Origin of the sequence: Nonomuraea sp. NPDC005983 (assembly GCF_040614375.1) — a bacterium.
GTDB lineage: Bacteria > Actinomycetota > Actinomycetes > Streptosporangiales > Streptosporangiaceae > Nonomuraea.
Window position 1 is genome coordinate 1 of the sequence record NZ_JBEXUP010000004.1, and the last position, 54,021, is coordinate 54,021.

Genomic DNA, 54,021 nt, shown 5'->3' on the forward strand with positions numbered 1-54,021 from the left:
ACACCGTGCGCAAGCACGTCAAGGTCGAGAACGACCGCTGGTACTACCACGCCGACCGCCTCGGCCTGCTCGTCTGGCAGGACATGCCCGCCGCGGACCCTGCGGGCCAGGTCGGCGTAGCTCACCTCGCCTTCCGCGCCGCGCAACGCGGTCCGCCCAGGACGGTGCAGAGCGTGGTTCAGTACCTGTGCGGCGACCGGCATCGTACGGGTCAGCCCTCCCTGCCGGCCTGGAGCCGTTCGCGGTGTACCACGGGCACCGCGTCGGGATACGCCCGTTGCGTCCCCCTCGCCACCACGGACGCGATCAACGCCTTGGCCACGTCCCCGGGCAGGAAGACGGCGCTCAGCAGGGCGGCCTGGCCGAGCGAGATCCCGGCGATCGCCGCCTGGACGGGGATGCCGAACAGGTAGATCACGCCGACCCCGCCCACCAGGCAGGCGAGCATGAGCCGGCCGAGGCCGGGAGTCCGTCCGGCGCGCTCGACGAGCCAGCCGGTGACGGCCGCGCCGGGCACCCACCCGATCAGGAACCCGGCGGACGGCAACGCGAAGACGGCCAGCCCGCCGCGGCCCCCCGCCAGCAACGGCAGCCCCACGGCGACCAGCACCAGCAGGACGACCACAGCCAGCGCGGCACGCCACGTGCCCAGGATCGCCCCGGCCAGCATCACACCGAGCGTCTGCAGCGTGATCGGCACCGCGTTGCCGAAGACGTTCAACGCGCCCGGCAGGCCGAGCACGGCGATCAGCGCCGCGAAAACGGCGACCCGCGCGAGATCTCCCGTGGGAAACCTCCGGCTGGACTGGGGCATGCCCCCTCCTAGATGTGAGATGTCTACGAACAGGACCGATCCCACACCAGAACATCCCGGTTCGCGCATGGAGGAATCCCACAACATTCTGCGCGAAGCCTGTCGCGTCCTGCGCAGCGCCCCGGCCCCTCAGCGGCGGGCGCGCGGAGGGGAGGTGGCGTGCCAGTCCAACCCTGGGCTCACATGACAGACTGCTCGACATTGGCGCAGACCGTTGTGGAGAGTGACGTGACTGACGTATTCGACGTGATCGTGATCGGCGCCGGTCCGGCCGGTGAGAACGTGGTGCAGCGCGCGGCGCGCGGCGGGCTGAGCGCCGCCATCGTGGAGGATCGGCTCGCCGGCGGCGAGTGCGCCTACTGGGCGTGCGTCCCGAGCAAGGCGTTGCTGCGCCCGGTGGGGCTGGCGGGCGAGGTCCAGCGGGTGCCGGGGCTGTCGCTGGGGCCGATCGAGGTCGACAAGGTGCTGGCCAGGCGCGACGAGGCTGTGTCGCACTACGACGACTCCGGCCAGGTGCGGTGGATCGGGAGCGTGAACGCGACGTTCGTCCGCGGGCGCGGGAGGCTCGACGGCCCCAGGCGGGTTCGGGTGACCGCGGAAGGCGGCGCGGAGCGGGTGCTCACCGCCCGGCACGCCGTGGTGCTGGCGAACGGCAGCGGCGCCGCGATCCCGCCCGTCCCTGGCCTGGCCGAGGCCAAGCCGTGGACGAGCCACGAGGTCACCGCCGTCACCGCGGTGCCCGAGCGACTGGTCGTGATCGGCGGCGGCGTGGTCGCCTGCGAGATGGCCCAGGCCATGCACGGGCTGGGCGCGCGGCAGACCACCGTGCTGGTGCGCGGCGGCACGCTCCTGGGGCGGATGGAGCCGTTCGTGAGCGAGTTGATCGCTGAGTCCTTCGCCGCGTCCGGCATCGACGTCCGCTTCCACACGGACGTGACGGCGGTCGAGCGCCCCGAGCCCGGCGGCAAGGTGACGGTCCGGCTGCCGGACGGCCCGCCGCTCGAGGCCGACGAGGTGCTGGTGGCCACCGGCCGCGACCTCACCGCCCGCGGGCTCGGGCTCGACACCGTGGGCCTGGGCGACGGCCCCGTCGAGGTCGACGACAGCATGCGCGCCACCGGCGTCGCCGACGGCTGGCTGTACGCGGTCGGCGACGTGAACGGCCGCGCGCTGCTCACCCACATGGGCAAGTACCAGGCGCGGATCTGCGGCGACGTGATCGTCGCGCGGGCCAAGGGCGAGCCCGACGACCTGCCCGCGCTCCGCGACATCGCCGACGGGTACGGCGCACCGCAGGTGGTGTTCACCGACCCGCAGGTCGCCACGGTGGGGCTCACCGAGGCCGCCGCCCGCAGGGCGGGCTACCGGGTGCGCGCCGTCGAGTACGACCTGGCCGCCGTCACCGGCGCCTACCTGCTCGGCGACGGCTACCGCGGCCGGGCGAAGGCGGTGGTGGACGAGGATCGGCGGATCCTGCTCGGCGTCACCTTCGTCGGACCCGGCGTGGGCGATCTGCTGCACGCCGCGACGGTCGCGGTGACCGCGGAGGTGCCGCTGGAGCGGCTCTGGCACGCCGTGCCGTCGTTCCCGACCGTCACCGAGGTCTGGCTGCGCCTGCTGGAGACGTACGGGCTTTGAAATGGCAGCACCCTGGCCAGTTGTGGGTTGTGCTTGGCATTCTGGCCAGGGCCTGCTGAGGCAGTACTTTAGCCAGCGCGCACCCACCTGTTCGCGACTTCGCGAATTCTCGCCGCCCAACGCGAAATTAATCCCATACTTCAGCCGATGACTGGGATGAGCTGTATAGACGGGTTCATCAGGGTTTCTACGGCAGCCGCCGCGCCCGTTCATCCGAAGATTTACCGGCTGGATGAAACTTGGCAGGACTTTGGCGATTTATCGGCCAAAGAACGCCAGGACCGCGTTCCAACTGCGATCAAATAATCGGACGGGGTGAAAAGCGGCGAATCACAGGGAGTACGGGTGGCTCATCTACTCGAGCAGGCCGCCGCGGACCGCGCCGGCCCCGGGCTGGCGGTGGCCGAGGACGCCGCGGCGATCGTCCGGGCCGCGCGGGCCATGGCCCAGCGGTTCAGGGGCGGCGCCAGGCTGGTGACGTTCGGCCGCGACGGGGCCGCGGCGGACGCGGCGCACCTGGCGGTGGAGTTCACCCACCCCGTGATCGTGGGCAAGCGGGCGCTCCCGGCGATCTCGCTCGGCGACGCGATCTGGCTGGTGCCCGTCCTGGGACGCCCCCAGGACATCGCGGTCGGCATCGCCCCCGGCGACACGGATCTCACGCTCGCCCGCGAGCTGGGCATGCTGACGATCGCCCTGACGGCCGCCGGCGCCCAGCCGGATGTGGACCACGTCCTGGCCGCGCGCAGTCAGCAGCCGCTGATCGTCAGGGAGGTCCACGTGACGATCTACCACCTGCTCTGGGAGCTGGCGCAGGTGTTCCTGGAGTCGGAGGCCCCTACATGACCACCCGCATGACCAGCTGCTCCGGCGACGCCTGCGTCACCTGCGGGGACGTCGCCGTGCCCGTCCGGATCACCCGCCTGCTGGCGGGCGGGCTCGCGGAGGCCGACACGGGCTCCGGAACCGAGGAGATCAGCGTCGCTCTGGTCGAGGCAGGCGTCGGCGACACCGTCCTGGTGCACGCCAAGGAGGCCATCGCAGTGATCGAGAGGTCAGGTTCGTGACGGAGACGCTCTACCCGTTCCTGCGCCGCGACCCGCTGGACGTCGAGGCGTCCACGGTGGACAAGGCGCGCGAGAGCCTGGCGCTGCGCCAGCGGGTGCTCAACGAGTTCGGCCCGTCGCTGACCGCGTGCGCGGCCGCGATGGACGCCGCCTTCCGCGCCGGCGGCAGGCTGTTCACCTTCGGAAACGGCGGCAGCAGCACCGACGCGCAGTCGGTGGCCGGGCTGTTCACGGCGGGCGGTCTGCCCGCGATCTCGCTGACCTGCGACGCCGCGCTGCTGACCGCGCTGGGCAACGACGTGGGCTTCGACGTGGTCTTCGCCCGTCAGCTCGCCGCCCTCGGCAGCGCCGGCGACGTCGCGATGGCGCTGTCCACCAGCGGCGGGTCGGCCAACGTGCTGCGCGGCCTGGAGGAGGCCCGGCGCCGGGGCATGGTGACGGTCGGGTTCGCCGGATCAGGGGGCGGGCGGATGGCGCAGGAGCACCTGGCCGACCACCTGTTCGTCGTCCCGTCGTCATCGGTGCACCGCATCCAGGAGGCGCAGACGACGCTGTACCACGTGCTGTGGGAGCTGACCTCAGCAGATGCGCGGTAGCGGATCGCCGACGAGGACGTCCACGATCCGGGTGCCGCCGATGGCGGTGCGCAGGAGCACCAGGCCGGGCGGGTCGTCCCTGACCGTGCCGATCACGGTGGCGTCGGCGCCGAGCGGGTGGGCGCGCATCGCCGCCACGGCCCGGTCCGCGCAGGCGCCGTCGACGACGGCGACGAAGCGGCCCTCACAGGCGACGTAGAGCGGGTCGAGGCCGAGCAGCTCGCACACGCCCGTCACCTCGGGACCTACCGGGACGGCGGCCTCCTCGACCACCACGGCCACCTCCGAGGCGACGGCCACCTCGTTGAGTATGGTGGCCACTCCCCCGCGCGTGGCGTCGCGCAACGTCCTGACCTGCTGCGGGGCCGCGTCGAGCAGGGCCGACACGAGGTCGTGCAGCGGGGCTGTGTCGGAGGCGATCGGCGCCTCGATGTCGAAGTCGCCGCGGGCCAGCATGATCGCCGCGCCGTGCTCGCCGATCGGTCCCGACACGATCACCGCGTCGCCGGGCCGCGCGCCGGAGGCCGACAGCGTGACCGGCCGTTCGACGACGCCGACACCGGTCGTGGTGATGTAGCAGCCGTCGGCCTTGCCGCGCTGGACCACCTTGGTGTCACCCGTGACGATCGCCACGCCCGCCGCCATCGCCGCCGCGGCCATCGAGGCGGCGATGCGCCGCAGGTCGGCGACGGGGAAGCCTTCCTCCAGGATGAAGGCGGCCGACAGGTAGCGCGGCCGGGCCCCGCACATCGCCAGGTCGTTGACGGTGCCGTTGACGGCCAGGTCGCCGATGTCGCCGCCGGGGAAGAACAGCGGCGAGACGACGAACGAGTCGGTGGTGAACGCGACCCGCCCACCGCCGTGCGCCGGCTGGCCGAGCCACCGAGCCCCGCCGTCGCCCACCGCGGCCAGCCGATGAGCCTCGCCGTCCTCCCCGGAGACGAGCCGGTGCGCCTCGCCGTCGCCCCTGGAGGCGAGGTGCAGGGTCGCGCCGTCCTCCAGAGGGGCCAGCAGGGGGTTGCGGAACGCTTCCAGGAAGACGGCCTCGATCAGGGTGTGGGTGGCCTTGCCTCCCGCCCCGTGGGCCAGGGTGATCCGCTCCTCCCTGACGACCGGCTTGCGGCGGCGGGCCCGTTCGATGCGGTCGAGGACCTGTTGCTCGCGGTTCATGCCCGGCTCGCCTCCCGCACCCGCTCCCGGCTGAAACGTCCGAAGTTGTAGTACGCGGCGCAGGCGCCCTCGGACGACACCATGCACGTCCCGATGGGTGTCTCCGGGGTGCACGCGGTGCCGAACACCTTGCACTCCCACGGCTTGAGCACGCCTTTCAGCACCTCGCCGCACTGGCACGACTTGGGGTCGGCGACGCGCAGACCGGGCAGGTCGAAGACCCGTTCCGCGTCGAAGGCGGCGTACTCCTCGGCCATGCCGAGCGCGGAGTGCGAGATGAAGCCGAGCCCGCGCCACTCGAAGTGCGGCCGCAGCCGCATCACCTCGCCGATGGCGGCGAGCGCGACCCGGTTGCCGTGCCACGGCACCACCCGGGCGTACTGGTTCTCCACCTCGCTCCGGCCGTCGGCGAGCTGGCCGAGCAGCATGTGGACCGACTGGAGGATGTCCAGGGGCTCGAACCCGGCGACCACCAGCGGCTTGCCGTAGTCGCGGGCGATGAACTCGTACGGCTCGCAGCCGATCACCGCCGAGACGTGCCCAGGGCCGATGAAGCCGTCGAGCCGCAGGTCGGGCGAGTCGAGGATGGCCTTGATGGCCGGAATGATCATGACGTGGTTGCAGAAGACCGAGAAGTTCTCCAGCCCCTCGGCCGCCGCGCGCAGGACGGTCACGGCCGTCGAGGGGGCGGTGGTCTCGAAGCCGATCGCCATGAACACGACCCGGCGGTCCGGGTTGGCTCGGGCGATCTTGAGCGCGTCGAGCGGCGAGTAGACCATCCGGATGTCGGCCCCCGCCGCCTTGGCGTCCAGGAAGGAGCCGGTGCCGCCGGGCACCCGCATCATGTCGCCGAACGACGTCATGATCACGTCCGGCTGCCTGGCGATGTGGATGGCGTCGTCCACCCTGCCCATCGGGATCACGCAGACCGGGCAGCCGGGGCCGTGCACGAGCGTCACGGCCTCCGGCAGGTGGTCTTCCAGGCCGTGCTTGTAGATGGTGTGCGTGTGCCCGCCGCACACCTCCATGAACGTGTACTGGCGTCCCGGCTCGCAGCGGGCGGCGATGTCCGCGGCCAGCGCCTGGGCCCGGCCGGCGTCACGGTACTCATCGACGAACCGCACGGGCCCTCCTCATGTGATGTCCGATTCGCGCAGCGCGTCCAGTTCGTCCGCGTACGGCTGCCCGAGCCCTTCGAGATAGTCCAGGACGGCCTGCGCCTCGGAGTCGGAGATCTTCGACAGCGCGAACCCCACGTGCACCAGCACCCAGTCGCCGACGCTCAGGTCCTCGTCGGCCAGCAGGCCCACGTTGATCCGGCGGCGCACCCCGCTGACGTCCACCATGGCCAGGTCGGGGTGGTCGTCGACGACACCGACCAGCTCACCCGGGATGCCGAGACACATCGCGTCCCTCCTCCGCGAACAGGACGGACTCCAGGACCAGCTCGTCGCCGCCGGTGACGTGCACGTCCGCGCTGTCGCAGTCCGGGCAGGCGGCCAGCACGTCCAGCGACTCCGAGGTGCCGCCGCAGGACCGGCAGTCGACCTGAACCGGCGTGACGACCAGGTCCACCACCGCGTCCTGCGCGGCGGTGCCCTCGGCCGCGAGCGTGAACGCCTGCCCGAAGGCCTCGTCCACCACCGCGTGCCTGGCTCCGACGCGCACCCGCGCGCCCGCGATCCGCCTGCCGCCCGCCTGCTGCTGAATCAGCTCGACGAGCCCCTCGCACATCCCGATCTCGTGCATGCCGCCTACATCCGTTCCATTCGCAGGTACCGGTGAATCTCCGGCCACTGGTGGACCAGAACCGCCACCAGCCCGCAGACCAGGAGCAGCTGCACCATCCGTGACTTCGTCATGCCAGGTCACCTCATTCGTGAGCCAGATCGCGGGAGCCCGGTCCGGCGCTTTCCGCAATCATGTCCATAACCAGGGACTTCACCAGGCTCGTCGCCTGGTCGAGCGCGGCCCGCACGGGCTCGCTCAGCTCGAACAGCGCCTCACCGACCGACGCCGGTTCGCAGCACACCACTCGCACCAGGCCGGGGACCCGCCCCAGCTCCGCCGCCAGGCGCAGCACCCTGACCGGGTCCATGCCGTGCGTCTCCACGGGCGTGACGCCGCTGTCGGGCAGCTCGGGGTCGAGCACGGTGAGCGTGCCGGGAGGCTCGCCGCGCGGGGCGGCGTCCACGAAGACCACCGCGTCGTAGTCGCGTTGCAGCGCGTAGGCCAGGTCCATGCCGCGGATGCCGAAGTCGACGACGTCCACGCCGGGAGCCGTGCCCTGCTCGGCGAGGCGGCGGGCGACCTCGACGCCGAAGCCGTCGTCGCCCAGGAAGATGTTGCCGATCCCGGCGACCAGGACCCGGAAGCGCGGCGCGCGGGCCGCCTGCTCCGCGAGCGGTTCGATCTCCTCGGCCGAGTAGAAGAACCGGTGGCCGGGCAGCCTGGCCTCGCCCAGGTCGCGCCCCGGGTCGTCGTCGAGCGTGACCGCGAAGTGGAAGGCGCCCTCGTCGTCCTGCTCGATCGCCTCGACCACCGCCACCCGGCCGTCGAGGACGAGGTCGAAGATGTCGGCCTGGTTCTTCGGCCGCAGCCGCACCCGGCTCCCCTCACCGATCGGCACTCCGGCCACGACCACCTCGTCAGGGCCGCGCGCGGCCATCCGCGTCCAGAAGTCGCTCATGTCAGCGGCCTGGTCTCGCGCATGACGCCGTGCAGCCGCATGAGCTCCTCCGGGGTGAGCGAGGCGCACCGGTCGAGGATCTCGCACGCCCGCGGGTCGCCGTCGCGGATCTCCTCCCGCTCACGGTCGCTGAGCGCGAGCACGGACAGCGTGAGGAGCTGGTCGATCTCCGTGGCGTCGTACAGGTCGCCGGGGCTCTCGGGGGCGATCCGCGGATGGTCGTAGAGGATGATCGGCGCGGACAGCATCGTGTGCCGCTCGCCCTCCTCGCCGATCAGCACCGGCCAGGTGCCGACGTTGTCGCAGCCCTCCGCGAGCGCCCGCAGCTCCTCCGGCGGGTCCATGAGCGAGACGAACCGGCCGCCCTGGGTGCGCAGCACGCTGTGCGCGGAGCAGAACGTGCGCTTCAGCGCGTCCGCGCGGGAGCCGCCGTACCAGGGCGTCGTGTTGACCAGCTCGACGGTGAGCCGGTAGACGCCCTGCAGCATCCGCTCGGCGCGCACCTCGACGTGGCCGCTCAGCGTCTGCCAGCCGCGGAGCACCGCCCCGGCCTGCCCGTCGGCGCCGGTCAGCCACTCGACTTCCTGCTCCGCCCGGACGTCGATCTCCATCCTGGACGGGCTCTGCATGAGCTCGGCCAGGTCGAGGCCCGACACGGCCACCTCCCGCTCCCTGGCCTCCTCCCTGGGCAGGTAGCGGGTGCCGTCGAGGGTCAGCTCGGGGACGGGCTCCAGCTCGCCGCCGTGCGAGCGGGCCACGTCGCGGGCGACGACGTGCAGGAAGCGCACGTGGACGTCCACGGTGTCGCCCGGCTCCGCCTCGACCAGGCACTGGGTGCGCATCAGCCACGGGTTGCCGCCGTGCGCCCTGCCGTACTCCTCCGGGTGGACGCCGCCGATCGTCCAGCGTTGCTGGTTCTTCAGCGCCGACTGCCGGTAGGGCCACAGCAGGTAGCCCTCGTACAGCACGGCCCGCGCGATCTGCCGGACTTGATCCATTACGCTCGGCCTCCGCCCGTTTCCAGCAGTGACCGCACCACGTCGTCCCAGCCGACGAGGGTGTGGCGCACCTTGTACGCGTACAGCCGGTCGAACGCGTCGCGGCCCAGCCGCACCCAGGCGCTCTCCGGGAAGTAGCGGTCCATCAGGTCCTTCCAGACGCGGACCGGCATGTCGAAGTCCGCCTCGGTGTCCCAGGGGAGGTGGACGGCCTGGAGCCGGCCCTCCTCCAGGTAGAAGGCGGTGCCGGTGAACAGGAACTCCAGCGGGATGTCGCCGTCCTCCAGCACGTGGAAGTACTTGGCGGCGGCCACCTCGAAGTCGTAGGTGCAGGCGACCGCGACGGGCGCGAGCGTGCTCCCGGTGAATCCGGGCACCTGGGTGACGGTCTGCGTCCACAGCAGGCTCGACAGGTTGCGTCCCCAGTCCTCCGGCGGGCCGAACAGTTCGGCGAGCCCCCGCTGGGCGCGCTCGTCGTAGGCGCGGCGTGGGGCCGCGATGCGGAGCTGCGTGTTGAGCGTGAGCGAGCGGACCTCCGGCCCGCCGGTGTTGTCGATCCGCAGCTTGAAGTGCAGGGTCGGCACCGCCGCGGACCCAGCGGGCTCGACGCCCTCGACCGCGATCCGCAGCTGCGGTGATCGGCTGGTTGGCATCGGGGCGCGGCTCAGGCGGGCGAGAGGTTGGGCATGTCGGGGTCGATGGGGTCGTGCGCCTTGGCGTTGATGCCGGTCGAGCGTTTGGCCGTGGACCGGTCGTCGGGCAGGTGGCCGGCCTGCTTTTCGTAGTTGCCGCACGCGTTGCCCTCCGCGACGCCCTTGACGTGGGAGGGGGCGTCGGGTCGCACGTCCGGCCTGCCGGTCCTGATGGTCTTGTCCTTGGTCATGCCGGGTTCCTGTCGTCGGTCGCGGAGACGGTTTTAGACCGTTCGCCGAGATTTGCGAAGAATTGAGTGATCTGTTCGCGGACGTCCGGGCCACCTGTCAGGCCCTTCCAGTGCGTGCGGAGCAGGCCGACCAGCGCGTAGCAGTCGTCCACGGGCACGAGCCACGCGTCACCCCCGCGATCCACCAGCAGGGCTTCGACATCGGACGCCAACCGCCCGAGCACCGGGTTGGCACGTTCCAAGAAGGTCCAGGCGTCCTCATCGCAGGGCGCCGCGACGGCACCCTGCGGACTCGGGTAGAACACCACCGTCCGCTCCGCCCCCGAGTCGCGGACCAGGAACGCCACCTGGACGGGAATGCGCAGCCTCGCCCAGGTCACGTCGTCCAGCGAGAAGTCCCGCAGCCGCAGGCGACGGTCGGGCACCAGGCGGTACTGCGTGCCGCCCGCCGACGCGTGGTCGAACAGCACGCAGCAGGCGCGGCAGGCGCAGCGCAGCTCGCGCAGCGTCAGGTCCAGCAGGTGGCGGTGCGTACCGGGCACGGGTTCACCGCACAGGTCACACCGCTCGGACTCCTGCTCGTCCTCGTGCTCTGCCTCGTGCCGCTGGTCCGGGTGCTGCCGCGCCTCGCGGTTGCGCTCGACGAGCTCGCGCAGGCGGCCGGCGCCGACCACCCCGCTCGGGCCGGTCACGTCCTCCCCACCCTGACGGTCAGGCTCTCCACGGGGATCATCACCGGCGGCGGCCCGGCCTCCTCGAACTCGACGCGCTCGATCTCCGGGGCGGCGTCGCGCACCGCGCTCTCCAGGGCCGCCTGCGCCGCCGCGGCCGAGGAGCGGCAGCCGGACGGCCGCAAGCGCAGCAGCACCAGGCCGTCCTCGACCGTCACCACGTCCGCCTGGCCGGCGGGCACCGCGGCCTCCACCCTGGTCCGGGTGTCGAGCGGGTGCAGGCCGTGCAGCAGCAGCAGGGCGGCGACCAGCTCGTCGCCGGCCAGCTCGACCGCCACCGTGTCGCCGACGGCCGCCACCACCCGCGACAGCCCCTCGCCGTAGAGGTCGAGCAGCGCCCGCGCCAGCTCGACGGCGGCCGGGTCCGCGTCGTCCAGCAGGGTCTCGACCCTGCCGATCAGCTCCTTCATCGCCGGCCCTAGCCCGAGAAGCTCGTGCCGAGCGTCGGCGAGTGCACCTGCTGGAGCACCTTGCCCTCGCCGAGGTACATGTGGACGCCGCACGGCAGGCACGGATCGAAGCTGCGGACCGTCCGCATGATGTCGATCCCCTTGAACGAGTCGGCCCCGTTCTCCTCGAAGATGGGCATGCCCTGGACGGCGTCCTCGTACGGGCCCGGCGTGCCGTACATGTCGCGCGGGCTGGCGTTCCACGGCGTGGGCGGGTACGGGTGGTAGTTGGCGATCTTGCCGTCGCGGATCACCATGTGGTGCGAGAGCACCCCGCGCACCGCCTCGTGGAAGCCGCAGCCGATCGCGTCGTCCGGCACCTCGAAGTCGGTGAACACCTTCGTCCGCCCGGCCCTGACCTCGGCCATCGCCTGGTCCAGGAAGGAGAAGGCCATCGCCGCCGCGTAGGCGACGAAGTAGATGCGGGCGCGGTTGCGCTCGATCGTGTTCGACCAGCGCGGGATCTTCCACTCGAAGCTCATCTCCGGGTACGCCGCGCTCTTCGGCAGGTTGATCTGCACGCCGTTGCCGGTGGCCCGCACCATGCCGGTGTCGACGAGCCCGGCGAGCGCGGTCGCCCAGAGCCTGGCCAGCGGGCCGCCTCCGGTGTCGAGCGCCAGGTGGTCGCCGGTGCGCGCGTCGTGCCAGCGGGGGCTCATGACCCAGCTGTAGTTGCCGCCGTCGAGGTCGCGCTTCTGCGGCTTGGGCAGCGTCGTCTGGTTCCACGGATGCCGCTTGTCGACCGGGTTGCCGAGCGGGTCGTGGGTGACGAACGTCTCTTCGTTCGTCCAGTCGTCGTAGTACGAGCTGCCCAGCATGATCCGGATGCCGAGATTGATGTCGACCAGGTTCGTCGTCACCAGCTCGCCGTCGACGACGACGCCGGGCGTGACGAACATCTGGCGTCCCCACTCGTTCATGTGCCGGTAGTCGTAGTCGACCACGTTCGGGTCCTGGAACGAGCCCCAGCAGCCCAGCATCACCCGCCGGCGGCCGACCTCCTCGTAACCGGGCAGCGCCTCGTAGAAGAAGTCGAAGAGGTCGTCGTTCATCGGGACGGCCTTCTTCACGAAGTCGAGCACCTTCAGCAGCCTGGCCAGGTAGTCGGTGAACACCTGCGGCGTCGCCACCGTGCCCACGCCGCCCGGATAGAGCGTGGACGGGTGCACGTGCCGCCCCTCCATCAGGCAGCACATCTCGCGGGTGATCCGGCTCACCTGGAGCGCCTCGCGGTACATGTCACCCGTGAACGGGTTGAAGGCCCGCATGATGTCGGCGATCGTCCGGTAGCCGTGGATGCGGCCTCTCGGCGCCTCGGCGGTCTCCGCCCGACGCAGCAGCGTCGGGTTGGTCTCCTTGACCATCTGCTCGCAGTAGTCGACGAAGACCAGGTTGTCCTGGAAGAGCGTGTGGTCGAACATGTACTCGGCGGCCTCGCCGAGGTTCACGATCCAGTCGGCCAGCGGCGGCGGTTTGACGCCGTACGCCATGTTCTGCGCGTAGACCGAGCAGGCCGCGTGGTTGTCACCGCAGATGCCGCAGATCCGGCTGGTGATGAAGTGCGCGTCGCGCGGGTCCTTGCCCTTCATGAACACGCTGTAGCCGCGGAACAGCGACGAGGTGCTCTTGCACTCGACGACCTCGCGGTTCTTGAAATCGATCTTCGTGTAGATGCCCAGGTTGCCGATGATCCGGGTGATCGGGTCCCAGGACATCTCGACCAGCGCGCGGGGCTCCCCCACCTGCTGCTCGGCGCCCGCGGTTCGGGTTGTCACCTCGACGTTCCCCCTCTTAGCGATTGCCCCAGCGCGGGTCGTACCCGCTCGTGAGCTTGCGGCGGTTGTGGCGCCACTTCGGCTCCTTGTTCGCCGCGCGGTTGGTGATGGAGCGCAGCCCGCGGATCAGAGTGCCGTAACCGCCGGCGAGCGTGGCCGACAGCGCACTGCCCGGCGGCTGGTCCATGAACGGCATGAACTTGTCCGGGAAGCCGGGCATGGTGCAGCCGATGCAGATGCCGCCCACGTTGGGGCAGCCGCCGACGCCGTCCATCCAGCCGCGCTTGGTGACGTTGCAGTTGACCACGGGGCCCCAGCAGCCGACGCGCACCAGGCACTTGGGGGAGTTGTAGTCCTGGGCGAAGTCGCCCTGCTCGTAGTAGCCGGCCCGGTCGCAGCCCTCGTGCACGGTCTTGCCGAACAACCACGTCGGACGGAACATGTCGTCCAGCGGGATCATCGGCGCCGAGCCGGCCGCCTGGTACAGCAGCCAGGTCAGGGTCTCCATGAAGTTGTCCGGCTGGACGGGACAGCCCGGCACGTTGACGATGGGCATGCCCCCGGCCGAGCGGAAGTCGCGACCGAGGTAGTCGGTGAGCCCCATGCAGCCGGTGGGGTTGCCCGCCATGGCGTGGATACCGCCGTAGGCGGCGCAGGTGCCGATCGCGACGACGGCCCACGCCTTGGGCGCGAGCCGGTCGATCCACTGGTTGACCGTGATGGGCTCGCCGGTCGCCGGGTCGTTGCCCATGGACGTCCAGTAGCCGTCGCCGTTGATCCGCTCGTTCGGGATCGAGCCCTCCACCACGAAGATGAACGGGCCCAACTCGTCTCTGTCGGCCTGGTGGAAGGCCGCCATGAACTCGTCGCCCACCTCCTTGGCCAGCACCTTGTTGTGCAGGTGCACCTTCGGCAGGCCGGGCACGTACCCGAGCAGGACGTCCTCCAGGCTGGGCAGCGTGGCCGCCGTGACCGAGACGGTGTCGCCGTCACAGCTCATACCTTCGGACGTCCACAGGATGTGGACCTCGTCCAGAGCGACTTGTTTACTGGCAGCTTTCATGGCCTAAGCCCCCTTCTTGGCCATTTGCAGAGGTTGAGGCGCTGTCACGCTAGGTATCTGACCATTACCTCTACGTAACTGACATACCGCGTCGAAGAAGGTTGCAAACCATGACACAGACCCTGCCGACCCGCGCCGAACCCACCGCGCCCGTCATGCCCGTCGAGCCCACCGAACGCCGCAGACCACGCAGGTCCATCCGGCGAGCCGCAGCCCGCGGCGCCGTCGGCGCCATGGCCATGTCCGGGCTGCGGCAGTTCACGACCTCGCTGGGAATGGTCGCGAAGGTGCCGCCGGAGGCCGTCCTCGAACGCACCGCGCCTCGCATGCTCCGCCGGCTCCCGGTGACGCGGCGACCGGCCCTGGTCGAGGCGGTGCACTGGAGCTACGGCGCGCTCGGAGGCGCGGTGTTCGGCCTGATGCCCCACGCGGTACGCCGCCACGCCTGGACAGGACCGGCCTACGGCCTGGCGCTCTGGGCCCTCTTCGAAACCTCCATCGCGCCCACGCTCGGCCTGCCCCGCAGAGAGCACACCACGCCGGAACGGCTGGCGCTGCTGGCCGACCACATCCTGTACGGCATGGTGGTCGCCGCCTCACCCCGGCCACACCACGACAAGTGAACCTCGACACCACTACACGACCGACTGATTTGGCCAAAATTTCAGCCGTTATCCAGGCCAACAGAACTAGCATTGGTCCATGGAAACCATTCCGATCAGCGAGGCGAAGGACAGGCTGACCGAGTTGGCCGACAGGGCCGCCCGTGAGCACGATCACTTCACGCTCACTCGCAACGGACGACCGCATGCCGTCATAGTGTCCGTGGCTGAGTGGGAGTCACTGCAGGAGACCCTGGAGATCCTCGCCGATCCGGAGATGCGTTCCGACTTGGTCGAGGCCGCCGCAGCCGAGGCAAGAGGCGATACAACCACCGAGGAGGAGATGGCCGCCACCATGGCCGCCCGTCTCGGCAGGGCCAGCGCGTGAGCGACCGGTACACCGTCCTCCTCGCCCCGCCGGCTCGCCATGCCCTTGCCACAGACCTCCCTGAGAGCGTGGCCGCCGCAGCCTGGGAACTCATCACCGGTGCGATCGCCCGGGAGCCGTGGCGTGTCGGCAAACCACTCCAGGAGCCCTACGAGGAACTACATGTCGCCCGGCGTGGGACATATCGCTTGGTCTATCGCATCGATGAGGACAAGCACACCGTTACGATCCAGACGATCAAACACCGCCGCGACGCCTACCGTCCGTGACGCCCCGCAGAGCATGCCTGCCGTGCGATGAGCACCGTCCAGACGCCGTCCCGTTCTGGCCGCACTTCAGAAAGGCGAAGCCGGCAAGTCAGGCGAAGGCCCCCAGCTGGAGGCTGACCTGCGAACCGACCTCGCGGAATCCGAGTGCTCGGGCGACCCGACGCGACGAATCCGGACGAGCCCGCCACTGAGGCAGCAGCTCGTTCGCCAACGCCTCCGCAACTGCTGCCGAAGCCACCACCCGCGCCAGGCCACGACCGCGATACTCAGGGGCGGTCAGGACGGACAGATGCGCCGCCGTGTCCAACCACGGCCGATATCCAGCAGCGGCGATGACATCCTGATCCTTCCGGATGACGAAGGCCGCCGAGGCGATCTCTTCCAGCCCACTCTCGTCCGCATCCTGGTCTCCCACCGAAGTAACGAGCGCGCACACGTCGGGATGGGCCGCAGGCAGGCTCTCGACCTCGGCGCCCGCATGAGCAGCAGCGAAGTCCTCGGCATCGAGGTATGCCAGTGCCGCCGGGCCCAGGACGTCGAGGACGGGCAGTGTCGTCCGCAGCCGAGCGAGATCGATATCGGATTCCCCGAGGTGTTCGAGCAGCGCAGCCTGCAGGGGCTCAACCAGCTCGGCGCTGGGAACTGTGGCGAGGACGGCCCCGTCCAGCACGACGACGCCTGTCCATTGCGCTGGGCACAGCCACGACTCGGGCGAGGCCACCACCTTCACGCCGCCACGCGAGGGAACCGTGACAGGGACCCGAGCCAAGCTCGCCCACATCTCGCGCGCGCGATCCAAAGAGTTCCGCGACATCCGTCGATGATCTCGGTTCTCGAACCCCGAGGCCAGCCGAGCCATCTCTTGATATCTTCAAGAGTTGAAGCTATAAAGAGATGGTGCATGAAGAGACGTCTGAGGACACGTTCTTCCGTGAGGTCGCAGGCGCCTGCGCCGAGCTGCGGCAGGCGTTCGCCCGGCACGTGGGCATGAGCCCGCACCGCGTGCAGCTGCTCGTCCGGCTGCGGCGTGACGGCGAGACCAGCCACAGCGACCTGCGCCAGACGCTGGGCATCGACGGTGCGAGCGTGACCAGGCTGGTCAAGGAGTTCGAGGCCGAGGGGCTGGCCGGACGCCGCCTCGACCCGGCCGACAACCGTTACACGCTGGCCGCACTGACCTCCGCCGGCGAGCGGGTGGCGGCCGATCTGGAGCGATTGCACCAGGCGTACCAGGAGCGGCTGCTCGACGGCGTCACCGCTCAACAGCAGGAGATCGTGCTGGACGTCCTTCGGCGCGTCCGCGCGAACATGACCGAACAGGAGAGCCGATGACAGACGACGTGCGAGCTGCCGCCCAGCGCATGTACACGGCGTTCAACGCCCACGACCACGCCGCTGCGGCGGAGATCTTCACAGCGGACTTCTACAGCCACCCCCTGGGCACTACCGGGCCGGAGAGCGTCACCCAGTCGTGGCAACGGTTCCACGAGGCGTTCCCTGCTGCCCGGGTCGTCGTCGAGGACATGGTCGTCGAAGGCGACACCGCCGCCGTCCGCACGAGCGTCCACGGCGTTCCCGGCCGGCAGCCACCGACCATGTTGGAGATCTTCCGCGTGCGCGACGGACGCATCGCCGAACTGTGGGGGCTGTCCTCGCTGCGACGCGACTCCGAGGCGGCTGCCGCACAGGCGCACCGGTGACTGGCTGCTCAAGTCGCCGTCTTTGATCGAAACCAGCTCCGACGCCGTCGACGTCATAGTGAAGTGGCGTGGCAAGCGGTACGAGCAGGCGGCGGACGTGTTCCCGCACCCACCGCGCATCGACCTGGACGGGCCACCCCCTCGGGAAGGAGGCCCACCGTGAGATGGGAGCCGTTCGAGCGGCTCGGCGAACGTCTCCGCGTCACCGAGACCAGTTGCTGCGGCGAGTACGAGTGGGTCTGCCAGGGCGGCCAGTATCTCGTCCTCCGCCACGGCGAGCTCGGTTACGAGGAGGCGGGACGCGGCACGTACCGGCAGGCTCGCGACCTCTGGGACGAACTCGTCCACCGCCATGATCACTGCGCGACCACGTCGTGACGCCGTTCGACCAGCCGCTCAGATCCGCCGGTAGCGTCCCCCACCAGCTCGCCGCCGGCTGACCCGTGCCGCTGCCGGCCGTTCCCATCCTCCCCGAGGGCCTGCTCGGGGCCGTGGCCGTCCGTCGAGCAAAATGCAACAGCCCCCGAGCGATAGTCCATGGCGTCTCGACCCGTGGCGCGGGACGGTTGCGGAGCTCTTGGAGGGATGGGAAAGGATGATCGATCATGCGCAAGGCGTCGCTCGCTCTTGGCCTTACCGGGGTGCTCCTGGCCGGGGGGCTGGCCGGCTGCGGTGACGGTGAGAGGCAGGAACCGGCCCAGCAGCCCGCGGCGAAGGGCCCGGTGACCGTCGAGTGGTGGGGGTGGGCACCCGGCTACGACAAGGCCGCGGCGGCCTGGAATGCCGGCCACCCGAACATCCAGGTCAAGTTCACGCAGGTGGAGTCTGGAGGCAAGGGCGGCTACCAGAAGATGCTGAGCGCGGTGAAGGCGGGCAACGCCCCCTGCCTGGCCCAGGTCGGCGTGGAGACGCTCGCCAGCTTCCTGGTCGAGGGCGCGCTCGAGGACATCACTCCGTACGCCAAGGAGTCGGCCGCGAAGTTCCAGCCATGGGCGCTCAACTCCGTGACCTTCGGCGGCCGCCAGGTCGGCGTCCCGGTGGACGCGGGACCGATGGGGCTGATCTACCGCAAGGACGTCTTCGACAAGCACAAGATCGCCGTACCGACCACCTGGGAGGAGTTCGCGGCAGCCGCTCAGAAGCTGCACGAGGCCGACCCGAAGGCCTTCCTCGCCTCCTTCAACCCTGACGACATGTACGGCTTCAGCGGTCTGGCCTGGCAGGCCGGCGCGTCCTGGTTCTCCACCAGTGGCGACTCCTGGAAGGTGTCGATCACCGACGAGGCGACCACCAAGGTGGCGAACTACTGGCAGGGCCTGCTGGACAAGAAGCTGGTCGAGGTGAAGCCGGCCTGGTCCGACGCGTGGTTCAAGGCGTTCAACGACGGCGAGGTCGCCTCCCTGGTCAGCGCGGTCTGGATGACCAAGGTGCTCGAGGAGTCGGTGCCCAAGAGCAAGGGCAAGTGGGCGGTGGCGCCGATGCCTGACTGGGTGGCCGGCCAGACCGTCACCGGCAACGTCGGCGGCTCACCCAACGCGGTGTTGAAGGGCTGCAAGAACCCGAAGGAAGCGGTCGAGTTCGCGACCTGGATGTCGACCGACCGGGGCGCCTTCGACGATCTCGTCGTCAACGGCGGCCTGTTCCCGACGACCACCGACGGCGCCTCGCTGCCGTCGATCGCCAAGGGGCGCCCGTTCTATGGCGACCAGCCGATCTTCCAGGTCTTCGCCAAGGCGGCCACGACTGTCGCTCCGACCTTCGCCTGGGGTCCGACCACCCCTGCGGTCAACGACGCCTTCAACACCGAGGTCGGCAAGGTCGTCACCAAGGGTGGCACCCTGCTGGACGCGTTGAAGGCGGTCCAGGCCAAGGCCGTGACCTCCATCAAGGACAAGGGCCTCAGCGTCACCGAATAGAGGAAGGCAGCCTGATGGCAGTCACCCCCCTTGCCCAGAACGCGCGAACCAGCAGGGCGCGGCCCCGCACCCGGTCCCGATGGAACTCCCCGGGCCGGGCAGCAGCGCCCCTGCTCATCCCGTTCTGTCTGCTCTTTATCGTCTTCTTTCTCGCCCCGGTCGGCTATGCGATCAACGAGAGCCTGCACGCGGTCAAACGGTCCGGGCTCGGGTTCGGCTCACCCGAACGGATCTTCGCCGGCCTCGGCAACTACACCAAGGTCTTCCAGGACGGAACGTTCCTGGCAGGGGTCGGCAGGCTCCTGCTGTTCGGCCTGGTCCAGGTCCCGATCATGCTCGGGCTCGCGCTCGTCCTGGCACTGCTGCTGGATGGGAAGGCCGCCCGGTTCACGCGGTTCTTCCGGGTGGTCTACTTCCTGCCGTACGCGGTGCCCGGCGTGATCGCCGCGATCGTCTGGGCGTTCCTCTACAACCCCGAGGTCCTCGGCGTCGACCTGCTCGGCGACGGAACCGTGCTCTGGTCCATGGGGAACATCGTCACCTGGACGTGGACCGGCTTCAACATGCTCGTCATCTACTCGGCGCTCAAGGCGATCCCGTCGGAACTCTACGAGGCGGCCGCGCTCGACGGCGCGTCCCCTTGGAAGATCGCCTGGTCCATCAAGATCCCGATGGTCCGGCCATCGCTCGTCCTCACCGGCGTGTTCTCGATCATCGGGACGCTTCAGCTGTTCAACGAGCCGATGATCCTCAGCGATGTCACCCCGGCGGTGTCCAAGGACTTCACCCCGCTGATGTGGTCGCTGCAGGTCGCGCTCGATCACAACGACTACGGGCTCGGCTCGGCGATCTCGATCGTCCTCGCGCTGGTCGCCGGCGGCCTGTCCCTGCTGTTCCTACGCCTTTCCGCGTGGCTCACCGCCCGAGGAGCACGCCCGTGACCCGCGCCCGGATTCTTGTCACCTCGTTCCTGTTCGTGGTGGCCGCCTACATGTTGCTGCCGATCTGGTGGCTCGTGGTGTCGGCCAGCAAGTCCAGCGCCGACCTGTTCAGCACCAACCCGCTCTGGTTCAGCGGGCTGAATCTGGGCGACAACCTCAGCCGGGTGATGTCCCAGGACAACGGGCTGTTCCCGCGCTGGATGCTCAACACCCTGCTGTACGCGGGCGGCGGTGCATTCGGGGCGATGCTGCTGGCCGCCATGGCCGGGTACGCACTGGCCAAGTTCCCGTTCCGGGGCCGGAATGTGCTGTTCGGGGTGATCATGGCTGCGGTGCTGCTGCCGCTCCCGCTGCTGACGATCCCGATCTACCTGCTGGAGAGCAAGATCGGCCTGATCAACACGGCCTGGGGAATGCTGCTGCCGAGCATGGTCAGCCCGTTCGGTGTGTACCTGGCGCGCGCGTTCGCCCAGGTCGCCGTGCCGGACGAGTTGCTGGACGCCGGCCGGGTGGACGGGGCGGGCGAGATCCGGCTGTTCTTCACCGTCGGGCTGCGACTGATGGCGCCCGCGATGGTCACCCTGTTCCTGTTCCAGTTCGTCGCGATCTGGAACAACTTCTTCCTGCCGATGATGCTGCTGAACGACCAGGAGCTGTGGCCCATCACGCTGGGACTGGTGAGGTGGCACGGCATCAGGACCGGGTTCCTGCGCGACGCGGTCGTCACCGGAGCGTTGTTGTCCCTCATCCCGGTCGTCCTGGCGTTCCTGTCGTTGCAGCGGTTCTGGAAGGCCGACCTGGCGGCCGGCAGCATCAAGTAACCGTCAGGGAGTCCGTGACTGATGCTCCCGGAACGTGCTCGGCGAGGCGCCGACCCGGCGGGTGAACAGCCGGGTGAAGTAGGCCGGATCGTCGTAGCCGACGCGCCGGGCCACCGCGGCCACCGGCAGGTCGGTCGTTGCCAGCAGTTCCTTGGCGAGGTTCAGCCGGATCGTCAGCAGGTAATCCTTGGGGCTGCAACCCGCCCTGCGCCTGACCGACTCGCGCAGCTCGGTAAGGCTCATCCCAAGCCGCTTCGCGTGCTCGAGCACGGTCCACGGCTCGCACGCGTCGCGGGACAGCGCCTCCAGGACCGAGCCGCTGTCCCGGCTCGCTACTTGGCTGCGCTGCAGCACGACCAGCAGTTCGTGCACGCCGGCCGCGGCCGCCACCTCCGGGTGCGGCCCCGGCTGGCTGAGCGCCGCGGTCATCTTGCGGATGACCACCCGGGCCGGTTCGGCCGAGGTGAGCGGCACAACCGGCTCGTCCGGGTTGAGGAAGCCCATCTCGACATAGGCGGCCACAGAGGGGCCGGTGAAGTCGGCGAAGCACTCCGACCAGCCCGGCTCGTAGGGGCCGTAATGGTGTTCCACGCCGGGCGACAGCCAGAGCAGGCACGGGGCGACGACGTCCACCGGGGGCCGTCCCCCGGAGGAGAACCAGCCCGCACCGGACAGCACGATCACTGCGACATAGTGGTTGAGCGTGCGGGGGCCGACGGTGGGCAGCCGCCCGTTCTGCATCCCCACCGCCAGGCAGGCGAGGCCGAGCCGGCGGTGGATGGGGGCGGGGGTGAGGTAGCGCCACCAGTGGTCCCAGTGCTCCTGACCCTGCACCCAGTCGATAGGTCCAACCGGATGCCGTGAAGAGTCCATGGCTCCCCTTCCGTAAATAGCAGCAGGCTAGCCGTACGTCATTTGGGAGGAAAAACCACCAATGAAGAACCTTTCGCTCGATGAGAGCGGATTCCGCCTCGGCGGCGCCCCCTTCCGCCTACTGTCCGGGGCGATGCACTACTTCCGGGTGCATCCCGCGCAGTGGTCGCAGCGGCTGGCGATGATCCGGGCGATGGGCTTGAACACGGTGGAAACCTATGTGCCGTGGAATCTGCACGAGCCGAGCCCGGGCCGGTACGAACGGCTCGACGAGCTCACCGCGTTCCTCGAAGAGGCGGCCCGGCAGGACCTGTATGCGATCGTCCGGCCAGGCCCGTACATCTGCGCGGAATGGGACAACGGCGGGCTGCCGTGGTGGCTGACCGGTCGGCTACGCACCAGCGACCCGGAGTTCCTGGAGCACGTCGACAGCTGGTTCGAGGTGCTGATTCCCCGCATCGCCGAGCAGCAGACCACTCAGGGCGGCAATGTGCTGATGGTCCAGGTGGAGAACGAGTACGGATCGTACGGGACTGACCAGGCCTACCTCGTGCATCTGACCGATCTGCTGCACGAATCGGGCATCGACGTGCCACTGTTCACCGCCGACGGGCCCGAGGACCACATGCTGACCGGTGGCACGCTGCCCGAGCTGCTGGCCACCGGCACGTTCGGCAGCGATCCGGAGACCGCCCTGGCGACACTGCGCAAGCACCGCCCGACCGGCCCGCAGGCCTGCATGGAGCTGTGGATCGGCTGGTTCGACCACTGGGGTGGGCCGCACAGCCCCCGGGACCCCGCCGACGCCGCCGACACGCTGGAGCGGTTGCTCGAAGCGGACGCGTCGGTCAACCTCTACATGGCACACGGCGGCACCAGCTTCGGCCTGTGGGCGGGCGCCAACCGCGACCCTGAGACCGGCCGCTACCAGCCGACCGTCACCTCCTACGACTACGACGCGCCGATCAGCGAGGACGGCCGGGCCACAGAGAAGTACTGGCGGTTCAGGGAAGTGCTCACCCGCTACCAGGACGCACCGGAGCCGCCATCCCCGCCGACCTTCCTCGCACCCGCCATCATCCCGGTATCCGGCAGCGTCTCACTTCGCGACGCGATCGATGTGCTGGCCGGGCCTGAGGTGACCGCCCCGATGCCGCCGACGTTCGAGCAGCTGGGGATCGGCCAGGGGCTGGCGCACTACCGGGTCGAGGTCCCGGGCCCGCGCGGCCCCTACCCGCTGGTCGTGGCGGGGCTACGGGACCGGGCACTGCTGTATGTGGACGGCACGCCGGCGGGCACGTTGGAGGACGGGCACGACCCGATCCAGGTGGCCGGGCCGGCCACGGTCGAGCTGGTCGTCTCCTCGCTGGGACGGGTCAACTACGGGCCGGCGTTGGGGGAGAGCAAGGGCATACTCGACGGGATCCGACACGAGCGGCAGTACCTGCACCAGGTGACCGCCCGGCCGGTGCCGCTGGATGACCTGGGTGCTCTGAAGTTCGGCCCGGCGGAAGCCGAGGGGCCGGGGTTCCACCGGGCCGTGCTGACCGTGGCCGAGCCCGCCGAGGCGTTCCTGGCCCTACCAGGCTGGGGCCACGGGATCGTCTGGGTGAACGGGTTCTGCCTCGGCCGCTACTGGTCCATCGGGCCTCAGCGCACGCTCTACCTACCCGGCCCGGTCCTCAGAACCGGCGACAACGAAGTCATCGTGCTGGAGCTGGAGTCGCCAGGCACCACTCTTGAACTACGCGACACGCCTGACCTCGGCTAGTCCAACAGCCCGAGCCCCGTTCCCGGCGGCGAGCCGTACGTGCTGCGCTTCCGCAGCGCCTCGGCCCGCATCGACGGAACCGTCACCCTGAGCCTGTGATGGTGCCGGACCCCACGCTCTCCAACCGCTCGTCGGCGCCGCCCGCGACGGCGGGACGGTTCAGGGCGGCCGCCAGCGCCACGGTGCCGAGCGCGACCACGCCGAGCCCCGCACCGATCCACGCCACGGACGGATAGCCGAAGCCCGCCCCGATCGCCAGCCCGCCGAGCCACGGGGCCACCGTGATGCCGACGTTGAAGGCCGACACGTTGGTCCCGGCGGCGAGCGTGGGCGCGGCGCCGGCGAGGGCGAACACGCGGGTGTTCAGCGCGGGGTTGACGGCGAAGCCGAACAGGCCCATCAGGAACACCAGCGGGAGGGCCAGCACGGGGACGCCCGCCAGCAGGGCCAGCGCGACCGAGACGAGCACGACACCCGCGACGCCGGCGTAGAGGGTGCCGAACGGGCGGGCGTCGGCGGTGCGCCCGCCGATGGTGATGCCGATGAGCGAGCCCACGCCGTACAGGGCCAGCACCGCGGGCACCCAGCCGGCCGCGAGGCCGGTGACGTCGGTGAGCAGCGGGGTGAGGTAGCTGAACGTGACCAGCACCGCCCCGATGGACGCCGCGGTCGTGCCGTACGCGAGCCAGAGCCGGGGGTTGGCCATGGCGCGCAGCTCGTCGCGCAGACGGGGGGCTTCCCCGGTGTCCGCCTGCCGACCGGGGATGGTCGCGAACACGCCCGCCATCGCGAGCGCCGACATCCCCGCCACCACCCAGAAGGCCGCCCGCCAGCCGAGGTGCTGCCCGATGAGCGTGCCCGCGGGGAGGCCGATGATGGTGGCCACGGTGAGCCCGCCGGCGACGACGCTCATCGCCCTGCCCCGCGCGTCAGGGCGGGCCAGGCCGAGCGCGGTGACCGTGGCGACCGCCCAGAATCCGGCGTACACGAACGCGCCGACGACCCTGGTGGCGAACAGCAGGCCGTAGCCGGGCGTGAGCGCCGCGGCCACGTGTGACAGGACGAAGATGGCGAGGAACACCAGCAACGTCGTCCGCCGTGGCCAGCGGGACGTGACGACGGCGAGCACGGGGGCGCCCACCAGCATGCCGATCGCGAACGCGGAGATCAACAGGCCCGCGTCGGGGATGGAGACGTCCAGGTCGGCGGCCAGTTCGGGGAGCAGCCCCGCCAGCATCAGTTCGGAGGTCCCCTGGGCGAAGATCGCCAGCCCCAGGATGTAGACGGCCAACGGCATCGACAGGTCTCCTCAGTTTTAGATCGATCAGTACAAAATTTGGGCGACGAAAGCGGGGACATGCGGGCGAGGAAGCGAGCCTAGAGAGCGGCGAGGGCGGTGGTGGCGATCTGTTCGAGGGTGGCAGGGGTGGCGCCGCCGCGCGCCGCCACCTGCATGCCGCCGATGACGGCGATGACGAACTCCGCCAGGGCCTCGGGGTCGCGGTCCGCGCCGATCTCACCGTCGCGCCTGGCCGACGTCAGGGCCGCGATGAGCGCGTCCTTGCGCTGGCCTAGGTTGCGGGCGAGCTGGTCGGCGATCTCAGGGTCGCGGGGGCCGAGCTCGACGGTCGCGTTGACCACCAGACAGCCGATCGGGTCTCCGGCCTCGGTGTCGATGACCCGCCACAGCAGGGCCCGGATCTTCTCCCGCACCGGAAGGGGGCCCTCCAGCAGGGCGATGATGGGCGCGGTGCGGTCGGACATGTAGCGGCGCAGCGCCTTCTCGAACAGGTCGTGCTTGCTCTTGAAGGTGTTGTAGATGCTGCTCCGGCCCAGGCCGGTCGCCTCGCACAGGTCCTGGGTCGAGGTGGCCTCGTAGCCCGCGTCCCAGAACGCGCGCATGGCCGCCTCGACCGCTCGGTCCTCGTCGAACATCCTCGGTCGTGCCACGCCAGACACCGTAACACGTTTTGGACTGATCGATGCAATACGGCTCGCCCCACCCGGCGGGCGGGGCGAGCCGGAGAGCTACGGCGCCCGATGAGCAGGCTGAGGCGTACGGGAAAGGTACGCCGGTCAGCCGGTGCGGCGGGAGCGGGCCAGAGCCAGCCCGCCGAGGACCATCGCGATCAGCCCCACCACCAGGGCCACATAGCCCCCGACTATTCCGTAGCCGGTGCCGGGACCACCCTCGGCGGCGGCCACAACCAGCCCGCCGATGACCGCGCCGGCCAACCCCGCGCCCAGGGCCACGACGGCCCCGTTTCTCCCGTTGCCGGTGCCGATACGACCGGCGGAGCGGGCCAGAGCCAGCCCGCCGATGACCACGCCGACCAGCCCCAGCAGCGCGGCCACCAAGGACCAGAGACGCCCGGCGGTCAAGGTGTAGGCACTGACGCCGGCCGACTGGACCAGGACGTCCGCGGCCGCCGGGGTGGCAAGCCCGAAACCTCCGAGCAGGGCGGCCGCGACGGCGGCAGGCAGGTGACGGACGGACATGAGGTGCTCCTTCTCGGCCAACGACTGGACGTCGCCTGATCATGTCCGCTGGACCCACCGCCGGTCGTCGTGCCGACGTGGGCAATTCGCGCTGCCGCCGATGGTGCACCCGGTTGCTGCGGATGCCGCAGAAGCCGTGAAAAGTACTGCGTCTGCGGTAGGCGGCCGATCATCCGGGCGCAGGAGTTGCCCGCGCGAACATCCCGCTAGGGTGCGCGCATGAGCACAGGACGGTTCGGTGTCCGGGCAGGTGTCAGAGACTGGGCGATCGCCGTCGGCGTGGCGGCGGCGCTGCTGGTCACCGGGCTGTCCGGGCAGCACTCCGACACCTACCTCGACCTGCTCGGCTATGCGCTGCTGGCGGCCGGCGGCCTGGGGCTGGCCGCGCGCCGCCGGGCTCCGGTTCCCGTCCTGGCCGTCACCGGGCTGTGCGCGGTGGGATACCAGGCGGCCGGTTTCGACGTGCCTGCCGTCGCGTACCTGTTCGCGGTGTACGCGGCCGTGCGGGCGGGGCACCGCACCATCACGGTGGCAGCGAGCGTGACCATGCTCGCCCTTCTCCCTCTCGCGGCCCTGGCCTCCGGCCTGCATGACACGGGCGAGGCGTTCGCGCAGGCCCGAGGCGCCCTCGAGCTGGCCTGGCTGATCGCGGCCGGCGCCGCGGGTGAAGCGCTGCGGCAGGCAGAGCGGCGGGCCGACGAAGCCGAGCGCACCCGGGAGGAGACCGCGCTGCGCCGCGCCGACGAGGAGCGGCTGCGCATCGCACGGGAGCTGCATGATTCGCTCACCCACCAGATCTCGATCATCAAGGTGCAGGCAGAGGTCGCCGTCCACGTGGCCCGCAAGCGGGGTGAACAGGTGCCGGAGGCCCTGCTGGCGATCCAGGAGGCCGGACGTGAGGCGACCAGGGAGCTGCGCGCGACCCTGGAGGCGCTGCGCGACGACGACACGACCCCGCCGCGTGGGCTCGACCACGTTGCGGAACTGGTGGAGCGGGCTCGGACGACCGGCCTGGACGCGACGCTGACGATCGAGGGACAACGACCTGACGTGCCGGCCGCGGTGGATCGGACCGTCTACCGGATCGTTCAGGAGTCCCTCACCAACATCGCTCGGCACGCCGCCGCCGCGACGGCGTCGGTCCGGATCGACTACCGTCCCGACGCCCTCGCGATACGCATCGATGACGACGGCGAGGCCACACCGGACACCGCCCCGGTGCCCGGCGTCGGGCTGCTCGGGATGCGCGAACGAGTCACCGCCCTCGGCGGTCACCTGCGGGCGGCGCCGCGCGGCGAGGGCGGCTTCAGCGTCCAGGCTGAACTTCCCGTGGACCGAACGTCATGATCCGTGTCCTGCTGGTCGACGACCAGCCGCTCATCCGCAGCGGATTCCGCGCACTCCTCGACCTCGAAGACGACATCGAGGTGGTGGCCGAGGCCGCCGACGGGGAGGAGGGCCTGGCTCTGGTCAGGGAGCACCTGCCCGACGTTGCGCTCATCGACATCCAGATGCCGGTCGTCGACGGCATCGAGGCGACTCGGCGCATCGCCGCGGACCCGGCCCTGGCCGGGGTGCACGTCGTCATCCTGACCAACTACGGCATGGACGAGTACGTCCTCAACGCGCTGCGCGCCGGCGCAGCCGGATTCCTCGTCAAGGACATCGTGCCGGAAGACTTCCTCCACGCCGTCCGCGTGGCCGCGCGCGGTGACGCCCTGCTCGCACCGTCGATCACCCGCAAGCTGATCAACCGGTACGTCGCCCAGCCGCTCCACACCGGCGTCGGCGCGGGGCTGAAAGAGCTGACCAACCGCGAACGTGAGGCCGTCGCCCTGGTCGCGCAGGGCCTGTCCAACGACCAGATCGCCGACCGCATGGCGATCAGCTCACTGACCGCAAAAACCCATATCAACCGGGCCATGACCAAGCTCCGGGCCCGTGACCGTGCCCAACTCGTGGTCCTCGCCTACGAATCCGGCCTGGTGGCCACACGCAAAGTCGTGTTCGACGACGACAACGGTGTTGCCCTCCCGCGACGATCGGCGCGGCATCTGGCGACCTGACGAGCCTGGTCAGGGCCGCGCCGTCCGGCCTGGACACGGCCGGAGCCATCACACGCCCGTGCGGCGAGTGCTCCGGTTCCCCCTCGTGGGGGAGGCGCTGCCCGTCGGCTGGCTGGAAGCCTGGGAGCATGCGCGCTGGAACCCGCACGGGATACGCGACCTGGGCCTGGGTCCTCTTTTTCATCGCCTTTCACGTCTACTGGTACCTGGGCGGACGCTTCGGCCATCCCAGCCCGCTGCCCGAGGTCTCCTTCGACGTCTTCGGGGTGGTGGTCACCGCGATGTTCGTCGTCGGCGCGGTGATCCCGCTGGCCGCCGTGCAGTCGTGGGGCCGCGTGATCCCCCACTGGCTGCTGGTCGCGGCCCTGTGGACGGGCTGCGCCGTCCTCACCCTGCGCGGCCTGGCAGGCATCCTGGACGACGTCCTCCGAACCACCGGCCTGGGGCCGGGCGGCCTCACCGGCCTGACCATCGAGCAGGTCACCGGCACGGCCCATCCCGGGCCCGACATCATCTGGTCCGGACGGGCCACCGACGCCTGTTTCACCCTCGGCGGCCTCCTCTTCGGCCTCACCGCCCGAGCCACCAGAGCCCCTGAGCCGCCCGAGGCACAAGAACGCCGGGCCTCCGGCAGGGCGGCGCACACCCGGCGCTAGCGGGCGTGCCGCTGTCTCCAGTCGGACACGATCTGCTCCACGTCATAGGGCATCAGGTTGAGCGGCGGCCCCTGCAGGCCCGTCCTGATCGCCTTGCGGATCCGCTCGTTGATCTCCGACACGATCTCCCGGGCCTCCGCCTCCGTCCGGGCGCCCAGGGCGGCGGCCAGCGCCTCCTCGGCGTCCTTGCGCAGCGCGAGCGTCGGCGGCAGCGGGAACGACAGGCCCTCCTCACGGAGCTTCTGCTTCACCCACCACATGTCGTCGTGCGGCTTGTCCAGGCCGGGGATCGGCTTGCCGGCGCCCGGCAGGTCGTCGAACTCGCCACGCTCCTCGGCTTCGCGGATCTGCCTGTCGATCCACGACTCGAAGTTCACACCAGGCGGCTTATGCTCCGTCATGGTGCTCCTCTCAAACCAGGTTGTGCTTTGGTGCGATGGGGTCGCGCCAGCCCAGCAGGGCTTCGGTCATGCGGACGGCCGCCACCGTGCTCGGCACGTCGTGCACCCGCAGGATCCGGGCGCCGAGCAGGATCGCCATCACGTTCGCCGCGATCGTGCCCTCGGTCCGCTCGCCCTGCGGACGGTCGAGGGTCTCGCCGATGAAGTCCTTGTTGGACAGGGCGACCAGGGTCGGGTAGCCGAGCGAGGTGATCTCGTCGAGCCGCCTGGTGAGCTCCAGCGAGTGGAAGGTGTTCTTGTTCAGGTCGTGGCCGGGGTCGATGATGATCCGGTCGGCCGCGATGCCGGACTTGAGCGCGAAGTCCACCCGTTCCCGCAGGAAGGCGGCGACCTCCGACACGACGTCCTGGTAGCACGGACGGAAGACGCGCCTTCCCGGCCCGCCGAGGCTGTGCGTGACCACCACGCCGACACCGGTCTCGGCCGCGACCTCAGCGAGGCCCGGCTCGCGCAGGCCGTTCGTGTCGTTGATCACGTCCGCGCCCGCCTCGATCGCCGCTCTCGCCACGTCCGGACGGTGTGTGTCGACGGAGATCACGGCGTCGGTGACGGCTCTGACCTCGGCGATCACCGGCGCCACCCGGTCGATCTCCTCGCCGACGCTGATACCGCTCTGTGCCGCGCTGAAGGCGAACCCGCCGATGTCCACCCAGTCGGCGCCGTCGGCCACGGCCCTGCGCGCCGCTTCCACGGCGCTGGCGAGCTGAAAGGTCCGCCCCTGGTCGTGGAAGGAGTTGGGAGTTCTGTTGACGATCGCCATGATCGCCACCTGGCGCTGGAAGTCGAATTCGCGCTGCCCGATGCGCCGAGTGGGCGACGCGAACTCGGGGAAGAAGATCGTGTTCGTGCCGTCGCTCACGGGCCCCGGTTCCTCTCGCTGAGAACGCCTGCCACGTTCGAGATTACAAGCACGTCAGAGTGCCCTCAGGACCGCCACCCACCGCTCGACGGACCCCATGATCACCGGCAGGACGCGCGCCGCCTCGGCGACCTGCCGCAGCGCCTCACCACGCCGCGCCGCCGGGGCGTCGCCGGCGAGGACCATGAGGTTGGCGGCGGGCCACTCCAGCATCCCGCGCAGCAACCCGGCGAACGCCGATAAGTCCAGCTCCCCCACGTTCCCGCCCCGCTCCGCGAACGCGCTCACCGCCGCGCCGAGCAGGACGGGATCGGGCTCGTCGTCCCCGAGGCTGGCGCACGCGAGCAGGAACGCGAAGTGCACCAGCTCCCACCACGGCACCTCAGGCCCGGCCTGGTCGAAGTCGATCAGCGTGGGTCCGTGGGGGGTGAGCAGGATGTTGCGGTGGTTGAGGTCGCGGTGGGAGAGCACGAAGGGAGAGCGCGACGCGGCGAGGGCTTCCTGGACGAGGGGCGTGCCGTCGGCGGCGGCCGACAGCAGCCGCGCCTTCTCCCGCCTCCCGACGCTCTCCGTCGACAGCCACTCCTCCCACTGCGCCAGCGGGTGAAGCGGATACCCGCGGCCCTGCCGGACGTCCACGGGAGGGGCCACGGCGGCCAGCGCGGCGACGGTCCCGCCGAGCCAGGCGGCCAGTTCCCGCCCAGCGGGCAGCTCCGCTCGTGGGCCGTCCGCCCACGCGCTCACCCGCAGGTACTCGGTCCCGCCGGGGGCGGGCGCCCAGAACCCCGCCGCCCCCTCACCCCCCTCGACAGGACGCGGCACGGCGATCCCCGCGGCGAGCGCGGCCCTCTCCAGGTCACCGGAGTGCCGCATCGCCTCCACTTCCCAGCGCTTGATCGCGTACTGCGCCTTGACCACCCACAACCCGGCCTCGGTACGTAACTTCCACGCGGAGGCCGAGCTGTAGCCGGAAAGTGGCACGGGTGCCGAACGAACCTCACCGAGGTCGAACATCTTCGCCACTAGTTCCGCATTTAACGCCACGCCCCAGTATCGGCCCCTCCCCGACGGCGCCTGCGGTGGGGCGGGTGAAGATGATCCCCAGGAGGCCGCTATCGCCCGGCTGCGAGGCGGTCCTGTGCGGCGGCGATCGCCGCCTGGCCGAGGCTGACGCCTCCGTCGTTGGGCGGGACCCGGACGTGGGTGAGGACGCGGAACCCGGCGACGGTCAGCCGTTCCACGGTCCGCTCCAGCAGCAGCAGGTTCTGGAAGACGCCCCCGGACAGCGCGGCCGTCGAGACGCCGGTGCTGTCGCGGAGCGCCTGGCAACAGCGCACGATGACGTCGGTCACGCCGTTGTGGAACCTGGCGGAGATCACGGACGGGTCGGTGCCCGCCCTCAGATCCTCCGCCGCCGCCCGCACCAGGTCGGACCCGGCGATCAGCATCGGGGATCCGGTCGAGATCGCGGCCGGGTAGCGGCCCGTTTCCGCGCGGTCGGCGAGCTGCTCCAGCTCGATCGCCGCCTGCCCCTCGTACGTGATCACGTCGCGGACGCCGATCAGCGCCGAGACGGCGTCGAACAGACGGCCCGCGCTGGACGTCAGCGGCGCGCCGAACCCGCTCCCGGCCAGCGTCACCACGTCGTGCCAGCGCCCCTCGTTGCGGTGAACCACGTCCAGACCGCCGTCGAACCCGGCGGACAGGCCGTCGGGACGGGCCGGGTCGGAGCAGGCGGACAGGTAGGCGGCGGCCATTCGCCACGGTTGCCTGATCGCGGTGGCGCCGCCCGGCATCGGGACCGGCGCGAGGTGGGCGACCCGCTCGAAGCCCGCCAGGTCCGCCAGGAGGAACTCGCCGCCCCAGAGGGTGCCGTCGGTGCCGTAGCCGAGGCCGTCGAAGGCCACTCCGATCACCGGGCCGGCCTCGCCGTTGTCGGCCAGGCAGGACGCGATGTGGGCGTGGTGGTGCTGGACGCCGACCAGTTCGACGTCCGGCAGGGTCAGGGCGTGCTTGGTGGAGAGGTACTCGGGGTGCAGGTCGTGGGCGACGATCTCGGGGCGCACGTCGAACAGCGCCGCGAAGTGGGCGACGCCCTCGGTGAAGGACCGCAGGGTCTCGTAGTTCTCCAGGTCCCCGATGTGGTGGGACAGGAACGCGTGGCGCGCCTTGGCCAGGCAGAACGTGTTCTTCAACTCGGCGCCGCAGGCGAGGATCTGCCGGGGCGCGTCCCAGGGCAGGACGATCGGGTCCGGTACGTATCCGCGTGAACGGCGCAACACCATCCCCTTGCCGCGGAAGGGGCGCACGACGGAGTCGTCCACGCGCGTGTGTATCGGGCGGTCGTGGGTGAGGAAGGCGTCGGCGATCCCGCCGAGCCGGTCGAAGGCGTCGGAGTCCGCGTACGCGATCGGCTCGTCGGAGACGTTGCCACTGGTCAGCACGATCGGCTCGGACGTCTCCGCGAGCAGCAGGTGGTGCAGCGGCGTGTACGGCAGCATCAGCCCGAGTTCGCGGGTGCCGGGCGCGACGGCCTGCGCCATGGCGGCCCCGGGGGCGCGTGGGAGCAGCACGATGGGCCGGGCCCGGTCCGTCAGCAGGGCGGCGGCGGTGGCGTCCACCTCGCAGAGCGCGCGGGCCTGGTCGAGGTCGGCCACCATGACGGCGAAGGGCTTGTCCTCGCGGTGCTTGCGCTCGCGCAGCGCCGCGGCGGCGCTGCGGTGCCCGGCCAGCACCGCCAGGTGGTACCCGCCGAGCCCCTTGACCGCCAGCACCCCACCCGCCCGCAACACCTCGACCGCGCCGCGAAGAGGGTCGTCTGCCGGCACAGGCGGCGAGGCCGGAACGGACGAGGGGGCCGGGGCGGCGGCGAGGCGGAGGTGGGGGCCGCAGGCCGGGCAGCACACCGGCTGGGCGTGGAAGCGGCGGTCGGCCGGGTCGTGGTACTCGGCCGCGCAGGCCGGGCACATCGCGAACCCCGCCATCGTCGTCAGCCGCCGGTCGTACGGGACCCCCCGGACGATCGTCAGTCTCGGGCCGCAGTTGACGCAGTTGACGAACGGGTAGCGGTAGCGCCGGTCGGCCGGGTCGGCGAGTTCCGCCAGGCAGTCGGCGCAGGTCGGGCTGTCGGGCGAGATCAGGGTGCGCCGCGGGCCGGTGGCGTCGCTGGGAGCGATCTGGAAGCCGTCGCCGCCGTCGGGCCTGGTCCGGGTGACGGTGATCCGGTCGATGGCGGCCAGCGGGGGCGCGTCGCGCTCCAGGGCCTGGAGGAACGCGCCGATCGCCCGCCGGCCACCTTCCAGCTCGACGAACACGCCGTTGAGGTCGTTGCCGACCCGTCCCGCGAGGCCCAGCCGAGTCGCCAGGCCGTACACGAAGGGCCGGAAACCGACGCCCTGCACGACGCCCTCGACCCGCACTTCCACCCGTACACGCCCCGTCATCTGCACAGTCTGCAACGGGCGGCCCTCGTGGTGAACCACCGCCGGTGTGTGGCGCGTACCTCTGCCCGAGTGCATGCCTGAGGTCCCGCAGCTGACCCCCGAACCCGACCGCCCGATCGCGCGTATCTCCCGTTACCGGTAGGCGACGAGGAGGCGGTCATGCCATCAACTGGACGCCGGACCTGGCTCTATGCGGGGTTCGTGTTCGCGGTGGGTGTCCTGGTGCTGGTGGCCGTGCTGCGGTTCGGGGGCGGCGGCCCCCGGCCGCAGCTCTCCGGCCTGCCCGACGCGGGACTCGTCACGGGCTGGGGGCTGCCGCTGGCGCGGTTCGCCTACGACGTGTGCGCGGTGGCCACGGTGGGGACGCTGCTGGCCGCCGTCGTCCTGTCACCGAGGGGGACGCCGGAGGCCGCGGCCTGCGTCAGGGCGGCGGGCAGGTGGGCGCTGGGCTGGGCCGCGGCCGCGGTCCTCACCTACCTGTTCACCCTGTCGGACGTCATCGGCGCTCCCCTCTCGGTGCTGTTCGAAGACCCGGTCGTCCTCGGCTTCGGCACCTCCCTCCCCCAGACCCAGGCCATGCTGGTGGTGCTGGCAGGTGCCGTCGTCGTGGCGCTCGGCACCCGCCTGCGGCTGAACGCCACGGGCAACGCGGCCCTGCTGGGCCTCGCCGCGTTCGGGACGCTCCCGCCCGCCTACGTCGGGCACGCCTCCTCGGCCGCCGACCACGACATCGCCGTGTCGGCCTTGCTGACGCACCTGCTGGCGGCCTCCGTGTGGGTCGGCGGGCTGGCGGCGGTGCTCGTCCACTTCCGCCGCTCGGACCGGCTGCCACTGGTGCTGCGGCGCTTCAGCACGGTCGCGCTGTGCTGCTTCGCGGCGGTCGCGGTCTCCGGCGTCGCCGGCGGCTGGGTGCGGCTGAGCGCCCTGCCGGAGCTGTGGGAGACCCGGTACGGGCTGCTGCTGCTCGCCAAGACGGTGGCGCTCGTCGCCCTGGGCGTGTTCGGCTGGCGGCATCGCCTCCGCACCGTCGCGGACGCCGCCGTGCGGCCGGTGCGGCGCACGTTCACGCTGCTCGCGGCGGGCGAGGCGGCCGTGATGGTGGCGGCCGTGGCGCTGGCGGTGGGGCTGTCGCGTACGCCGCCTCCACCGGGCAGCGGCGGCAGCCACAACCTGCTGGCGCTGGAGTACGACCTGGAACCGTTCTCCGCGAGCCGGCTGATCACCGAGTTCCGGCCGGACCCGCTGATCCTGCTGCTGCTCGCCCTCCCGGCCGTCGGCTACCTGGTGGGGCTGCGCCGGCTGGCCCGCGACCGGCTGCCGTGGCCGGCGGGACGCACGTTCTCCTGGTACGCGGGGCTGGCGGTGCTCGCGGTGGTCCTGGTCGGCGGCGTGGGCGGCTACGCGCGGGCCATGCTGTCGGTGCACGCGCTGCAGTACGCGGCTCTCACCGTGGTCGCGCCGCTGCTGCTGGCGTACGGGGCGCCGTTGACGCTCGCGGCGCGGACGACGTCCGCGAGGTCGCAGTACGGCCAGATCACCCTGCTGGGCAGCGCTCTGGCCCGCCGCCTCACCAGCCCGGCCGTCGCGCTGGCCGCGTACGCGCTGCCGCTCGTCCTCCTGTACGGGTCCGGCTGGCTGGAGCTGTCGGCGTCCAGCTACGCGGTGGACCGGCTCACCCAGGCGTTCTTCCTGGCCACCGGGCTGCTGTACTTCTGGGTGCTGGCCGGGGCCGACGCGCTGCCGAAGCCGATCTCCTGGACCGCCCGCGCCTGGCTGCTCGCCGCCGTGGCCGCGATCCAGCTCGGGCTCGGCGTGCTCATGGCGGTCGGCCCGGCGCTCGCGCACAGCTGGTTCTCGCTCGTCGCCCCGCCCGGAGTGGGGGACGTGCTGGCCGACCAGCGGCTGGCGGGCGCCGTGCACATGATCGTCTCCGCGACCGCTCTCGCCGCGCTCGCCGTCCGGCTGACCTGGTGGAAGCAGGCCGCACAGCAGCGCGTGGCGAGAGCGTGACGCGGGGCCACTACTCCTCTTCGGTACGGCTCCCGCGCCTGCCGAGCAGCCAGACGGCCACCGCGACCACCACGAGCGCCGCCCCGGCGGCCCACAGCCAGCCGGGAACCCCGTCGGCCCCCTCCTGCTGCTGCTGCTGCGCCGTCGGCGCCGCGGACGCGGGAGAGGCGGCGGAGCCACCCGTGACGGTGAAGGGAATCTCGCCCTCGATCGGGTGCCCGTCGGAGGACACCACCCGCCAGGCGATCACGTAGCCGCCCGGCGCGAGGGGCGAGGGCACCTCGGCCGTCACCTTGGGGCCCGTCGCCTGCGGCGGACCGATGCTGACGGGCTTGCCGGCCGCGTCGTGCAGGACGACCGCGGGGAAGCGGACCCTGGCGCTGTACTCCAGCTCGATCCTGTCGACGCGGGCGACTCGCGCGTCCTTGGCGGGGGAACTGCTCTTGAGACTGTCGTGGGCGAGCGCGGCGGGCGCGCTCAGCGAGAGGAACAGGCCGCAGCCGAGTGCCGCGACCAGGCTCCTGCGGATGAATGCCATGGCGAATACTCCAGACGAAGGGACAGGGCGACGCGCTGGGCGTCGTGACGCACACCCCGCCCCGCGGGCGGCCCGCGTCTGGGCATCGACTCGTCGAGCTCCGTGGTGGCCCGCGGCTCCGGCTCGTACGCGACGGGCGGCTGCCGCACCAGGACGGGCGGCGCCGCCGGAGCGGCGAGCAGCAGCCGGGGCGCGCCCCACAGCCGCAGCATGAGCCACGCGGCGCGCTCACCCCGGTGCAGCCACCACCCGCTCAGCCCCGCCAGCATCAGGTGGACCAGCGGCATCCCGAGCCCGGCGTGCGCGTGCGGAATCTCGGGAGGGGGCGCGGCCACGGCGAACGCCTGGTGCAGCACAGCCTGCGCGCAGACGGTCGCGCCCAGGACGACGCGGGCGCCGCGCTCGCGCCCGTTGAGCGCGTAGGCGAGCGCCGCCGCGCCCGCGGCGGAGGCCGCCATCAGGCCGAGGCCGACCGGCCCTCCCCCGGCGAAGGCATGGCCGGCCGCCGTGACCACGACGCACACCGTCGCGAAGACGATGGCTCGGGCCAGACGCGGCACCGGCTCCTCCAGGGACACAATCGCCATCTTTTCAGCTACGTCTTTCGGTGCTGTACGGGTTGTCCATCCCCTGCGTACGTTCAGGCTATGTGCGACCTGAACGCCGAAGAGACGCGTACCGTCGTCCAGTCCCTCAGCGAGCTCGACACGCTGACCGATGAGGTGCGAAAGCACTCGGCCGCCATCGAGAGCACGGCCTTCATGGACCATGAGGCCCTCGCCACCACCCTGGCGGAGCTGCGCGACCGCGCCGAGAGCGTCCGCGCCTGGGTCGCCGCCAAGCCGCAGCAGCACGCCGGGCACGGAGGGGAGCACTGACCTCCCGCGCTACAGCAGCCGGCGCGGGCGCCCGCGGGGCGGCTCGTCGGCGGCCTCGGGCTCGCCGTCCTCCCTGAGCGGGCTGGGCGGAGGCGGGCCGAGATCGCGACGCCAGGTCTCGAAGCCCGCGGTCGTGGCCGCGATCACCAGGACACCGAGCAGCACCCCGCCGACGACGTCGCTGACCCAGTGCACGCCGAGCGCGATGCGCGTGTACGCCACCGACAGCACGAGGAACCCGGCCACGCACCAGGCCAGCGCCCTGAGCCGGGGCCGTCCGCGCAGCACGGGCAGGATCAGCAGGACGAGCACGCCCGCGCCGAGCGTCGCGTTGAGCGCGTGGCCCGACGGGAACGCCTGGTCCGGCGCCACGGCGACGGGATCGGTGAAGTGGGGTCGCTCCCGCCCGACGAAGACCTTCAGCCAGGTCCCCAGGAAGCCGCCGACGATGATCGTGATGACCGCCCAGACGGCCGGCCGGGGCGCGCCCCGGTACACCAGCCAGGCCGCGCACAGCAGCACTGCCGCCCGCCACGACCACGGCCCGAGCACGTCGGTCCAGACCGCGAGCACCCCGGTCAGGCCCGGCTCGCGCCGGGCGTAGGCGTGCAACCCCGACGCCACGCCCTGGTCCAGCAGACGTAGCGGCTCGAACGCGGTCTCCACCAGCACGACGAGGACCGCGAACGCGACCAGGGACGCGACGGTGAGCCGCAGGCTGCCGCGCGTGGGCTTTCTCACGGTCATGGCGACCGCCTCGACCGGCGTGGGCGTCGCTCCGTCGTGGAGCGCAACCAGTCCACGATCATCGCTCCTCGCTACCCGGCGTACGGGTGATCACACGCTGACTGGGCGTTTTACGTAACCTTGGGTAGGGTTGGTGAAATTGCGGGACTCTCGTTGGGTGGGATAGCACGGTGGACGTCGAACAGACGGCACTGCCAGGAATCGGTCTGCGTCACGAGTTCACCACACGATCCGGTATGCGGGTCGGCGTCGTGTCGCATCGCACTGGCCGCCGAGATCTGGTGATCTACGACAGGAACGACCCCGATCGCGCCTGCGAGACCGTCAAGCTCAACGACGAAGAGGCCGACGCGCTGGCGGAGCTGCTCGGCGCTCCTCGCATCGTGCAGCGGCTCAACCAGCTGCACCAGCAGGTCGAGGGCCTGGTCAGCATGCAGTACCCGATCCCGCCGGGATCGCCGTTCGCGGGCAGGCCGATGGGCGACGCGCGGGTGCGGACCCGCACCAGCGCCTCCATCGTCGCCGCGGTGCGGTCCGGGCAGGTCTTCGCCAGCCCCGGGCCCGACTTCGTGTTCGCCGCGGGTGACGTCGTCGTAGTGGTCGGCAGCGCCGACAGCACCGCCGAGGTGGCCGACATCCTGGCAAACGGGTAGGGCCGCGGGTGCATCACACCGCAATACTGTTTCTCGAGTTCGGTGCCGTCCTGCTTGGCCTGGGCGTGCTCGGAGCGCTGGCGCTGAAGGTCGGCATCTCCCCCATTCCCCTCTACCTCGTCGCCGGGGTGGCGTTCGGCACCGGCGGCGTGCTCCCGCTGGCCACCAGCGAGGAGTTCATCAGCATCGGCGCGGAGATGGGCGTCGTCCTGCTGCTGCTCACGCTCGGCCTCGAATACAACGCCGACGAGCTGGTCACCAGCCTGAAAAGCAACGCCCGCGCCGGCCTCGTGGACCTGGTGCTCAACGCCGCCCCCGGAGCGATCTGCGCGCTGCTGCTCGGGTGGGGGCCCGTCGCCGCCGTCGCCATGGCGGGCGTCACCTACGCCACCTCGTCGGGCATCACCGCCAAGGTGCTGTCGGACCTGGGCTGGATCGGTAACCGCGAGACCCCGACCGTGCTGTCGCTGCTGGTCTTCGAGGACCTGACGATGGCGATCTACCTGCCGGTGCTGACCGCCATGCTGGCGGGCCTGAGTCTGCTGAGCGGCGCGATGACGGTGGCCATCGCGCTGGCCACCGTGAGCGTCGTGCTGCTCGTGGCCCTGCGTTTCGGACGCTTCATCGAGGCGTTCGTGGCCAGCCCGAACAACGAGGTGCTGCTGCTGAAAGTGGTCGGGCTCGCGCTCCTGGTCGCGGGGCTGGCGCAGCAGCTCCAGGTGTCGGCGGCGGTGGGCGCGTTCCTCGTCGGCATCGCGCTGTCGGGTCAGCTGGCGCACGACGCCCAGGCCCTGCTGGCGCCGCTGCGCGACCTGTTCGCCGCGGTGTTCTTCGTCTTCTTCGGGTTGCAGACCGATCCGAAGAAGATCCTCCCCGTGGCCGGGCTGGCCGCGCTGCTCGCCCTGGTCAGCATGGTCACCAAGCTGCTGACCGGCGCGTACGCGGCCAGACGCGCCGGCATCGCCAAGGCGGGTCAGGCGCGGGCGGGCATCGCGCTCATCCCGCGCGGTGAGTTCAACATCGTCATCGCCGGGCTGGCGGTCGCGGCGGGCGCCCACCCTGACCTGGGCCCGCTGGCCGCCGCGTACGTGCTCATCCTGGCGGCCTTCGGCCCACTGGCGGCCAAACTCGTACAGCCGCTGATCACAGCCATCGCCAAGAAGGCCTGACCACCTCTGATCACCGCCGAGGCGGCCCGACTGCCGCACGCGCTGGTCACCGGGCTCCCGACCAGTCATCGCGACCGCTAGGGACGGCCGACGACGCCGGTGGCAAGCTCGCGCAGACGGTCGGCGGCGCCGGTCTCCGGAGCGAGCGGCGGGGTGTCCATTCCGGCGCCGTCGTGGACGCCCTCGATCAGCTCCCGCACGGCCTCGCCCGCGCTGTGTCTGGGCGCCCAGCCCAGCACCTCCCTGGCCCGGTCCACCTTCATCAGCGGGATCTGCATGGCCAGCTCCAGCAGCCCAGGCGCGGCAGGCAGGAGCCGCATCCGCCAGCCCGCCGCCATCGCCGTCCTGGCCAGCCAGGACGAGACCGGCAGGGTGCGGACGCCCAGCAGGTCGGCCAGCATGGCCGGATCGAGCACCGGGTCGGCCGCCAGGTTGAAGGCCCCGCTGACAGGCCGGGTGACGGCCAGCCGGTACGCCTCACCGGCGTCGTCGGCGTGCAATGCCTGCAGCCGAAGCCGTGGAATGTCTGGAACGAACGGGATTCTCCCGGCCTTGACCAGCCTGCGTGGCAGGAACGGCCCGGCGAACAGCCGCCGCTGCTCGGTCGCGGCCTCCCGTTTGAAGATGAACGCGGGCCGCATCCGCACCACCCGGATGCCGGGGTGGTCGTGCTCGTACACGTCCAGGACCCGCTCGACGTACGCCTTCTCCCGCCCGTACGCGGCGCCGGGCCAGCCGTGCGTCGGCCACCTCTCGTCCACCGGCTGGTCCTTCGGCCCCGGCGAGTACGCGCCCACGGACGAGGCGTGCACCAGCACCGGCACCCCGCTCTCCGCCACAGCGCGGAACACCCGCATGCTGCCCAGCACGTTCGCCCGCCAGGTGACCCAGGGGTCACGGGTCGGCTGGAACAGCCACGCGAGATGGACGACCGCGTCGGCGCCTTCGAAGATCCGCACCAGGTCGTCGGTGACCACGTCGGCCCTGCGCCACTCGGTGCGGCCCGGATGCCAGCCGGGCAGCCTGCGGGCCACGCCGACGATCGAGGTCACGTTCGCGTCGGCCTCCAGCGCCCGGACCACGCTCGTCCCGACGTTGCCCGTCGCGCCCACCACAACGACTCTCATGGGCCCCCGCTGCCCCCTCGCCTAACCCGCGAAACCCCACATGACCCGCCCTGACCAGCATCTTTGGCTGATCAGAACGGGACGAGCCCGAAGACGGCGACGCCGCCTTCGGGCCATGCGCTCTGCCGGGCGAGCGGCAGCACGCCGGGCAGGTGGGCGAACCGCTCGTCCAGCGGCCGCTCGCCTCGATCGGCCAGCGACCGCGTCCGCGGTCACTGGCCGCCGGCCGCCTGCTTCAGCTTCTCCAGGTGCTTCTCGAGGGTGGGCATCGCCGTCTTGGCCAGTTCCTGCACCGCCGAGGACGCGCCGCCCTGCTGTTCCGTGGTGGTGTCCTTGATGGCCCCCTCGTGGGCCTTGATCATGGCGTCGATCCACGCCTGGTCGAACTTCTTCCCCGACTCCTCCTTCAGCGTCTTGGCCGCCTCCACCTGCACGTCGGTCGGGTCGTTGGGCAGCTGGACGCCCAGCTTCTCGGCGGCCTTCCTGACCGAGGCGTCGAACTTGGTGTGGTCCTTGACCAGCAGCTCGCCGAGCGCCTTGATGTGCTCGGTGGCGCCCTGGTCCTGGGCCAGCTTGCCTGCCGCGATCTCGGCCAGGTTGCCCTGGTGGATGGTCTTCATCCAGGTCTCGTCCTGCTCGGACGGCGCGGTCATGGTCGACTGCCCCTGCGTTTCGGGCGTCAGCCCGAGCGCGTTGGTGCTGGACCCGCCCCCACATCCGGCGACCGTGGAGACGGCCAGCGCGGCCAGGAGCAGAGTCGGGTACGAATAGCGAAGAGACATGAAGATCTCCGATGAGTTTCCGTGTGACAACGGTTAAACACATAGTGATACGAGATGAGCACGGAGAGTAATCTTTCGCCTCCGTCCGCGCGTCGCACCCGGCACGATCTGGCCGGTGACAGGGGGAGATGTTGGGGTTGCGGCCGGCGAGGTTGCCAGGGTCGTAGGCGCGCTTGACCGGCGCCAGTCGTTCGCCCATCGCGACTGGCAGGCGGGGTCGCCCCGACGTTCCGAGTGATCGCGTGTCCTTCCACGATCTCGCCGAGCCGGTCGGTTTACATGGAGAGACCGGAGCGGGGCCGCTTCTCCACATGGGTGGCACGACAGAACTCGCCGGCGACATCACCGTGACAGGGGTCCTTGATGCGATCACTCTTCGCGTTCGGGCTCGTACAGCTTGTACGCGAGGAGAGGCACATGCCCCCCAGGAAGACCGCGACGGCGAGCACCGCGCTGGCCGTCACCCTGCTGGCCACTCCGGCCCTGGCCCCCACCGCGCGAAGCGCGACCGCGCCCGCCGGCAGCCTCTACGCGGCCGCCAGGGAGCGGGCCGCCGCCTCCGCGGACCCGCCCGCCGGCCTCGTCGAAGCACTCAGCCGCGACCTACAGATCTCCGACGACCAGGCGGGCGTCAGGCTGCTCAACGAGACCGCGGCCGCCGACGTCGAGCCGCAGCTCAGGGCCCTGCTCGGCCCCACGTACGGCGGCGCCTGGGTGACGGGCCCGACCTCCACCATGATTGCCGCCACCACCGACAGGAACCAGGTGCCCGCCATCACACGGGCCGGGGTCCAGGCACGCGTGGTCTCCCGCTCGCTCCAGCAGCTCAACCGGGTCAAGGCCGCACTCGACCGGGCCTCGGCCACCGCCCCCAGAACAGCGCCGATCTGGTACGTGGACCTGCCCGGCAACCGCGTGGTCGTGCTGTCGTCGACGCCCACCACGGCCCGCGCGTGGGTGGACGCGGTCGGTGTCAGCACCTCGGCCGTGGAGGTCGTCCGCTCCGACGAGAAGCCCGCCCTCTTCTACGACGTGCGCGGCGGCGACGGCTACTACATCGACTCTCGCGCCCGCTGCTCCATCGGCTTCGCCGTGACCAAAGCCGGTTCGCCGGGCGGCTTCGTCAGCGCCGGGCACTGCGGCTCCGAGGGCGCCACGACCGCGGGCACCGACTGGGTGCCGCAGGGCACCTTCCGCGGCTCCTCCTTCCCCGGCAACGACTACTCGTGGGTCGAGGTCGGCACGAACTGGACCCCGCTCGGCGAGGTGGACGCCTACAGCGCCGGGATGCTCCCCGTACGCGGCTCCACCGCCGCCCTCGTGGGCTCCTCGGTCTGCCGCTCCGGATCGACCACCCATTACCACTGCGGCACGGTGCAGCAGGTCGACACCAGCGTCACCTACTCGCAGGGCACGGTTTACGAGGCCACCAGGACCGACGTCTGCGCCGAGCCCGGCGACTCAGGCGGCTCGTTCATCTCCGGCGACCAGGCCCAGGGAGTCACCTCCGGCGGCGCGGGCAACTGCACCAAGGGCGGCATCACGTACTTCCAGCCGGTCAACGAGATCCTCACCACCTACGGCCTCACCCTGGCCACCGCGCCCGCCCCTCCGGCCAGCAACCTGTGAGCCCGGGGACCACGCCACCACGGCCCGCCCCGGCCGCCAGGGGCGGAAGCGGCGGCGACCCTCCTACGAGCCCGGAGACGGCGGCTCGGCGGCCTCCTCTGCCAGGCGCAGCGCCTCCTCGACCAGGGTCTCCACGATCTGCGACTCGGGGACCGTCCGGATCACCTCGCCCTTGACGAAGATCTGGCCCCTGCCGTTGCCCGAGGCCACCCCCAGGTCGGCCTCGCGCGCCTCGCCCGGGCCGTTGACGACGCAGCCCATCACCGCCACCCGCAGCGGAAGCGGGAACCCGTCGAGCGCGGCGGCCACCCGGTCGGCCAGCGTGTAGACGTCGACCTGAGCCCGCCCGCACGACGGGCAGGAGACGATCTCCAGGCGGCGGGCGCGCAGCCCGAGCGACTCCAGGATGCCGACGCCGACCTTGACCTCCTCTACCGGCGGCGCGGACAGCGACACCCTGATCGTGTCGCCGACGCCCTCGTCGAGCAGCACCCCGAAGGCCACCGCCGACTTGATCGTGCCCTGCATGAGCGGCCCCGCCTCGGTGACGCCGAGGTGCAGCGGGTAGTCGCAGCGCCTGGCCAGCAGCCGGTAGGCGGCGACCATCACCTGCGGGTCGTGGTGCTTGACCGAGATCTTGATGTCGCGGAAGCCGTGCTCCTCGAACAGCGAGCACTCCCACAGCGCCGACTCGACCAGCGCCTCGGGGGTCGCCTTGCCGTGCTTCTGCAGCAGCCGGGGGTCGAGCGAGCCGGCGTTGACGCCGATGCGGATGGGCACCCCGTGGTCGCTCGCAGCCCGAGCGATCTCGCCCACCTTGTCGTCGAATTTCTTGATGTTGCCGGGATTGACGCGCACGGCGGCGCACCCTGCCTCGATCGCCGCGAAGACGTACCGGGGCTGGAAGTGGATGTCGGCGATGACGGGGATCTGCGACTTCCTGGCGATCGCCGGCAGCGCGTCGGCGTCGTCCTGCGACGGCACCGCCACCCGGACGATCTGGCACCCGGCGGCCGTCAGCTCCGCGATCTGCTGGAGCGTGGCGTCGACGTCGGCCGTGACGCTGGTGGTCATCGACTGCACCGAGACCGGCGCGTCGCCGCCGACGGGCACCGAACCCACCATGAGCTGGCGGGACACGCGCCGCCTGCGCGGCAGCGTCGGAGCTGCGAGATCTACCGCGGCCACAGGCGGCCCCCTTCGCACGACCGTTGTGACTCCTGAGTCAAGCGAACACTCCAGAGCCGAAAGACACTTTACACGCTCCGTATTGAATGACTAACTAGGGGTAGCTACCGCCTGACGGAAAGAAACTCGACATGACGACGGGCTACACGCAGACCGCGGTGGGACCCCGCATAGACGACCGGCTCACCGGCTTCCTGGACGACTGGCGATCCCCTGTCGCCGACCCCGACGTGGTCGCGGCCTACCAGTTGCTGACCGACTTCATCCTCAGCGGCGGCAAGCGCGTCCGCCCGCAGCTGTGCTACTGGGGCTGGCGGGGAGCCGGCGGCGATGACTGCGACGAGATCATCAGCGCCGCCGCCGCCCTGGAGCTGTGCCACGCCGGGCTCCTCATCCACGACGACATCATGGACGGCAGCGAGCTGCGCCGCGGCCACTCGACGATCCACCGGAGCCTGGCCGACCTGCACAAGGGCCCGGACTCCGAGGCGTTCGGCCAGTCGGGCGGCATCCTGCTCGGCACGCTCAGCCTGGCCTGGTCCGACACGCTGCTGTCGTCGTGCGGGGTGGAGCCCGGCCGCCTGCGGGCCGCGCACCACCTGTTCGACGCCATGCGCACCGAGGTCATCAGCGGCCAGTACCTGGACATCCTGGCCCAGCTCCGGTCGGGCGCGAGCGTGTCGCAGGCCCTCACGGTGATCCGCTACAAGACCGCCAAGTACACCGTGGAACGCCCGCTGCAGATCGGCGGCGCGCTCGCGGGGGCGTCCGCCGAGCTGCTCGACGCCTACTCGCGGTTCGGGCTGCCGCTCGGCGAGGCCTTCCAGCTCCGCGACGACGTGCTGGGCACGTTCGGCGCGTCCGCCGACACCGGCAAGTCGGCGCTCGACGACCTGCGGGACGGCAAGCACACGGTGCTGATGGCGCACGCCTTACGGCTGGCGTCCCCGGCCCAGCTCGCGCACCTGAAGACCTGGCACGGCAACCCGGAGCTGGACGAGTTCCAGGCCGCCGAGATCCGCCAGATCCTGCTCGACACCGGCGCGCTCGCGGAGGTCGAGGGCATGATCGGCGAACGGTTCCGCGAGGCCGCCCGCGCACTGGAGGGCGCCCCCATCACCGCCGAGGCGCGCGACGCCCTGACCGTGCTCGCCGACCAGCTCGCCCACCGTGACAGGTAGGCCCCCGACAGGTGGGCCCCCGCCCGCACGCCCTCCCCCGCAACCTCCCAGACACGTCCGCCTGCACGCCCTCCCTCGCAACCTCCCAGACATGTCCGCCCGCGACCTCCCCCTCCCGCACGACCTTCTCTCCGCGCAACGTCCCCGGGTTAGTTCTTCTATGGAGATTGGTGGTGTCCCATGACCGAATCGACCTCGTCCCCCCTGGAACAGCAGCAGCAACTCAGCCTCAGCACCGAAGCCGCGCGAACTCTCGCGACGACCACCAAGTCCGTCCCGCAGATGCAGGAGATCTCCTCCCGCTGGCTGCTGAAGCTGTTGCCGTGGGTGCAGACCTCCGGCGGCGTCTTCCGCGTCAACCGCCGCCTCAGCTACACGCTCGGCGACGGCCGGATCACCTTCAGCACGACCGGTGCCGAGGTCCGCGTCATCCCCGCCGAGCTCACCGAGCTGCCGGCGCTGCGCGGCTTCGACGAGATGGCCGCTCTGGAGGCGCTCGCCGACCGGTTCGCCCAGCAGGAGGTATCGGCGGGCCAGGAGATCGTCAGAGAGGGCACGCCGAGAGACCGGCTGATCCTCATCGCGCACGGCAGGGTGAGCAGGACGGCCACAGGCGCGTACGGCGACGAGCAGAACCTCGGCGTGCTGGCCGACGGCGACCACCTGGGCGCGCAGATGCTGACGGACTCCGGCGAGTGGGAGTTCACCGCGCGGGCCGGTACCGCCTGCACGGTGCTCACGCTCTCCAGCCGCGACTTCGAGCAGGTCGCGGAGCAGGCGCCGGAGCTGCGGGAGCACCTGCAGCGCTGGCGTGAGAGCGGCGGACAGGCGCAGAACGACTATGGCGAGGCCGAGATCGCGCTCTCCTCCGGCCACTCGGGCGAGCCCACGCTGCCGGGCACGTTCGTCGACTACGAGGTCAGCCCGCGCGAGTACGAGCTGAGCGTGGCGCAGACCATCCTGCGCGTTCACACCCGGGTCTCCGACCTGTACAACCAGCCGATGAGCCAGCTCGACCAGCAGCTCAGGCTGACCGTCGAGGCGCTGCGGGAGCGGCAGGAGCACGAGCTGATCAACAGTCGCGAGTTCGGCCTGCTGCACAACGCCGACCTCAATCAGCGCATCCGCACCCGCGGCGGCGCGCCGACCCCCGACGACCTGGACGACCTGCTGGCCACGGTGTGGAAGAGTCCGTCGTTCTTCCTGGCTCACCCGAAGGCCATCGCCGCCTTCGGCAGGGAGTGCAGCAGGCGCGGCATCTACCCGCAGGGCAGCGAGGTCAACAGCCACCGGGTGCCCGCCTGGCGCGGCGTCCCGATCTTCCCGTGCAACAAGATCCCGGTCACGAACACCCGCACCAGCTCGATCCTGCTCATGCGCACCGGCCAGGAGAACCAGGGCGTGATCGGGCTGCACCAGACCGGCATCCCCGACGAGTACCAGCCGAGCCTGTCGGTGCGGTTCATGAGCATCAACGAGAAGGCCGTCATCTCCTACCTGGTCAGCGCCTACTACTCGGCGGCGGTGCTCGTCCCCGACGCGCTCGGCGTCCTGGAGGACGTGGAGATCGGACGCGAGGGCTGAGATGGACGCGAACTCCTGAGGCGACCGGGCGCCTCGCGCCCGCCATGGACCGTTCCATGGCCGTATCTGCCGCGTGAACCGCCGCCCCGCCCACCCGGTGGGGCGGCGGGCGCGCTCGACCACGTAGAGATCGGAGCGACGTCTTGACCGCCCAGCCGTTCGAGCTGCCGGACTTCTACATGCCGTATCCCGCACGGCTCAACCCGCACGTCGAGGAGGCCAGGCGGCACTCCGGGCAGTGGGCCCGCGAGATGGGGATGCTGGAGGGTTCGGGCATCTGGGAGCAGCGCGACCTGGACTCCCACGACTACGCGCTGCTGTGCGCGTACACACATCCCGACTGCGACGGCGCGGAGCTGTCGCTGGTCACCGACTGGTACGTCTGGGTGTTCTTCTTCGACGACCACTTCCTGGAGACGTTCAAGCGCAGCGGCGACCGGGAGGGCGGCAGGGCGTACCTGGACCGGCTGCCCGCGTTCATGCCGATGGACCTGGCCGCCGGGGTGCCCGAGCCGGCCAACCCGGTCGAGGCGGGCCTGGCGGACCTGTGGGCCAGGACGGTCCCGGCGCGCTCCGTCCAGTGGCGGGTGCGGTTCGCGGAGAGCACCAGGAACCTGCTGAACGAGTCGCTCTGGGAGCTGTCCAACATCAACGCGAACCGGGTCGCCAACCCGGTGGAGTACATCGAGATGCGGCGCAAGGTCGGCGGCGCGCCGTGGTCGGCGGGGCTCGTCGAGCACGCGGTGGGCGCGGAGGTGCCGGACCGCATCGCCGCCTCGCGGCCGATGCGGGTGCTGCGTGACGCCTTCGCCGACGCGGTCCACCTGCGCAACGACCTGTTCTCCTATCAGCGGGAGGTCTGTGACGAGGGCGAGCTGAGCAACGGCGTCCTGGTCCTGGAGACCTTCTTCGGGTGCAGCACGCAGGAGGCCGCCGACACGATCAACGACGTGCTCACCTCGCGGCTCCAGCAGTTCGAGCACACCGTGTTCACCGAGCTGGGCCCGCTGTTCGTGGAGCACGGGGTGGACCCGCTGTCGGCCGCCGGCGTGCTGGCGTACGTCAAGGGGCTGCAGGACTGGCAGTCGGGCGGCCACGAGTGGCACCTGCGCTCGAGCCGCTACATGAACGAGCGGGCGCGGGCGGGTGACTCCTTCGGCCCGAAGTCGGTCGTCGGGGCGCTCGCCGCGAAGCGGGTCCGCTCATACACGCATGTGCCCCACCCCGTGGGCCCGTCGATCATCCCCGACCTCCGGCTGCCGTACGAGCTCAGGCTCAGCCCCCACCTGGACTCCTCCCGCCGCAGCACGGTCGCGTGGGCGCGCGAGATGGGCATCATCGACCCGGTGCCGGGCCTGCCGGGCCCCGGCGTCTGGGACGAGGCCAAGCTGATCGACTACGACCTGCCGCTGTGCGCGGCGGGGCTGGATCCCGACGCCTCCCCCGACGAGCTCGACCTGAGCTCGTTCTGGCTGGCCTGGGGCACCTACGGCGACGACTACTTCCCCGTCGTCTTCGGCGCGACCCGCAACCTGGTCGGCGCGAAGATCGCGGCCGACCGGTACTCGCTGTTCATGCCGATCGAGGGGCCCGTCACCGCCGTCCCCACCGACCCGCTCGAACGCGGCCTGGCCGACCTGTGGGCGCGTACGGCGGGCCCGTTGAGCCTGTCGGGACGCCGCAGGTTCCGCAAGGCCATCGAGGACATGGTGGCGGGCTGGCTCTGGGAGCTGTCGAACCAGGCGCAGAACCGGGTGCCCGACCCCGTGGACTACATCGAGATGCGGCGGGCGACCTTCGGCTCCGAGCTGACGATGAGCCTGTGCAGGCTGAGCCGTGAGAAGGAGGTGCCGCCGGAGATCTTCCAGAGCGGGCCGATGCGGTCGCTGGAGAACGCCGCCATGGACGCCGCCTGCCTGATCAACGACGTCTTCTCGTACCAGAAGGAGATCGAGTTCGAGGGCGAGGTGCACAACTGCGTGCTGGTCGTGCAGAACTTCTTCGGCTGCGACTACCCGACGGCCCTGAACGTCGTCGCCGACCTGATGGCGTCGCGCGCCCGCGAGTTCGAGCACGTCGCCGCCCACGAGCTGCCGGTGCTGTACGACGACTTCCAGGTGGGCGCCGAGGCCCGCGGGCTGCTCGCGGCCTACGTGGAGGACCTTCGGAACTGGCTCGCCGGGATCCTCAACTGGCACCGGCACTGCCTGCGGTACGACGAGGTCTCGCTGCGCCGGCACCACCGGCCCCCCGAGTGGCGGCTCGGCGGCCCGACGGGATTGGGAACATCCGCCGCCACGCTCCGTTAGAAGAGCTTTCGGTCCGCTGACCTGCCAGGATGATCGCGATTCTGGACGGGGGACGGACCATGAACACACATTTCACTCCTCAGGCGGCGGCGGCCATCGCGACGGTGGCCGCCACCGGGATCGCCGTCGTACTGCCCGCGGTTCCGCTTTCGAAGGCGGTGAAGCACGAGCCGGGCACGGGGGCCCGGCTCGGCGGCAAGGTAGAGGCGGCGTGCGCCAACGACAGCGGCGACGCGAAGACCATTCAGGGGGCGATCGACTCGTCCGGGGAGGGCGACGAGATCGTCTTCAGGGGGCCGTGCCTGATCGACGCGACGATCACGCTGCTCGACCACCGCACCTACCGCGGCGTCTCGAAAGCCGGCGCGGTGATCAAACAGGCCGATGGGGCCAATCTGGCCGCCATGCTGGCTTCGGAGTCGTGGGCCACGAACCGTCCGTACGGCTCCGAGACGGTACGGATCGAGCAGCTGACACTCGACGGCAACCGCGACCACAACACCGGCACCGTGGGCCTGATGCTGCGCTCGTGGAACAGCCGGGTCGAGGACGTCGACATCCTGGGCGCGCCCTCCGACGGCATCCGGGTGAGCAACCCGTCGAAGAACGGCACGCCGCTGAAGAACACGATGGTCAACAGCATCATCAGCGACGTCTACATCGAGGGCTCCGGCGGCGCGGGGGTCAGGGTGCTCGACCCGGGCAACTCGGTCACCGACTGGGTGCTGGAACGTTCCTGGATCGCCGACAGCGGCACGAGCGCGGTCGAGCTCGACAACGCCGCCGGCTGGACCCTCAACGGCCTGCACGTGTACGGGGTGCGAAGGAACGCGATCGACGCGCACCGCTGCTTCGGCACCTCGATCGTGAACAACTACGTCGAGGACTTCGGCGGCGAGGGGGCCGCAGGGCGGACGTACTACGGCATCCGCTGCGACCTGCAGGGCGAGGCCGCGAGCGTGGTGAGCGAAAACAAGATCCACCACTTTCCGCCACTGGGCGCGGCGGCCGAGGCGGAGCAGCCCAAGGCCCTGGAACAGCGCGCCAGGCCGTCGAAGCGGTCCCGCGCCGACTACGTCTACCTCGCCCTGGACCAGGTCAACTACGGTGTCGGGCACGCCGCGGTGACCGGCAACACGATCCTCGGCCACGGCACGGGCCGCGAGACCGGCATCCTGTACGGCAAGGGCCAGGGGCGGGGGATGTCGGTCACCTCCACCGGCAACCTCGTCGACTCGGTCGGCGTCCCGCGCTCCGCCGGGCGTGGCGTGCAGCTGGGCAGGGACTACTGAACACGCAGAGCCGGCCCAGCGGATGCGCTGGGCCGGCCCTCGGCCGCATGACGCGGCGGGCTGTTTCAGCCGTTGTTGTTGTTGAGCGCGCTCAGGTCGGCGTCGAGCAGGTGGCTGATGGTGAGGACGTCCCAGTAGTTGAGCGAACCGTTCAGGACGCTGTTGGCCGCCGTCAGGTTGTCGAGCAGCGACCACTGGCCGAGGACCTGGTTGCCGGTGTTGGCGGAGTTCGGGCCGTCGTCGGCGGAAGCGCTCGTGGCGGAGACACCGAACATGAGGCCGGCGATGGCTGCACCGGCAAGAATGCGCCGCATCATTTCATTCTCCTTCGTTGGAATCGGCGCGGATCGCGCGTCATCGTGAATACTCACTCGGTTGCGAGATGCCGCCATTAACCATGCCTTTCCAGGAGGACACGATCAAGCGACGCCACCTAAACAGAAGTCAAGGAGACTTCTTTATTCTTTGACGTTTAATCCCAGGTCGTCCAGAAATGCCCGACTGATCCTGCTATAAGGCCAGATTTGGGTGGGGCAATTCAGACAGACCATGTTTGGACTTCTCCCCAGGAGGCGAGGAAAGAGCCAGAAACGTCCTTATCTAGTGAAAGCGCTGCATATTATGGACGCTTCACCAACGCTTCCGCGCAGGGCAGTGACGCTCCTCGTCCTCGCCGCGTTCGCCTCCACCGCGGCCCCCGCCGAGGCGCGAAACGCCCTCGGCCTGTCCACGGTCACGGCTCAGCACCGGCAGGCGGCCGGTGCGGTCGCGGTGCGCGCCGCCATGGGGATGCTCGGCGTTCCCTACTCCTGGGGAGGGGGCGGGCCGGAAGGGCCCACCTACGGGATCGGGCACGGCAGCCAGACCAAGGGCTTCGACTGCTCCGGCCTGACCGAGTACGCCTGGGCCAGCGCGGGAGTGCGCATCGGCCCCACCACGCGAGAGCAGTGGCGGGCTGGAACCCGGATTCCGAAGGCCCAGGTGGAACCGGGCGATCTGGTCTTCTACGACAACAAGCCGCGCCGTCCAGGGCCCGAGCACGTCGGCCTGGCCGTCGACGCCACGCGGATCGTGGACGCGCCGTTCACCGGCGCCGTCGTGCGCCTCGATCCGCTGGACAAACCCCACTTTCTGGGGGTGGTGCGGCCCCAACCCACCGACGTCGTCTCTTGACGGTCTCGCCCCACGACCAGGGTCGATCGCCCCTGGCCGCGTGGCGTCCCACCCGGTGGCCACCAGGCGGGCGCTCCGTGGCCTCGCGAGAAATCCACGGCCGCACGAGGAACGTCAGCCGTTGTTGTTGTTCAGGGTGGCGACGCTGAGGTCCGCCAGGTGCTCGACCGTCAGGACGTCGAGGTAGTTGGCCGAGCCGTTGAGGACGTTGTTGAGCAGGGTGGCGTTGTTCAGGATGCTGTACTGGCTCAGGACCTGGTTGCCGGAGTTGCTGGCGTTGGGGCCGTCGTCGGCCGAGGCGCCCGAGGCCGAGAGAGCGAACGCGACGCCCGCGATGGCTGCACCGGCGAGAATTCGACGGATCATGTTTGTTTCCTCCATTGATCGGCGCGGAATTTCCGTCGCCATAGTCGTTTCTGCAGGGCTGTGAGGTGCCGGGAATAACAATCGCGGCAGGCGGCGTACCCCGCAACCCAAGAACATATGCTCGGAGTCAAGGGGGCACCTCGTTTTCTTGGCATTGGGCTTTCAAACGCGCGCCCTGCGATAGTTCCGGTGCGCAGCGAAACGAGGCTCATTTGAACCCGGCCAAGAATGACGTTGGCCGAACCCGGGCCGTCGTTTGGCCGCGTTTCACCCGGGCTTGAGGGCCCTGCTACGCCCGGCGGCGGCGTCGGGTTGCCGCCCTCCGCCGGACGTCCGGAACGCGGGAAACGGTAAGGATGGGCGCCGGATGCGAATTTCCAAATCCGGAGGCCGGGTCGTGAGCACGGGCAAAGAAAGAGCGCTGCGGCCACGTACGCGCAAGATCGTGACGGTCGTCGGCGCAGGGCTCGGACGTCATCCTGGCGACTGCTCGATGATCCGGTCGAGAGCGGCCGACAGGCGCTGCAGGGCCGCCACGCTCTCCCTGACCTGCTCCAGCCCCAGTTCGGCCACGAGCCGGTCGGCGAGTTCCTGGTGACCGGGCATGATCCGATTGATGGCGGCCCTGCCCTCGGGGGTCGGCCGCAGCAGCTTGGCCCTGCGGTGCGCGGGGTTGGGCCGATACTCGGCCAGCCCCTTCTCCACCAGCAGATCGGCGATGCGCTGCACCCCCTGGCGGGTCATGCCCATCACCCTGGCGATGCCCGACACGGGCAGCGGCTCCTGCAGCACCGCCCCGAGCACCTGCCACCAGGCGGCGGTCAGCCCCGCGGGCCTGGCCAGCCCCTCCGCCACCTCCAGGAACTGGCCGTTCAGCCGGAACGCGCCCAACGCGGTGGCGGAGAGCAGTTCCGCCACCTCGCTCATGCCGACATCAACACCTCGTAGGCCGACGCGTCGCTGCGCGCGAACAGGCGGAACCAGGCGTCGAGGACCTCGGGCCGGTAGACGTCGAGGCGGCGGAAGATCTCGCGGGCGAACGCCACCGGCTCCGTCGGCCCGGCGGTGACGAGGTCGCCGCCGAGTACCGCGTCCTCGTCGAGGTAGCGCTCGGCTCCCGCGTAGCCCGCCTGCGCCTCCAGGTACTGCACGACCGCGCTGGTGTGGTCGCGGTCGTCAAGCAGCCCCTCGCGGGCCAGGCCGGCGGTCGCGCCGCAGATCGCCGCGACGGGGACGCCCGCGTCGAGGAACTCGCGGGCCTTGCGGGCGAACGGGGCGAGGTCGTCGCCCGTGTCCCACAGCCCGGCTCCGGGCAGGATCAGCATCGCGCTGCCGGCCGGCGTGAGCGCGTCGAGCGCGAGGTCGGGCAGGACGCGCTGGCCGCCCATGGTGGTGATCGGCTCGGTGGAGGGGCCGACCGTGACGATCTCGTACCCACCGGGCTCACGGTGGAACCGCCCGTTGCGGAGGTGGGCGGTCGCGTGACCCGTCTCCCAGTCGGCGAGGGTGTCGTAAACGGCGAGGTGTACCGGCTTCTTCATGACAACAGGCTGTCATATCGACAACATGCTGTCAATTGAATTCGTGCAAGGATAGGGCCTATGGCAGAGATCGTCGGCGGGGGACGTCCGGTCAACGACGCCGAACGGCGGGTGATCGCCTACCTGCGCGATCACGCGCCCGCCGACTGGCTGCTGCTGCACAACATCGAGGTCCCCCGCGGCGACGACGTCTTCGAGGTGGACCTCCTGGTCCTGACCGGCCACTCGCTGGTCGTCGTCGACGTCAAGGGCACCCGCGGGCGCATCGAGGTCTCGGGCACGCGCTGGTTCCCGCCGCGCCGCGAGGCGTTCGGGTCCCCGGTGGCCAAGCTGCGCGGCACCGCGAAGGCGCTGAAGGGGCTGCTCGTCTCACGGGCCACGCAGCTCGAACGGGTGTACGTCGACAGCCTCGTGGTGCTCACCTCGCCCGACGCGGAGCTGGTCGATCCCGGCGGGCGCGACTCCCCGAACGCCGCCCTCCTGCCAGAGCTGATCGCGACGCTCGGCGACACCTCGCGGGTCAGGCGCGGGTGCAGCCCCGACGCCAGGCCGTACCTGACCGCGATCCTCGACGCGCTCAACCAGACCGTGCGGCGCAGCACCGCGCCGCCCAGGTTCGGCAACTGGGAGGTGGAGGAGCAGCTCGGCGGCGACGTCAGGGTCACCGAGTACCGGGCCTTCAACGCGACCCTGCCGGGCAGCGAGACCGTGCTGCT

At 70.7% G+C, this 54,021-nt stretch carries 61 protein-coding genes (1 of these 61 only partly in view); 28 read left to right on the top strand and 33 right to left on the bottom strand.

Annotated elements, in window-relative coordinates; all coding sequences use genetic code 11:
* Both ABZ297_RS03240 and ABZ297_RS03245 read right to left on the bottom strand, forming a co-directional pair.
* Positions 1 to 203: hypothetical protein (locus ABZ297_RS03240; RefSeq protein WP_355338564.1), on the bottom strand; the 203-nt coding region annotated here is incomplete at its 3' end.
* Positions 204 to 211: 8 nt separating this feature from the next.
* Positions 212 to 814, bottom strand: a complete 603-nt coding sequence (locus tag ABZ297_RS03245; protein WP_355338567.1) for a biotin transporter BioY — start codon at positions 812 to 814, stop codon at positions 212 to 214.
* A gap of 228 nt (positions 815 to 1,042) precedes the next feature.
* On the opposite strand from ABZ297_RS03245, the gene ABZ297_RS03250 reads away from it, so the two are divergent.
* The 4 genes from ABZ297_RS03250 (at position 1,043) to ABZ297_RS03265 (ending at position 4,115) form a co-directional block, all read left to right on the top strand.
* Positions 1,043 to 2,452, top strand: a complete 1,410-nt coding sequence (locus tag ABZ297_RS03250) for an NAD(P)/FAD-dependent oxidoreductase (protein WP_355338570.1) — start codon at positions 1,043 to 1,045, stop codon at positions 2,450 to 2,452.
* Between the two features lie 345 nt (positions 2,453 to 2,797).
* A complete protein-coding gene (locus ABZ297_RS03255) occupies positions 2,798 to 3,298 on the top strand; it encodes a phosphoheptose isomerase (RefSeq protein WP_355338573.1) in 501 nt (166 codons plus the stop codon).
* Positions 3,295 to 3,519: a HypC/HybG/HupF family hydrogenase formation chaperone gene (locus ABZ297_RS03260; protein ID WP_355338576.1), complete on the top strand. Its 225-nt coding sequence runs from the start codon at positions 3,295 to 3,297 to the stop codon at positions 3,517 to 3,519. Before ABZ297_RS03255 ends, ABZ297_RS03260 begins: the two co-directional genes overlap by 4 nt.
* Entirely contained in the window at positions 3,516 to 4,115 is a 600-nt protein-coding gene (locus tag ABZ297_RS03265) for an SIS domain-containing protein (RefSeq protein WP_355338579.1), read from the top strand. Before ABZ297_RS03260 ends, ABZ297_RS03265 begins: the two co-directional genes overlap by 4 nt.
* On the opposite strand, the gene hypE is transcribed toward ABZ297_RS03265, so the two are convergent.
* From hypE to ABZ297_RS03325, 12 genes are all read right to left on the bottom strand, one after another.
* On the bottom strand, positions 4,098 to 5,285 hold the full coding sequence (hypE, locus tag ABZ297_RS03270) for a hydrogenase expression/formation protein HypE (protein ID WP_355338582.1): 1,188 nt from the start codon (positions 5,283 to 5,285) through the stop codon (positions 4,098 to 4,100). The genes ABZ297_RS03265 and hypE overlap by 18 nt on opposite strands.
* Positions 5,282 to 6,409: a hydrogenase formation protein HypD gene (gene hypD / locus ABZ297_RS03275; protein WP_355338585.1), complete on the bottom strand. Its 1,128-nt coding sequence runs from the start codon at positions 6,407 to 6,409 to the stop codon at positions 5,282 to 5,284. The genes hypE and hypD overlap by 4 nt, the downstream gene beginning before the upstream one ends.
* Before the next feature lie 9 nt (positions 6,410 to 6,418).
* Positions 6,419 to 6,691, bottom strand: a complete 273-nt coding sequence (locus tag ABZ297_RS03280) for a HypC/HybG/HupF family hydrogenase formation chaperone (RefSeq protein ID WP_350804786.1) — start codon at positions 6,689 to 6,691, stop codon at positions 6,419 to 6,421.
* Positions 6,669 to 7,034 (bottom strand): hydrogenase maturation nickel metallochaperone HypA, encoded by a 366-nt coding sequence (locus ABZ297_RS03285; protein WP_355338589.1) that lies wholly within the window; start codon positions 7,032 to 7,034, stop codon positions 6,669 to 6,671. The genes ABZ297_RS03280 and ABZ297_RS03285 overlap by 23 nt, the downstream gene beginning before the upstream one ends.
* A gap of 124 nt (positions 7,035 to 7,158) precedes the next feature.
* Positions 7,159 to 7,974 (bottom strand): hydrogenase maturation protease, encoded by an 816-nt coding sequence (locus ABZ297_RS03290; RefSeq protein ID WP_355338592.1) that lies wholly within the window; start codon positions 7,972 to 7,974, stop codon positions 7,159 to 7,161.
* Complete coding sequence (locus tag ABZ297_RS03295) at positions 7,971 to 8,972, bottom strand: hypothetical protein (RefSeq protein WP_355338595.1); 1,002 nt, start codon at positions 8,970 to 8,972, stop codon at positions 7,971 to 7,973. Before ABZ297_RS03295 ends, ABZ297_RS03290 begins: the two co-directional genes overlap by 4 nt.
* Complete coding sequence (locus tag ABZ297_RS03300) at positions 8,972 to 9,625, bottom strand: DUF6084 family protein (protein ID WP_355338598.1); 654 nt, start codon at positions 9,623 to 9,625, stop codon at positions 8,972 to 8,974. The genes ABZ297_RS03295 and ABZ297_RS03300 overlap by 1 nt, the downstream gene beginning before the upstream one ends.
* An 11-nt stretch (positions 9,626 to 9,636) precedes the next feature.
* The gene (locus tag ABZ297_RS03305; protein ID WP_355338601.1) at positions 9,637 to 9,855 is read right to left on the bottom strand and encodes a hypothetical protein; all 219 of its coding nucleotides are present in this window, start codon (positions 9,853 to 9,855) and stop codon (positions 9,637 to 9,639) included.
* Entirely contained in the window at positions 9,852 to 10,547 is a 696-nt protein-coding gene (locus ABZ297_RS03310) for a DUF5947 family protein (RefSeq protein WP_355338604.1), read from the bottom strand. The genes ABZ297_RS03305 and ABZ297_RS03310 overlap by 4 nt, the downstream gene beginning before the upstream one ends.
* Positions 10,544 to 10,996, bottom strand: a complete 453-nt coding sequence (locus ABZ297_RS03315) for a hypothetical protein (protein ID WP_355338607.1) — start codon at positions 10,994 to 10,996, stop codon at positions 10,544 to 10,546. The genes ABZ297_RS03310 and ABZ297_RS03315 overlap by 4 nt, the downstream gene beginning before the upstream one ends.
* 8 nt (positions 10,997 to 11,004) lie before the next feature.
* Positions 11,005 to 12,810 (bottom strand): nickel-dependent hydrogenase large subunit, encoded by a 1,806-nt coding sequence (locus ABZ297_RS03320; protein ID WP_355338610.1) that lies wholly within the window; start codon positions 12,808 to 12,810, stop codon positions 11,005 to 11,007.
* A 16-nt stretch (positions 12,811 to 12,826) separates the two neighbouring features.
* Entirely contained in the window at positions 12,827 to 13,873 is a 1,047-nt protein-coding gene (locus ABZ297_RS03325) for a hydrogenase expression protein HypE (protein WP_355338613.1), read from the bottom strand.
* A gap of 110 nt (positions 13,874 to 13,983) precedes the next feature.
* Here ABZ297_RS03325 and ABZ297_RS03330 point away from each other — a divergent pair, with 110 nt between their 5' ends.
* From ABZ297_RS03330 to ABZ297_RS03340, 3 genes are all read left to right on the top strand, one after another.
* Complete coding sequence (locus tag ABZ297_RS03330; RefSeq protein ID WP_355338616.1) at positions 13,984 to 14,496, top strand: hypothetical protein; 513 nt, start codon at positions 13,984 to 13,986, stop codon at positions 14,494 to 14,496.
* A gap of 79 nt (positions 14,497 to 14,575) precedes the next feature.
* Positions 14,576 to 14,863, top strand: a complete 288-nt coding sequence (locus tag ABZ297_RS03335) for a type II toxin-antitoxin system Phd/YefM family antitoxin (RefSeq protein ID WP_355338619.1) — start codon at positions 14,576 to 14,578, stop codon at positions 14,861 to 14,863.
* The gene (locus ABZ297_RS03340) at positions 14,860 to 15,132 is read left to right on the top strand and encodes a type II toxin-antitoxin system RelE/ParE family toxin (protein WP_355338622.1); all 273 of its coding nucleotides are present in this window, start codon (positions 14,860 to 14,862) and stop codon (positions 15,130 to 15,132) included. The genes ABZ297_RS03335 and ABZ297_RS03340 overlap by 4 nt, the downstream gene beginning before the upstream one ends.
* 88 nt (positions 15,133 to 15,220) lie before the next feature.
* On the opposite strand, the gene ABZ297_RS03345 is transcribed toward ABZ297_RS03340, so the two are convergent.
* On the bottom strand, positions 15,221 to 15,862 hold the full coding sequence (locus ABZ297_RS03345) for a GNAT family N-acetyltransferase (RefSeq protein ID WP_355338625.1): 642 nt from the start codon (positions 15,860 to 15,862) through the stop codon (positions 15,221 to 15,223).
* A 164-nt stretch (positions 15,863 to 16,026) separates the two neighbouring features.
* On the opposite strand from ABZ297_RS03345, the gene ABZ297_RS03350 reads away from it, so the two are divergent.
* From ABZ297_RS03350 to ABZ297_RS03375, 6 genes are all read left to right on the top strand, one after another.
* Positions 16,027 to 16,464 (top strand): MarR family winged helix-turn-helix transcriptional regulator, encoded by a 438-nt coding sequence (locus ABZ297_RS03350; protein WP_355338628.1) that lies wholly within the window; start codon positions 16,027 to 16,029, stop codon positions 16,462 to 16,464.
* On the top strand, positions 16,461 to 16,832 hold the full coding sequence (locus tag ABZ297_RS03355; protein WP_355338631.1) for a nuclear transport factor 2 family protein: 372 nt from the start codon (positions 16,461 to 16,463) through the stop codon (positions 16,830 to 16,832). Before ABZ297_RS03350 ends, ABZ297_RS03355 begins: the two co-directional genes overlap by 4 nt.
* Before the next feature lie 159 nt (positions 16,833 to 16,991).
* The gene (locus tag ABZ297_RS03360) at positions 16,992 to 17,210 is read left to right on the top strand and encodes a hypothetical protein (RefSeq protein WP_355338634.1); all 219 of its coding nucleotides are present in this window, start codon (positions 16,992 to 16,994) and stop codon (positions 17,208 to 17,210) included.
* 227 nt (positions 17,211 to 17,437) lie between these two features.
* The gene (locus ABZ297_RS03365; RefSeq protein ID WP_355338637.1) at positions 17,438 to 18,748 is read left to right on the top strand and encodes a sugar ABC transporter substrate-binding protein; all 1,311 of its coding nucleotides are present in this window, start codon (positions 17,438 to 17,440) and stop codon (positions 18,746 to 18,748) included.
* Positions 18,749 to 18,762: 14 nt separating this feature from the next.
* Complete coding sequence (locus ABZ297_RS03370; protein ID WP_355338640.1) at positions 18,763 to 19,689, top strand: sugar ABC transporter permease; 927 nt, start codon at positions 18,763 to 18,765, stop codon at positions 19,687 to 19,689.
* Positions 19,686 to 20,510, top strand: a complete 825-nt coding sequence (locus tag ABZ297_RS03375) for a carbohydrate ABC transporter permease (protein ID WP_355338643.1) — start codon at positions 19,686 to 19,688, stop codon at positions 20,508 to 20,510. The genes ABZ297_RS03370 and ABZ297_RS03375 overlap by 4 nt, the downstream gene beginning before the upstream one ends.
* Positions 20,511 to 20,513: 3 nt before the next feature.
* On the opposite strand, the gene ABZ297_RS03380 is transcribed toward ABZ297_RS03375, so the two are convergent.
* Positions 20,514 to 21,383 carry an AraC family transcriptional regulator gene (locus ABZ297_RS03380; protein WP_355338646.1) on the bottom strand — a complete coding sequence of 290 codons (870 nt, stop codon included), beginning with the start codon at positions 21,381 to 21,383 and terminating at the stop codon, positions 20,514 to 20,516.
* 61 nt (positions 21,384 to 21,444) lie between these two features.
* On the opposite strand from ABZ297_RS03380, the gene ABZ297_RS03385 reads away from it, so the two are divergent.
* Positions 21,445 to 23,154 (top strand): beta-galactosidase family protein, encoded by a 1,710-nt coding sequence (locus tag ABZ297_RS03385; RefSeq protein ID WP_355338649.1) that lies wholly within the window; start codon positions 21,445 to 21,447, stop codon positions 23,152 to 23,154.
* Positions 23,155 to 23,236: 82 nt separating this feature from the next.
* Here ABZ297_RS03385 and ABZ297_RS03390 read toward each other — a convergent pair whose 3' ends face one another.
* The 3 genes from ABZ297_RS03390 to ABZ297_RS03400 all read right to left on the bottom strand — a co-directional run bounded on the left by ABZ297_RS03390 (position 23,237) and on the right by ABZ297_RS03400 (position 25,653).
* Positions 23,237 to 24,451: a Cmx/CmrA family chloramphenicol efflux MFS transporter gene (locus ABZ297_RS03390; RefSeq protein ID WP_355338652.1), complete on the bottom strand. Its 1,215-nt coding sequence runs from the start codon at positions 24,449 to 24,451 to the stop codon at positions 23,237 to 23,239.
* Between the two features lie 80 nt (positions 24,452 to 24,531).
* Positions 24,532 to 25,104 carry a TetR/AcrR family transcriptional regulator gene (locus tag ABZ297_RS03395; protein WP_355338655.1) on the bottom strand — a complete coding sequence of 191 codons (573 nt, stop codon included), beginning with the start codon at positions 25,102 to 25,104 and terminating at the stop codon, positions 24,532 to 24,534.
* Between the two features lie 126 nt (positions 25,105 to 25,230).
* Positions 25,231 to 25,653 (bottom strand): DUF6223 family protein, encoded by a 423-nt coding sequence (locus tag ABZ297_RS03400; protein WP_355338658.1) that lies wholly within the window; start codon positions 25,651 to 25,653, stop codon positions 25,231 to 25,233.
* 219 nt (positions 25,654 to 25,872) lie between these two features.
* Here ABZ297_RS03400 and ABZ297_RS03405 point away from each other — a divergent pair, with 219 nt between their 5' ends.
* From ABZ297_RS03405 to ABZ297_RS03415, 3 genes are all read left to right on the top strand, one after another.
* Positions 25,873 to 27,000 (top strand): histidine kinase, encoded by a 1,128-nt coding sequence (locus tag ABZ297_RS03405; RefSeq protein WP_355338661.1) that lies wholly within the window; start codon positions 25,873 to 25,875, stop codon positions 26,998 to 27,000.
* Entirely contained in the window at positions 26,997 to 27,719 is a 723-nt protein-coding gene (locus ABZ297_RS03410) for a response regulator transcription factor (RefSeq protein ID WP_355338663.1), read from the top strand. Before ABZ297_RS03405 ends, ABZ297_RS03410 begins: the two co-directional genes overlap by 4 nt.
* A 128-nt stretch (positions 27,720 to 27,847) precedes the next feature.
* Positions 27,848 to 28,375, top strand: a complete 528-nt coding sequence (locus ABZ297_RS03415; protein WP_355338666.1) for a DUF3995 domain-containing protein — start codon at positions 27,848 to 27,850, stop codon at positions 28,373 to 28,375.
* Here the strand turns inward: ABZ297_RS03415 and ABZ297_RS03420 are convergent.
* From ABZ297_RS03420 to hypF, 4 genes are all read right to left on the bottom strand, one after another.
* The gene (locus ABZ297_RS03420; RefSeq protein WP_355338669.1) at positions 28,372 to 28,776 is read right to left on the bottom strand and encodes a DUF1992 domain-containing protein; all 405 of its coding nucleotides are present in this window, start codon (positions 28,774 to 28,776) and stop codon (positions 28,372 to 28,374) included. The two genes, ABZ297_RS03415 and ABZ297_RS03420, sit on opposite strands and share 4 nt — an antisense overlap.
* A gap of 10 nt (positions 28,777 to 28,786) precedes the next feature.
* Positions 28,787 to 29,695, bottom strand: a complete 909-nt coding sequence (gene folP / locus ABZ297_RS03425; RefSeq protein ID WP_355338672.1) for a dihydropteroate synthase — start codon at positions 29,693 to 29,695, stop codon at positions 28,787 to 28,789.
* Between the two features lie 54 nt (positions 29,696 to 29,749).
* On the bottom strand, positions 29,750 to 30,676 hold the full coding sequence (locus ABZ297_RS03430; protein WP_355338675.1) for a phosphotransferase: 927 nt from the start codon (positions 30,674 to 30,676) through the stop codon (positions 29,750 to 29,752).
* Between the two features lie 131 nt (positions 30,677 to 30,807).
* Complete coding sequence (gene hypF / locus ABZ297_RS03435) at positions 30,808 to 33,138, bottom strand: carbamoyltransferase HypF (protein WP_355338678.1); 2,331 nt, start codon at positions 33,136 to 33,138, stop codon at positions 30,808 to 30,810.
* Between the two features lie 159 nt (positions 33,139 to 33,297).
* Between hypF and ABZ297_RS03440 the strand changes: the two genes are divergently transcribed.
* Positions 33,298 to 35,148 (top strand): cytochrome c oxidase assembly protein, encoded by a 1,851-nt coding sequence (locus ABZ297_RS03440; protein ID WP_355338680.1) that lies wholly within the window; start codon positions 33,298 to 33,300, stop codon positions 35,146 to 35,148.
* Positions 35,149 to 35,158: 10 nt separating this feature from the next.
* Here the strand turns inward: ABZ297_RS03440 and ABZ297_RS03445 are convergent, their stop codons facing one another.
* Both ABZ297_RS03445 and ABZ297_RS03450 read right to left on the bottom strand, forming a co-directional pair.
* Positions 35,159 to 35,686, bottom strand: a complete 528-nt coding sequence (locus tag ABZ297_RS03445) for a copper resistance protein CopC (protein WP_355338683.1) — start codon at positions 35,684 to 35,686, stop codon at positions 35,159 to 35,161.
* Positions 35,626 to 36,273 (bottom strand): MFS transporter, encoded by a 648-nt coding sequence (locus ABZ297_RS03450; RefSeq protein WP_355338686.1) that lies wholly within the window; start codon positions 36,271 to 36,273, stop codon positions 35,626 to 35,628. Before ABZ297_RS03450 ends, ABZ297_RS03445 begins: the two co-directional genes overlap by 61 nt.
* Positions 36,274 to 36,333: 60 nt before the next feature.
* On the opposite strand from ABZ297_RS03450, the gene ABZ297_RS03455 reads away from it, so the two are divergent.
* Complete coding sequence (locus tag ABZ297_RS03455; RefSeq protein ID WP_355338689.1) at positions 36,334 to 36,564, top strand: hypothetical protein; 231 nt, start codon at positions 36,334 to 36,336, stop codon at positions 36,562 to 36,564.
* A gap of 9 nt (positions 36,565 to 36,573) precedes the next feature.
* Here the strand turns inward: ABZ297_RS03455 and ABZ297_RS03460 are convergent, their stop codons facing one another.
* The gene (locus ABZ297_RS03460; RefSeq protein ID WP_355338692.1) at positions 36,574 to 37,311 is read right to left on the bottom strand and encodes a phosphatase PAP2 family protein; all 738 of its coding nucleotides are present in this window, start codon (positions 37,309 to 37,311) and stop codon (positions 36,574 to 36,576) included.
* 170 nt (positions 37,312 to 37,481) lie between these two features.
* Between ABZ297_RS03460 and ABZ297_RS03465 the strand changes: the two genes are divergently transcribed.
* Positions 37,482 to 37,964 (top strand): cation:proton antiporter regulatory subunit, encoded by a 483-nt coding sequence (locus ABZ297_RS03465; protein WP_355338695.1) that lies wholly within the window; start codon positions 37,482 to 37,484, stop codon positions 37,962 to 37,964.
* Between the two features lie 8 nt (positions 37,965 to 37,972).
* Complete coding sequence (locus ABZ297_RS03470; RefSeq protein WP_355338697.1) at positions 37,973 to 39,133, top strand: cation:proton antiporter; 1,161 nt, start codon at positions 37,973 to 37,975, stop codon at positions 39,131 to 39,133.
* A 77-nt stretch (positions 39,134 to 39,210) separates the two neighbouring features.
* On the opposite strand, the gene ABZ297_RS03475 is transcribed toward ABZ297_RS03470, so the two are convergent.
* Positions 39,211 to 40,260 carry an NAD-dependent epimerase/dehydratase family protein gene (locus ABZ297_RS03475; RefSeq protein WP_355338700.1) on the bottom strand — a complete coding sequence of 350 codons (1,050 nt, stop codon included), beginning with the start codon at positions 40,258 to 40,260 and terminating at the stop codon, positions 39,211 to 39,213.
* A 212-nt stretch (positions 40,261 to 40,472) separates the two neighbouring features.
* Positions 40,473 to 41,042 (bottom strand): DUF4142 domain-containing protein, encoded by a 570-nt coding sequence (locus tag ABZ297_RS03480; RefSeq protein ID WP_355338703.1) that lies wholly within the window; start codon positions 41,040 to 41,042, stop codon positions 40,473 to 40,475.
* A gap of 417 nt (positions 41,043 to 41,459) precedes the next feature.
* Between ABZ297_RS03480 and ABZ297_RS03485 the strand changes: the two genes are divergently transcribed.
* Positions 41,460 to 42,671: a S1 family peptidase gene (locus ABZ297_RS03485; protein WP_355338706.1), complete on the top strand. Its 1,212-nt coding sequence runs from the start codon at positions 41,460 to 41,462 to the stop codon at positions 42,669 to 42,671.
* 63 nt (positions 42,672 to 42,734) lie between these two features.
* Here ABZ297_RS03485 and ispG read toward each other — a convergent pair whose 3' ends face one another.
* On the bottom strand, positions 42,735 to 43,859 hold the full coding sequence (gene ispG, locus ABZ297_RS03490) for a flavodoxin-dependent (E)-4-hydroxy-3-methylbut-2-enyl-diphosphate synthase (RefSeq protein WP_355338709.1): 1,125 nt from the start codon (positions 43,857 to 43,859) through the stop codon (positions 42,735 to 42,737).
* 131 nt (positions 43,860 to 43,990) lie between these two features.
* On the opposite strand from ispG, the gene ABZ297_RS03495 reads away from it, so the two are divergent.
* From ABZ297_RS03495 to ABZ297_RS03510, 4 genes are all read left to right on the top strand, one after another.
* On the top strand, positions 43,991 to 45,040 hold the full coding sequence (locus ABZ297_RS03495) for a polyprenyl synthetase family protein (protein WP_355338712.1): 1,050 nt from the start codon (positions 43,991 to 43,993) through the stop codon (positions 45,038 to 45,040).
* A 180-nt stretch (positions 45,041 to 45,220) separates the two neighbouring features.
* The gene (locus tag ABZ297_RS03500; protein WP_355338715.1) at positions 45,221 to 46,624 is read left to right on the top strand and encodes a family 2B encapsulin nanocompartment shell protein; all 1,404 of its coding nucleotides are present in this window, start codon (positions 45,221 to 45,223) and stop codon (positions 46,622 to 46,624) included.
* A 143-nt stretch (positions 46,625 to 46,767) separates the two neighbouring features.
* On the top strand, positions 46,768 to 48,933 hold the full coding sequence (locus ABZ297_RS03505; RefSeq protein ID WP_355338718.1) for a terpene synthase family protein: 2,166 nt from the start codon (positions 46,768 to 46,770) through the stop codon (positions 48,931 to 48,933).
* A 59-nt stretch (positions 48,934 to 48,992) separates the two neighbouring features.
* Complete coding sequence (locus ABZ297_RS03510) at positions 48,993 to 50,225, top strand: right-handed parallel beta-helix repeat-containing protein (protein WP_355338721.1); 1,233 nt, start codon at positions 48,993 to 48,995, stop codon at positions 50,223 to 50,225.
* A gap of 65 nt (positions 50,226 to 50,290) precedes the next feature.
* On the opposite strand, the gene ABZ297_RS03515 is transcribed toward ABZ297_RS03510, so the two are convergent.
* Entirely contained in the window at positions 50,291 to 50,542 is a 252-nt protein-coding gene (locus ABZ297_RS03515) for a hypothetical protein (RefSeq protein WP_355338724.1), read from the bottom strand.
* 337 nt (positions 50,543 to 50,879) lie between these two features.
* Here ABZ297_RS03515 and ABZ297_RS03520 point away from each other — a divergent pair, with 337 nt between their 5' ends.
* Positions 50,880 to 51,398, top strand: coding sequence for an NlpC/P60 family protein (locus ABZ297_RS03520; RefSeq protein WP_355338727.1), 519 nt, complete (start codon positions 50,880 to 50,882; stop codon positions 51,396 to 51,398).
* A gap of 114 nt (positions 51,399 to 51,512) precedes the next feature.
* Here the strand turns inward: ABZ297_RS03520 and ABZ297_RS03525 are convergent, their stop codons facing one another.
* From ABZ297_RS03525 to ABZ297_RS03535, 3 genes are all read right to left on the bottom strand, one after another.
* Positions 51,513 to 51,764 carry a hypothetical protein gene (locus tag ABZ297_RS03525; protein ID WP_355338730.1) on the bottom strand — a complete coding sequence of 84 codons (252 nt, stop codon included), beginning with the start codon at positions 51,762 to 51,764 and terminating at the stop codon, positions 51,513 to 51,515.
* A gap of 474 nt (positions 51,765 to 52,238) precedes the next feature.
* Positions 52,239 to 52,691: a MarR family transcriptional regulator gene (locus ABZ297_RS03530; protein ID WP_355338733.1), complete on the bottom strand. Its 453-nt coding sequence runs from the start codon at positions 52,689 to 52,691 to the stop codon at positions 52,239 to 52,241.
* On the bottom strand, positions 52,688 to 53,305 hold the full coding sequence (locus tag ABZ297_RS03535; RefSeq protein ID WP_355338736.1) for a type 1 glutamine amidotransferase family protein: 618 nt from the start codon (positions 53,303 to 53,305) through the stop codon (positions 52,688 to 52,690). Before ABZ297_RS03535 ends, ABZ297_RS03530 begins: the two co-directional genes overlap by 4 nt.
* Before the next feature lie 60 nt (positions 53,306 to 53,365).
* Here ABZ297_RS03535 and ABZ297_RS03540 point away from each other — a divergent pair, with 60 nt between their 5' ends.
* Positions 53,366 to 54,021 carry the start of an NERD domain-containing protein kinase family protein gene (locus ABZ297_RS03540; protein ID WP_355338739.1) on the top strand. The gene runs 691 nt beyond the window's last position, so the window shows 656 of its 1,347 coding nt (coding positions 1-656); it begins with the start codon at positions 53,366 to 53,368; the stop codon falls past the right edge of the window.

Bases quoted from the DNA above. Each gene is read 5' to 3' on its own strand.
- ABZ297_RS03495 (WP_355338712.1), top strand. From the start codon at position 43,991: ATGACGACGGGCTACACGCAGACCGCGGTGGGACCCCGCATAGACGAC.
- ABZ297_RS03385 (WP_355338649.1), top strand. From the start codon at position 21,445: ATGAAGAACCTTTCGCTCGATGAGAGCGGATTCCGCCTCGGCGGCGCC.
- ABZ297_RS03305 (WP_355338601.1), bottom strand. From the start codon at position 9,855: ATGACCAAGGACAAGACCATCAGGACCGGCAGGCCGGACGTGCGACCC.
- ABZ297_RS03245 (WP_355338567.1), bottom strand. From the start codon at position 814: ATGCCCCAGTCCAGCCGGAGGTTTCCCACGGGAGATCTCGCGCGGGTC.
- ABZ297_RS03335 (WP_355338619.1), top strand. From the start codon at position 14,576: ATGGAAACCATTCCGATCAGCGAGGCGAAGGACAGGCTGACCGAGTTG.
- ABZ297_RS03480 (WP_355338703.1), bottom strand. From the start codon at position 41,042: ATGTCTCTTCGCTATTCGTACCCGACTCTGCTCCTGGCCGCGCTGGCC.
- ABZ297_RS03260 (WP_355338576.1), top strand. From the start codon at position 3,295: ATGACCACCCGCATGACCAGCTGCTCCGGCGACGCCTGCGTCACCTGC.
- ABZ297_RS03445 (WP_355338683.1), bottom strand. From the start codon at position 35,686: ATGGCATTCATCCGCAGGAGCCTGGTCGCGGCACTCGGCTGCGGCCTG.
- ABZ297_RS03350 (WP_355338628.1), top strand. From the start codon at position 16,027: ATGGTGCATGAAGAGACGTCTGAGGACACGTTCTTCCGTGAGGTCGCA.
- ABZ297_RS03410 (WP_355338663.1), top strand. From the start codon at position 26,997: ATGATCCGTGTCCTGCTGGTCGACGACCAGCCGCTCATCCGCAGCGGA.
- ABZ297_RS03515 (WP_355338724.1), bottom strand. From the start codon at position 50,542: ATGATGCGGCGCATTCTTGCCGGTGCAGCCATCGCCGGCCTCATGTTC.
- ABZ297_RS03510 (WP_355338721.1), top strand. From the start codon at position 48,993: ATGAACACACATTTCACTCCTCAGGCGGCGGCGGCCATCGCGACGGTG.
- ABZ297_RS03420 (WP_355338669.1), bottom strand. From the start codon at position 28,776: ATGACGGAGCATAAGCCGCCTGGTGTGAACTTCGAGTCGTGGATCGAC.
- ABZ297_RS03460 (WP_355338692.1), bottom strand. From the start codon at position 37,311: ATGACCGTGAGAAAGCCCACGCGCGGCAGCCTGCGGCTCACCGTCGCG.
- ABZ297_RS03325 (WP_355338613.1), bottom strand. From the start codon at position 13,873: ATGAAAGCTGCCAGTAAACAAGTCGCTCTGGACGAGGTCCACATCCTG.
- ABZ297_RS03355 (WP_355338631.1), top strand. From the start codon at position 16,461: ATGACAGACGACGTGCGAGCTGCCGCCCAGCGCATGTACACGGCGTTC.
- ABZ297_RS03330 (WP_355338616.1), top strand. From the start codon at position 13,984: ATGACACAGACCCTGCCGACCCGCGCCGAACCCACCGCGCCCGTCATG.
- hypE (WP_355338582.1), bottom strand. From the start codon at position 5,285: ATGAACCGCGAGCAACAGGTCCTCGACCGCATCGAACGGGCCCGCCGC.
- ABZ297_RS03295 (WP_355338595.1), bottom strand. From the start codon at position 8,972: ATGGATCAAGTCCGGCAGATCGCGCGGGCCGTGCTGTACGAGGGCTAC.
- ABZ297_RS03400 (WP_355338658.1), bottom strand. From the start codon at position 25,653: ATGTCCGTCCGTCACCTGCCTGCCGCCGTCGCGGCCGCCCTGCTCGGA.
- ABZ297_RS03455 (WP_355338689.1), top strand. From the start codon at position 36,334: ATGTGCGACCTGAACGCCGAAGAGACGCGTACCGTCGTCCAGTCCCTC.
- hypF (WP_355338678.1), bottom strand. From the start codon at position 33,138: ATGACGGGGCGTGTACGGGTGGAAGTGCGGGTCGAGGGCGTCGTGCAG.
- ABZ297_RS03300 (WP_355338598.1), bottom strand. From the start codon at position 9,625: ATGCCAACCAGCCGATCACCGCAGCTGCGGATCGCGGTCGAGGGCGTC.
- ABZ297_RS03485 (WP_355338706.1), top strand. From the start codon at position 41,460: ATGCCCCCCAGGAAGACCGCGACGGCGAGCACCGCGCTGGCCGTCACC.
- ABZ297_RS03535 (WP_355338736.1), bottom strand. From the start codon at position 53,305: ATGAAGAAGCCGGTACACCTCGCCGTTTACGACACCCTCGCCGACTGG.
- ABZ297_RS03475 (WP_355338700.1), bottom strand. From the start codon at position 40,260: ATGAGAGTCGTTGTGGTGGGCGCGACGGGCAACGTCGGGACGAGCGTG.
- ABZ297_RS03405 (WP_355338661.1), top strand. From the start codon at position 25,873: ATGAGCACAGGACGGTTCGGTGTCCGGGCAGGTGTCAGAGACTGGGCG.
- ABZ297_RS03280 (WP_350804786.1), bottom strand. From the start codon at position 6,691: ATGTGTCTCGGCATCCCGGGTGAGCTGGTCGGTGTCGTCGACGACCAC.
- ABZ297_RS03440 (WP_355338680.1), top strand. From the start codon at position 33,298: ATGCCATCAACTGGACGCCGGACCTGGCTCTATGCGGGGTTCGTGTTC.
- ABZ297_RS03285 (WP_355338589.1), bottom strand. From the start codon at position 7,034: ATGCACGAGATCGGGATGTGCGAGGGGCTCGTCGAGCTGATTCAGCAG.
- ABZ297_RS03365 (WP_355338637.1), top strand. From the start codon at position 17,438: ATGCGCAAGGCGTCGCTCGCTCTTGGCCTTACCGGGGTGCTCCTGGCC.
- ABZ297_RS03530 (WP_355338733.1), bottom strand. From the start codon at position 52,691: ATGAGCGAGGTGGCGGAACTGCTCTCCGCCACCGCGTTGGGCGCGTTC.
- ABZ297_RS03315 (WP_355338607.1), bottom strand. From the start codon at position 10,996: ATGAAGGAGCTGATCGGCAGGGTCGAGACCCTGCTGGACGACGCGGAC.
- ABZ297_RS03415 (WP_355338666.1), top strand. From the start codon at position 27,848: ATGCGCGCTGGAACCCGCACGGGATACGCGACCTGGGCCTGGGTCCTC.
- ABZ297_RS03450 (WP_355338686.1), bottom strand. From the start codon at position 36,273: ATGGCGATTGTGTCCCTGGAGGAGCCGGTGCCGCGTCTGGCCCGAGCC.
- ABZ297_RS03290 (WP_355338592.1), bottom strand. From the start codon at position 7,974: ATGAGCGACTTCTGGACGCGGATGGCCGCGCGCGGCCCTGACGAGGTG.
- ABZ297_RS03380 (WP_355338646.1), bottom strand. From the start codon at position 21,383: ATGGACTCTTCACGGCATCCGGTTGGACCTATCGACTGGGTGCAGGGT.
- ABZ297_RS03370 (WP_355338640.1), top strand. From the start codon at position 18,763: ATGGCAGTCACCCCCCTTGCCCAGAACGCGCGAACCAGCAGGGCGCGG.
- ABZ297_RS03525 (WP_355338730.1), bottom strand. From the start codon at position 51,764: ATGATCCGTCGAATTCTCGCCGGTGCAGCCATCGCGGGCGTCGCGTTC.
- ABZ297_RS03390 (WP_355338652.1), bottom strand. From the start codon at position 24,451: ATGCCGTTGGCCGTCTACATCCTGGGGCTGGCGATCTTCGCCCAGGGG.
- ABZ297_RS03500 (WP_355338715.1), top strand. From the start codon at position 45,221: ATGACCGAATCGACCTCGTCCCCCCTGGAACAGCAGCAGCAACTCAGC.